The following is a 55,722-nucleotide window of genomic DNA, read 5'->3' as shown; positions in this document are numbered from 1 at the left end:
CGTGTGCACCAGCCGCTGGGTGCCGCTCTTGTCCATCCCCGCCGCGACGGCGAGCTGGGAAAGGGAGAAGTTCCGCACGGGTCCGGAGAATACCTCCAGCAGCCGGAATGCCCGAGCCACCACCTGGATTTGCATCGGGTCGTCCCGTTCCGCACCCAAGGCAGTTTCCTTTGTTTGACACCTCGGACGCGGCGATCTTAGGATCGCTGTCCAGTTCAATCGTATCGACCATCGATACGATGGCCTGAACACAAAAGAATGGCAAGCCTTGCCGCAAGGCTGGTGAGGCAAGGGGAGTGGAACTTTCCAGATGTCGGGGGACCGGAGCCTGCGAGGTAGCGCGAATGGGTAGGGCGACAGGTTCAGGCGGCGCAGCAGTGCCGGTCCCGCTCTCCCCGGACATCCGGGCCCGCATCGCGGAAGCGGTTGACCACGCCTTCGACCAGCAGATTGAGACCACACGCCGCTTCTCCGCCATCCCCAGCACGCGCGGCGCCGAGGGCCCGTGCCAGGACATGATGGCCGACCTGCTGCGCGCCCGCGGCTACGAGGTGGATGACTGGCCCATCCGCATGGAGGACCTCCAGGGCCTGCCAGACCTCGGCATCATCGAGCACGACTTCTCCCGCGCCCGCAGCGTCGTCGGGACGCTGCGCCCCGCGAGGGAGACGGGCCGCTCCCTGATCCTGCAGGGCCATTGCGACGTGGTGCCCGCCGGCCCGCTGGACATGTGGCGCAGCCCGCCCTTCCAGCCGGAGGTGCGGGACGGCTGGCTCTACGGCCGCGGCGCCGGCGACATGAAGGCCGGCACGATCGCCGCCCTCTACGCCATGGATGCCATCCGCGCCGCCGGCCTATCACTCAAGGGCCGCGTCCACTTCCAGTCCGTGATCGAGGAGGAGAGCACGGGGGTCGGCGCCCTCTCCACCCTCCAGCGCGGCTACCGCGCGGACGCCGCGCTGCTGCCCGAGCCGACCTCGCGCCGCTTCACCAATGTCTGCGTCGGCGTGCTCTGGTTCCGCTTGCGCGTGCGCGGGGAGCCCGCCCATGTTGCCTGGGCCAGCCAGGGCTTCAACGCCATCAAGGCCGCCTACCGCCTGATCCACGCGCTGGAAGGGCTGGAGGCGGCCTGGAACGCGCGGGCGAAGGCCGATCCGCACTACGGCTCCATGACCAACCCTGTGAACTATTCTCCCGGGATCATCCAAGGCGGCGAATGGGCCTCTTCCGTCCCGGCCTGGTGCGACGTGGACTGCCGCATCGCCGTGCTGCCGGGCTGGGACGTGGAGGACTGCAAGCGCGAGATCGAGGCCTGCGTGGCCGAGGCCGCCGCGGGTGATCCCAACCTCGCCACGAACCCGCCAAGGGTGGTGTGGTCCGGCTTCCATTCCCATGGCTACGTGCTGAAGGGCGGTGACGTGGCGCGGGCGATACTGGCGGAGGCGCACGCGGTCGTCGGAGGCGCCCCGCTGGAGGACCGCTACGGCACCGGCCTTAACGACGCCCGCTTCTACAACCGTTACTTCGGCATCCCCGCCTTCTGCTACGGCCCGCACGCCGAGAACGTCCACGGCTTCAACGAGCGCGTGGAGCTGCAATCCATCCGCGACAGCACAAAAGCCATAGCCGCCTTCATTGCCGCTTGGTGCGGCGCCGAACCAGCCTGAAGGGTTGCCCGCCATGATCCAAACCGTCCCTCGCCGCGGCTTCATCGCAGGCGCCCTCGGCGGCGCCGCACTCCTCACCTCGCCGCAAATTCTGCGCGCGCAGGGCATGGGCGGGCGCAAGGTGGTGCGCGCCATCATGCACGCCCCGCTCGGCGTCCTCGATCCCGTGGTCACCAACGCCTACATGACGCGCAATCACGGCTACATGGTCTACGACACGCTCTTCGCGCTGGATGAGCGAAGCCAGCCGCAGCCGCAGATGGTGGGCGAGACGACGATCTCCGACGACGGCCTGATCTACGAGTTCAGGCTGCGCCCCGGCATGAAGTTCCACGACGGCTCACCCGTCACCGCCGCCGACTGCGTCGCCTCCATCACCCGGTGGGCGAAGCTGGACCTGATGGGCGGCCGCATGGTCGCCGCCGCCAGCGCCTTCGAGGCCGCTTCGGCCGACACGATCCGCCTCGTGCTGAAGCAGCCCTACGGCCTCGTGCTGCAGACCTTGGCCAAGCCCGGCGGCTCTGTGCCCTTCATCATGCCGGCCCGCATCGCCGAGACGCCGTTGAACCAGCGCATCACGGAAGTCGTCGGCTCCGGCCCCTTTCGCTTCGCGCAGGCCGAGTTCCGCCCCGGCGACCGCATCGTCTACGAGCGCTTCGAGGGCTACGTCCCCCGCCCCGAGCCCGCCAGCGGCCTCGCCGGCGGCAAGGCCGTGAAGCTGGACCGCGTGGAGTGGATGGAGATCACCGACCAGCAGACGGTGATGAACGCCCTCACATCAGGCGAGGTGCAGGTCGTCGAGAACATCGGCGCCGACTACATGGCGGGGATGCGGCGCCGCCGCGACATCACCCTCCTCACCCGCATTACCAACAACTCCCTGTCCATGCGGATGAACTGGCTGCAGGCCCCCTTCAACGACCTGAAGGTCCGCCAGGCTGTGCTGCACGCGGTGAACCAGGCGGACTACCTGGCCGCCCAGATCGGCGACGACGCGCTGAGCGAGATTAGCCCCTCCTTCTACGGCAACGGCTCCCCCTACCGCACAGAGGCCGGCGCCGTGAGGAAGCCGGACCTGAACCGCGCCAGGGCCCTGCTGAAGGAGAGCGGCTACGCCGGCGAGACCGTCTCCATCCTTCACCCCGCCGATCTCGCCTCCGCCTCCGCCCTCGCCCCCGTGACGGAAGCCATGCTGAAGTCCATCGGCATGAACCCGCGCGTGGACGTGGTGGACTGGAACACCCTGCTGGCCCGCCGCAACAAGCATGACCCGGTGAGCGAGGGCGGCTGGAGCATCGTCCAGGGCGTCTGGACGGACCTCGACCTCTTCAGCCCGCTCATAAACCCCAACCTCGATGGCCGCGGCCGCGCCGGCTACATCGGCTGGTCCGAGAGCGCGGAGATCGAGCGGATGAAGAACGACTTCGCCGCCGCGACCGACACGGCGAGGCAGCGCGAGATCGCCGCCGACATCCAGAAGCTCGCCTATGAGAGGGTCTTCGCCATCCCGCTCGGCTCCTACAAGGTCGTATCGGGCCACAATGCGGGGGTGAGGAACGTCATTGCCAAGCAGCTGCTCGTGTTCTGGAACATGGAACTCGCATCGTAAAGGCGAGCACCGATCGATGAGCGGCAGAGAATTGGAAGCGAACGGCGGGCTGGCGGAGCGAGTTGCGGGACCCGCACCGGCTCTGGACGCCCTATACACGCAGCCCGACGCGCGGATCTTGAACGGCGTGAAGCCCGAGCTCACGCCATTCCACAGCGCCTATCTTCAGATCGCTACCTTTTTTGTCCTCGCAACGGGACGGGGCTGCGGGCTCGATGCCTCACCACGAGGCGGACCGCCCGGCTTTGTCCGGGCGCTCGATCCAAGGACCCTCGCCTTCGCGGACTGGCGCGGCAACAACCGCATCGAGTCCATGCGGAACCTGGTTGAGGACGACCGGCTGGGAATGCTCTTCCTCTTCCCTGGCCTGGAGGTCTTCCTGCGGATAAACGGCCGAGGTCGGATCTCCGCGGCGCCAGAGCTCCTGCAATGCCTTGTGGAGAGCGGGCATGAGCCGAAATCGGCCATCGTGGTCAGCATCGACGAGGTCCTGTTCCACTGCGGCAAGGCGGTGAACCGGGCTCGGCTCTGGGAGCCGTCCTCCCAAGTCGAACGGGACAAGGTGCCGAGCATGGGGCAGGTCGTAGCCGGGCTGAACGCGCTTGGTCCGGAACAGGCGGCCGCGATCGATACCCGGTACGACGATGCCATGCGGAACAATCTCTACTGAACAGTCTACGAGGTGATGGTTCGCTGATGGGTGACCGTGGCGGAGTTCCTACAAAATCCGCAGATCACGCGGGAGAGCGTCGGGAAAGACCGCATGCACGTCGCGTGTGCCCCGCGATTGTCTCTCGCAAGCCAGCCTCATCCTGCTACGTGAACGGCAATCGAGATGGAATGGAACGGTTTTCCCTGATCGAGTGTGACCGTCCCATTCCTGGTCCTTCCTCATTCTCGGTGCAGTCCGCTGATCAGAGAGGGAGCAGCCTGGCCCGGAGGAGGTCGGCTCCGGCGCGGCCGTACATGGCACGCTTCAGCGTCCTGAGCCGGCTGATCTGACCCCCGGTCTATCCGTTGCTCCAGGGCAGGATGAGCGCGTTGTGCACGGCGTCCCGGTCCCGCTGCAGGGTCCTGGCGAAGGCCGCATGGCGTCGATGCCGGACTGGCTGGCATCCTCGCACCACCTGTCCAGCCTCTCGGTGTCGCCGCCGCGCAGGATGCCGCGAAACCGCGTCGCGAGCTGCCTCATGCTGGCAAACTCCGACGGGGCGATCTTCATGGCGTCCACTATGGACACCTGACGAGCGGTCAGCTGGGTGCGAGGCTTGATGCACAGCGCGGCCGCCGTGAGCGGAGTGAGCGGCCGACCGATGGTGGGGTCACGTGGTAGCGGTTGGCCCGGTGGCTCGGAACAGCCCCTTGCCCCGCCCTTGTCCCGGCACCGCCAGGAGGCGATGAAGCGCGCCAGATGCGTGTAGCAGCCCGTGTAGCCGAGGCGCCTCATTTCAGTGAACAGGTGGGTCGCTACAGTGCAGCCCTCCGCCCAGCGTCGGGTGAGGTGCCCGAGAAATAGGGACGGAGAGGCCGAGGTCAGGGTGGGGAGATTGCGTTGGGGCAGCGCTTCCAGCCGGATCAAGCGGTCCACGCGTCGGCGGCTCAAGCCGAGTTCCTGGGTGATCGCGGTGGCTGTCCTGCCGGCGTCGTAGAGCCCCCGCAACTGAGCGAACAGGCCCTCCCTGACCCCGTGCAGGCCAGCCTGGTTCTCCTCTACCTCTGCTGCGGCCGGGCGCCCGCTCTGAGAGGGCGGCCCAGCCGGCTCAGTTGCTGCTCGATGCGCTCGCGCAGGTTCTGTATCAGGTGGAAGCGATCGGCGACCTGCCTCGCCTGTGGAGCACCGGCCCGGGCACCCTCGGCGTAGAGGCCATGCCGGTCTCGGCTGATGACCTCCACCTCAGGATGCCCCTGCAGCCAGTCTGCCGTGCCGGCGGAGGAGCGGTGGGGCAGGAGGTCCACGACTGCCCGTCGCTCCAGGTCGACCATAATGGTCCCGTAGGTCCGGCCCTTGCGCCAAGCCCAGTCGTCGATCCCGAGCACCCGGACGGGGGACGCGATATCTTGACCCGCAAAGCGCCTGAGCCAACGGAGCACGGTGTCGTCGCTGATCGGCATGCCCAGGCGGGCCAGGACCTGCTCCGCCGGGCGCCCGCCCACGTGATGGCCGAGGAGCAGGGCGAGGTCAGCCAAGTGCCGTGTACGTCGGAGCCGCGGCTCCGCGACGCCAAGGAGAGGCTCAGCGAAGACCTGCCGATCGCAGCCGGGATTCCGGCACCTCAGGCGAGCGGTCCTGATCTGGACCGTGACCCGCGCACCCTGCGAGGGGAGGTCCTGCAGGCGCCGCAAGTAGGTGCTGTGGCGGCTCCGGGACGGAGTGCCGCAGGCAGGGCAGGTCCCGTGACCCGGCCCTGCTGCGGAGACGACCCATCCTCCGCCGCCGCACTCGACACCAAGGATCCGAACGCCCGCGAGCGGCGCCAGCAAGGTTCTCTTGCCCATATCCCCGGCTCTCGCCAGCAGCTCCCCGGGTCAACCCGAATACCTGCACCGAGAATGAGGAAGGGCCTCGATGAGGAAAACTGACACCGACGCTGCTCCTGCAGGTCCGGAACGACACCCTGACCACGCCTGACGACGTGCAGGCCATTTTCGACGCCATGCCGGCCGAACAGAAGGAACTCATCTGGATCGAGGGCACGGATCGGCACTTTGATGTCCACAGCTAACTGCCCGGCAAACCGCAACCCATGATCGACTGGTTCGGTCGGTTCGACGGTTAATGGCAGCAGTCAGGCGTGCCAACCAGTGGCCCTTTCCGCCGGGGACCCCGAGCGACTAAACCCCCGGCGGCCTTCGGCGTCGCACCCATCCTTTGGACGAAGGCGCGCCGAAGGATAGCTGCGTCCCCACACCCGCAGGCACCGGCGATCTGCCTCGGGGCGATACTTCCGCTCCATCGGGCCGCCCTCGTGTTTGATGACCATGACGAACGGCGCCGCGCGGGCCGATGGATCGTATGCGCATCGGGACCTCTCCGGGTAAGCGCAGGAGGAAGCTGCGCCTTACGAAGAGGCCCTGTATCATGAACCCCGACGAGGCCCTGTTCAGCCCTCCAGCCCTGCTTCGTGCGAGTGCGCCGCCTCTGCTCCGAAAAACCGCAGCAAGGCCCTACACACTTCTTCGGGGCGATCCTCGGCCTGCAGGTGGTGGCCCGTCGTCACGCCCTCGCTGACATCGGCGGCCCAGCGCTTCCACACCTCTGCCGGACGCGGCCTGCCCGGCGCTTCCTGTGCCTGCGGCCACAGCGCCAGCACAGCGCAGTCAAGGCGGCGTCCAGCCTTCCGGTCGGTACTGTCCGCGGCCAGATCTTCCTCGAGGGCTGCGCGATAATCCTCGCACATGGCGTGGCGGACGCCCGGATCGCGGAACGCCGCATAATATGCCGCGCGGGCCGCGTCCTCGATCACCTCGGCACCCGCGGCGTGCTTGGACGCGAACTCACGGTCCAGCACAGCGTCGGGGGCGGCGGCCAGCATGGCCTCGGCGATGGAGGGCGCCTGGGCCATCAGAAACCAGTGGTAGTTGTTCCGCGCGAACCGATGGTCGACGCCTTCCAGCGCATCCAACGTCGGGATCACTGCCAGAGAGGCAAACCGCGTGACGATACCGGGATGATCAAGCACTAGCCGGTACCCGGCCCTCGCGCCGCGGTCATGTCCGGCGAGGGCGAAGCGCTCATGTCTCAGGACCCGCATCAGGGCAACCAGCGCCTCGCCCACGCGCCGTTTGGTCCAGCGCGGGGTGGTTTCGCGCGTCCTGCTCGCACCGTAGCCCGGCAAATCCGGGATGATGAGCGTGTGCTGTCTTGCCAGTGCGGGGGCGACCTTGCGCCAAGCGATATGCGACTCCGGGAAGCCGTGCAACAACAGCAGCGGCGAACCCGTACCGCCGGTGACTCCGGCGAAGCGGACCCCTCCGGCCTCGACGTCCAGGGCCTGGAAGGAGGGGAAGAAGGGGGGATAGCCCCCCATGACCTGTTGCACGGCGTCTTCCCTCAGCCCTTGGCGGCGGTCATCACGAAAGCGGCCAGTTCCCGCCCATAGCGGTCCTGCTCTTCCCAAAAGGGCGTGTGCCCGCTCTCCGGGAAGACCGAGAGGCGCCGTCCGGGCCGTTGCGCCGCGATGTGCTCCGACATCGCCAGGCGCACCAGCGCGTCGTGCGCGCCGTGGGTCACCAGGACCGGGCCAGCATAGGCCTGAAAGGTCGGCTCGAGGTCCGTCACCTCCGCGGCGGTGAAGCCCTCGTTCACCGCGCGCGTCGTCATGCCGTTGACGACGAGCATGCGGTGCAGATCGGCACCGGTGGGAGGACGATGGAAGCAGGCAGTCAGGAATTCCGCCGTTTCCGCTACGCGCTCAGCGAGGTCGTGGGAGCTGGTGCTCCGCGCGAAGCGGCCGGCCAGGAACATCAGGAGGTCGGGCGACAGCTTGCTGACCGCATCGACGAGGTTGCTTCCCGCCACCCGCCCCGCACCCTGCTGGCGCAGGTAGGCACCGGCCACGTAGCCGCCGAGCGACCATCCCACCAGCACCGGGCGGCGGAGATCGGCGGCGAAGATCACTGCCGCCACGTCCTCCGCCCAGCGATCGGCATCGGCGTAAGCCGCGGGTGCGGACGGCTTGTCGGAGTCGCCGTGGCTACGCAGATCGAACCGCACCAGGCGGAAGCCGGACAGGGCTGGATCGGCGAACTGCCGCTCCCAGCTCAGGCGGCTCTGGCGCAAGCCATGGATGAACAGGATCTCAGGCGCCGCAGGATCGCCCTGAGCGTCGCCCCTCAGCACCGTGCCGTCCGTCGAGCGGGCCTCGAACCCCGCCGATGCCCGTGCGGGCCGGGCTGGGGAGGGGGAGACCTGCGCCAGGGAGTGTACCGCCATCCCTGGCAGCGCCGACGCGCCAGCCAGCAGGGACCGGCGCGCGAGAGCAGCGTGGGGGCTCATCGTGTCACGACGCATAGGGGCGGATCGCCTCTCCAGTCGTGGCGGAGCGGTGCACGGCCAGGGTCGCGGCCAGGGTCGCCGCACCGTCCCGGCCGGTGACCAGCGGAACCTCCTCGCGCCGAATCACCCGCAGGAAGTGGCGCATCTGCTCCACGAGCGGATCGCGCGCCGGAACATCCAAGACTTCGCGCGCCAGCGGCTCGCTCCATCCCCGCTCACCGGCGTAGCGCCACATGGTCATTCCCGGGATCTCCAGCGAGGCCTTCGTACCGCAAAGTCGGTAGGCGTTCGCGTCGTGCCGGACGAAGGCCGAGTTCTCCCCTACAGTCTGGTCCCAGCACCAGGGCGACGGCACGGCGTCCGACAGGGTCAGGGTCGCGAGCGCGCCGGAGCGGAAGCGCAGCAGCACGGCCGCGCTGTCCTCCACCGCGAAGCCGCGTGCTGCATGCCCCGTCATGGCCTGCACGGTCTCGATCTCGCCGCAGAGGTAGCGCAGCGCGTCGATGTCGTGGACGAGATTGATCAGCACGGGCCCGCCGCCGGGCTCGCGCCGCCAGGCGACATCGAAGTAGCTGTCGGGCTTCATCACCAGAGAGTCCGCGCTGACGGTGAGGAGCCGCCCCAGCCGCCCGCCCCGGATCAGCGCGCGCGCCTCACCGAGAACGGGATTGTGGCGCCGGTAATGCCCGACGAGCAGCGGCACCCCTGTCAGCTCCGCTTCCTCCGCCGCGGCCAACGCCTCCTCCAGGTCATCCGCGAGCGGCTTCTCCACGAGAACGGCGACGCCGCGCGCCAGGCAGGCTCGGATGCCCGGGACGTGCAGCGCGTTCGGCGTGGCGATCACCGCACCGTCCGGTCGCACGGCGTCGAGCATGGCGTCCGTATCCGTAAAGTGCGGCACGCCCGCCTCGGCGGCCAGCCTCGCGCCCGCCTCCGTCGGATCGACGACGGCGGCAAGCCGCGCCTGGGATGCCGGCATCTCCCGCAGGATCCTGATGTGGGTCCGGCCGATGACCCCGGCTCCGACAACCGCAACAGCTAGTGACACCCGCACCTCCCTTCCGCGACGCTACTGCTGCACCCGGATGCCCCGTGCGCGGATCAGCCCGCCCCACTTCGCGCTCTCGCGCTCCACATAGGTCGGGAAGTCCTGCGGCTCCCCGATGGCGGCCACCACGGATTGCTGCGTCAGCTTCTCCTGCAGCTCGGGCTTCGCGAGCGCCGTCTTCACCGCCGCGTGCAGGCGGGCGACGACGGGGGCGGGCGTTCCGGCGGGTGCGAGAAGGGCGAAGTCCGTGGCGCACTCGTATTCCGGGTAGCCGGATTCCGCGACGGTGGGCACCTCGGGGAGGACCGGGCTGCGCCAGGTGGTCGATACGGCGAGCGGCGCGAGGTCGCCCGACCGGACGAAGGGTAGTGCGACGAGGGCGTCCACGCTGGTGAAGGCGACCTCCCCTGCCAGCACGGCCTGCATAGCGGGCGCGTTCCCGCGGTAGCTCACCTCGGTCACGGGAGCGCCGGACATGCTAAGCAGCAGCTCGATGGCCAGGTGGGTCGAACTGCCCGCCCCCGCCGAGCCGTAGCTCATCTTCCCCTGCTCCGCCTTGGCGCGCGCGATCAAACTCTGGATGTCCCGGATGCCGGATCTCGGGGCAGCACAGAACAGAAGCGGGTTGGACAGGATTGTCCCGATTGGCGCGAAGGCTCTGTCCCCGTCATAGGGCACAGGCAGGAGGTGCGGGACCATGACGAAGGTCGCGCAGGCCGCGAAGAGGAGGACCGACCCGTCCGGCCGGGCGCGCGCGACGTAGGAATGGCCGACGAGGCCGGACGCGCCGGGGCGGTTCTCCACCACGAAGGATTGGCCGAGATCGGCCGAGAGTTGCTGCGCGAGGAGCCGCGACAGCGAGTCGGCCGAGCCACCAGGTGCCCATGGAACAACGAGGGTGACGGGCCCGCGCGGCAGGTCCTGAGCGCGGGCTGGGGCGACGGACAGGCCGAGGGATCCGAGCGCAGCCGCGCTCAGCTCACGACGTGAGATCATTTCTCTGGTTCCTCCCTATTCCGGATGGTCGTCACGCTGCGGCTAGTCGGCCGGTGCGCGACTGGCGCGCCGTGAAATCTCCCGCGTGGCGCGGCGAATGGCCTCTGTCACCCTGGCCCGGGCCTCCGGGCTGTAGCGGATGCTGGGCATGGCGACGTTGAGCGAGCCGAGAGGCTGCCCCGTGGCGGAAAGAATCGGGGCGCCGATACCGACGATACCGGGCGTGAACTCTCCGAAGGAGAAGGCGACACCATCCCGGCGCGCCGCATCGAGTTCCTTCCGCAGGGCATCCTTCGAGACGATCGTGTCCGGGGTGACCGGCTCGAGAACGGTGCTGGCGAGATAGGTGTCGATCTCGGCGTCGGTCAGGCTGGCCAGGATGACCTTGCCCCCCGAGGTTGCGTAGAGCGGTGCGAGGTCGCCCAGGCGCATATGGGTGACGAGGCGATGCGGCCCGTTCACGGTGGCAACCACCTCGGCCTGCCATCCCTTGAGGCGGTTGAGGGCGGAGGATTCGCCCGTCCGCTCCGTAAGTTCGCGCAAGAAGGGCTCGGCGAGCCCGATCAGGTCCTCGCTGGCCCCGACATGTCGGGCGAGTGCCGCGAAGGCCGGCCCGAGGCGGTAGCCACGGCTGGGCGCGTGGAAGGCGACGTAGCCGCGGGCCACCAAGTCCTTGAGCAGTTGCGTGAGGCTGCTCCGGGGAATGCCAAGGCCCTCGGCGATCTCGGCATGCGGGACCTCGCGGTCGTAGCGGGCCAGGAGCTCGAAAAGGTCGAGCACGCGCCCAGCGGACTTGACGGCGCCAGATGCGGGATCCGTAGCTAGGCGGAAGTTCATATCCATGAACCGTTCCCATTCGTGCTTGACGGGGGGGGTCTAAGTCGGCAAACCCGACAGTGCAAGTTCATTCTTCTGAATCGTTCACATACATGGTACGGCGAGCCGGTGCCAAGGTGGAGGAACCCATGCCGGACCTGGCAATGGACAAGCTGGCCATCCGCGAATTGATCGAGAACTGGGCGGTCTGGCGGGACGCCGGCGACTGGGAGCGGTTCCGGACCGTCTGGCACGATGACGGAGTGATGATGGCCACCTGGGTCCAGGGCACTGCCGACGAGTTCATCGCGGCGTCCAGGACCGGCTGGGACAAGGGCGTCTCGATCCTGCACTTCCTCGGAGGGCATTCGGCTGACCTTCGTGGTGAGCGTGCGATCGCCCAGACGAAGATGACGATCTCGCAGCGCACGACCGTCCACGAGGTGGAAGTGGACGTGGTCTGCACCGGTCGCTTCTACGATTTTTTGGAGAAGCGGGATGGCCGCTGGGGCCTCTTGCTGCGCCAGCCCATTTACGAGAAGGACCGGATGGACCCGCTGATCCCCGGCAGGGCCGTCCCGCTGGATCCGGCGCTGCTGGCGCGCTTTCCCGTGGGCTACCGCCACCTTGCCTATATCCAGTCCAAAATCGGCTACCCGGTAAAGGCGGACATGCCCGGGCTGAAAGGGCCGGAGGTTGAGGCCCTCTACGACCGCGGCAAGTCCTGGCTTGCAGGCCGGCCGCTGTGACTGCGTCCTTCACCTATGCTCCCCTTCCAGCCCGGGTGCTGTTCGGGGCGGGACGAGCGGCCGAGCTGCCGGCAGAGGTTGCCGCCCTCGGCGCACGTCGCGCGATGCTGCTCTCCACACCCGATCAGCGCGAGATGGCCGCACGGATCGCCGCGCCGCTCGATGGCGTCCTCGTCGCAGGCTTCAGCGGTGCGGCGATGCACACGCCGCTAGAGGTGACGGAGCGCGCCCTGGAGGCGGTGCGGGAAGCGGCTTGCGACGTGCTCGTCGCCGTCGGCGGCGGCTCCACGACGGGTCTTGCCAAGGCCCTGGCGCTCCGGACCGACCTGCCGCAGGTCGTCATCCCCACGACCTATGCGGGATCCGAGGTGACGTCGATCCTCGGCCAGACCGAGGGTGGAATGAAGAGTACCCTCCGCTCCCCGAAGGTGCTGCCGGAGGTAGTGATCTACGACCCCGAGCTGACCCTGTCCCTTTCCCCTGCCCTTTCCGCCACCTCCGGCCTGAACGCGATCGCCCACGCGGTGGAGGCGCTCTACGCGCACGATGCGAACCCGGTCGTCTCCCTCATGGCGGAGGAGGGGATCCGCGCTCTTGGCGCCACCTTGCCCGCCATCCTCGGGAACCCGCGGGACGAGGAGGCGCGGGCCGGCGCTCTCTACGGCGCCTGGCTCTGCGGCACCTGCCTCGGCGCGGTCGGGATGGCGCTGCACCACAAGCTCTGCCACGTCCTCGGCGGCACCTTTGACCTGTCACACGCGGAAACCCACGCCGTCGTCCTGCCGCACGTCGCCGCCTACAACGCGCCCGCGGCGCCGGAGGCCATGGGCCGCGCGGCCCGCGCCCTCGGCACGGAAGATGCCGGCGTGGGTTTCGCCGTGCTGGCTGCCCGCCTCGGCACCCCCCGCACGCTGCGCGACCTCGGCATGCCCGAGGAGGGAATTGCCACCGCCGTCCGGCTGACGCTGGAGAGCACCTATCCCAACCCCCGAACGCCCGACGCGGCCTCGCTAACGGCCCTGCTCCGCCGCGCCTGGGCCGGCGAGCCGCCGGCGGCCGACTAGGAAGGACAGCCATGCGGAACGCCACCGAGAGCAGGATCACCGACGCGGTCCTTGCCCGCCTTGCGGATGCTCTCTCCCCGCGCGCATGGGTGGTGAGCACGGCGCTGGTGCGCCATCTCCACACCTTCCTGCGGGAGGCGCGGCCCACCCAGGCCGAATGGGCCGAGGGCATCGCGTTCCTCACCCGGACAGGTCAGACCTGCACGGAGACCCGGCAGGAGTTCATCCTCCTCTCCGACACGCTCGGCGCCTTCATGCTGGTGGACGCCATCAACCATCCGCTTCCCAGTAACGCGACCGAGACAACGGTGCTCGGCCCCTTCTACTTGGAGGGCGTGCCGGAGCACGACCCCGCCGACGATATCTCCGGTGGCCGCCCGGGCGAGAGGATGATCGTCGAGGGCACCGTGCGCCGCGCCGACGGCGCGCCTCTGGCCGGCGCCTGGGTGGACACCTGGCATTCTGACGCGGAGGGCTCCTACGACGTGCAGCTCGGTGGCGAGATGCCGGCGTTGAACATGCGCGCGCGCTTCCGCACCGATGCCGAGGGGCGCTTCTGGTTCCGCAGCATCGTCCCCTCTTTCTACCCTATCCCGCATGACGGCCCCGTGGGCGGGATGCTGGAAGCCCAGGCCGCCACCCCTATCGCCCGGCCCATGTGCATTTCATGATCGGCGCGCCGGGCTGCGAAACCCTCGTCACGCATGTCTTCCTGGCGGGCGATCCCTACCTCGATTCCGACGTGGTCTTCGGCGTGAAGGGCGGGCTGATCCGCGCGCTGGAGCACCAGGAGCCCGGCACGACGCCGGGCGGGCACCGGGCCGACACCGCCTGCGCCCTGCTCCGCTACGACTTCACCCTCGCCCCGTCCCTACACCTGGAAGGCGTCTGATGGCGATGAACGGAGAGACACGTCTCCTGCCGATCCTCGGCGATCCCGTGCGGCAGGTACGCGCGCCGCTGGTCTGGAACGGGCTGTTCCAGGTCAATGGCGTGAACGCGGCCTGCCTGCCCGTCCATGTCGCACCCGCGGACCTCGCCGGCTTGGTCACGGCGATGCGCGGTATTCGCAACCTGATCGGTCTCATCGTGACCGTGCCGCACAAGCCGGCCGCATCGGTGTTGGCGGCACGGCTCCTGCCGCGCGCCGCGCGCGTCGGCGCCGTCAACGTGCTCAGGCCCGAGGAGGATGGAAGCTGGACCGGCGACATGCTGGACGGCGAGGGCTTCGTGCGCGGCCTGCGCCGCGCCGGCCAACCGCCGGAAGGGCGGCGCGCGCTCATCCTCGGCGCCGGCGGCGTCGGCGCGGCGATCGCGTCCTCCCTCGCCGGGGCCGGCGTCGCTGCGATCGGCATCGCCGACCAGGATCCGGCGCGGGCCGCGGCGCTGGCCCGGAAACTGGAAGGAGCCGGTATCGAGACCGGCGTCGTGGACCCCGCGGCGCGGGGCTTCGACCTGCTGGTGAATGCGACGCCGCTTGGCTTGCACGCGGAGGACCCGCTGCCCTTCGACACCGCGCAACTCGTGCCCGGCACCATCGTGGGTGACGTGGTGATGGGCCACACGGCCTCACGCCTCGTCACGCTCGCTCAGGAGGCCGGGTGCTTCGCCCAGGCGGGCACGGTGCTAATGGAGGAGCAACTGCCGGCCATGGCGGAGTTCTTCGGCCTGCCATCCGGGGAATACGGGCCCCAGGCCGTGGCGCGGGTGACTGGAGCATGAGCGACCGCCTTCTCTCACTCGCCCACTTCACCGTCATGGACGCCGATCCCGCGGCGCTGGTGCGGATCGGCGCGGCAGCCGGCTTCGACGCCGTCGGGTTGCGGATCGTGCCGCCCTTTCCCACCGACCGGATCGTGCCGGTCGTCGGCGACGCACCGCTCCAGCGCGAGATCCGGGCGGCGATGCGCGATACAGGGATCAGTATCCTCGACGTCGAGGCCTTCTGGCTCTTCCCCGAGACCGATGTCCTGAGTTGGCGGCCGGCCCTCGACGTCGCGGTCGAGCTCGGCGCGCGGCACGTGCTGGCGGTCGGCAATGATCCGGACCGGGGCCGGCTGGCGGCAAATTTCGCGTGCCTTTGCGAGGAGGCGGCCGAGCGCGGGCTGCGCATCATGCTGGAATTCATTCCCTACAGCGCCCTGCGTGGGTTGGAGGACGCCGCCGACCTGCTTGCGGCGGTGCGGCCGAGGGATGCCGGAATCCTCGTCGATGCGCTCCATCTCAGCCGCTCCGGCGGGCATCCGTCCGACCTGGCGCGCCACGACGCCGGCCTCTTCAGCTACGCGCATCTCTGCGACGCCCCGGCCGCCTCTCCTCCGCCGGACGGGCTGCGCGACGAGGCACGTGGCGGCCGTCTCCTTCCGGGGGAGGGCGGGTTGTGGCTGGACGCCTTCGTCACCGTCTTTCCGCCCGGCACGCCGATGGCAGTGGAGGCGCCGAACGCCGTCCGGAACGCGGCCCTGCCCCCCGAGGAGAGAGCGCGGCTGGCGGCGCAGGCCGCGCGCGGCCTCCTGCACCGCAACGACGGTGCGGGGACGGAGACGTAGCCGGCCGCGGCCGGCACACGGAACAGAGGAAAGGTCTAGGCACATGATCGACAGGCGTGGATGGCTAGCCGGACTGGCCACAGCCGCCGCTTCCGTTCCGGCGGCAGGGCAGGCCCAGGGGGATTACCCGGCGCGTCCGGTGACCGTGATCGTTCCCTTCGGGGCAGGCGGCTCCACGGACGCCTTCGCGCGGCTTGTGCTGCAGCGCCTCGGGACGGAACTCGGCCGCCCTTTCGCGGTGGACAACCGCTTCGGGGCCAGCGGCACGATCGGGGCCGCCGCTGTCGCCCGCGCCCGACCTGACGGCTACACGCTGCTGCTCACCACCATCAGCGCCTTCGCCATGGCACCGAACCTCCTGCCGGTCCCCTACGACAACGAGCGTGCCTTCGCCGCTGTCGGGCTGATCGGTTCCATGCCGATGTTCCTGCTGGTCAGCCGCGACCACCCAGCCCGCACCCTGGCTGAGTACGTGGACCTGGCGCGCCGTGCTCCCGGCCGGGAGAACTTCGCGAATGCCGGGACTGGCTCCTCGGCCCATCTGGCAGCGGAGCTCTTCTTCCAAGAGGCCGGCATCCGCGCGAACGATGTAGGTTATCGCGGCGCCGCGCCGGCGGTGCAGGCCGTGATGAGCGGGGAGGCGAGCATGACCGTGCTGCCGAGTTCCGCCGTAATGGGCTTCATCGCTTCGGGTGAGGTGCGGGCGCTGGCCGTCGCCTCCCTGCGCCGCGTCGCCCTCGCGCCCGAAGTCGCCAGCTTCGCCGAGGCGGGACTGCCGGGCGTGCAAGTGAGCGAGGACCTTGCTCTGCTGGCACCGGCCGGCACGCCAGACGCGGTGCTGGACCGCCTAAGGGCCGGGATGGCGGCGGCGATGGCAGCGCCAGAGGTGAGGGAGCGGCTCGTCGCCCTGGGCGTGGAGCCGAACATCCGCCCCGGTGGGGAGTGGCCGGACTATCTGCGCGGGGAGGTCTCCCGCTGGGGCCAGTTGATCCGGGCCCGCGGCATCAGCGTCCAATGAGGAGCCCGGGGGCGGGTCAGAGGATCGCCCCCTGGCGCAGCAATTCCGCCCGCGCCGTGGCGGCGTCTCCCCCGAGCGCCGCGGCGACGCCCGCCGCCTGCCCGGTCGCGAAGGCTGTGCCCATCACGCGGGTGGAGCCGTAGGCGGCGCGGTCGGCCCCGGCGACGCGGCCTGCGTACCAAAGGTTGTCCGCACCCTGTGCCCGAAGCGTGTCGAGCGGGATGTCGTAGAAACCTTTCCCGCCGACCGGCGTGTAGGAGGCCCGGCCCGGCGCCTCGTGCACCTCCATCGGCCAGGCGCCCCGCGCCACGCCGGCCGGGTCGCGCCGCCCTTCGGCCACCGCCGCGCCCGTCACCTCCGCGCGCGCAGCGCAGCGCCGGGTCTCCCGCACGCCGAACTGCGGACCGGTGGAGAGGAGGTGGGCGCCGCCCAAGCCTGGCTCCTCCCGCAGGGCCGCGACCACCGCCCAGGCGGCGCGGCGCGCGGCCGTCTCGGCCAGGGTGAGGCTTTCGGCCGTGAGGCCATCCGTCGGCAGGTCCACGCACATCCACCAAGCCTCGCCTGCACCCAGCATCGGCATGAAGACGCCACCATCGGGCCGCACCGGGGTGCCGTGCAGCATCGCGTTCGCGCGCGCCGCGACGCGGGCGAGCACCTCTCGGCCGGGCATCGCATCCGGCGGCAGCCCGCCGACCCGCATCGTTGCGGAGCCCGGCTGCACCTGGCCATCCGGCTGCGGAACCACCCGCGGCACACCGGCTAGCACCGCGAGCGTCGCCTCGCCGCTCGCGTCTACGAAGGCGCGTGCGGCGATCCCTGCCGTGCCGGCATGGTCGGTCACGCGCAGGGCTTCGAGCGACGCGCCCGCCCGTGCCGCGCCCGTCACCAGCGCGTGCAGGCGGCACTCCACGCCGGCCTCCACGACCGCCTGATCGGCCGCGTGCTTCAGCGCCTCAGGATCGAAGGGGACGATCCAGTTGCCGCTGCGGGAGCGGATGGGGGCCACTTCGCCGCCGAGCGCGGCCAGGCCGGCGAGCAGCCGGTCTGCCGCGCCGCCCACGGCGCGCCGCGGCGTCTCGCCGGCCTGGTAGAGGCCGCAATAGGTGAGGACGCCCGCATTAGTCGCCGCGCCGCCCAGGAAGCCGTAGCGCTCCAGCAGCAGCACCCGCGCCCCGGCCGCCGCCGCGCCGAGCGCGGCGCCGATCCCCGCCGCGCCGCCGCCCGCGACGACCACATCGTACATCTCGCCCAAGCCCTGTCCCTCCCGGCAGGGCGGAAGCTGCCCTCTCGAACCGGCATGGGCCAATCGGGAGTGCTGTGCCCTCTATAAGCCGATCCTATGCGGTGGCGAGATCGATCAGGGCGGCCGCGGCATCCCCGAACTCCTGCGCCAAGCGCGACTTCGGGCGGTGCCGGCACCAGTGCAGCAGTAGCGGCACGGTCGGGCTGCCCTTCACGGGAAGAGCGCGCAGCCCGAGGGGCTCGCAGCCCCTGGCGCTGAAGCTGTCGAGTAGCGCGATGCCGAGACCGCGGGCGGTGAGGGCGAGGGCCGCGTCGGTTGAGCGGACCTGGATTTGCGTCCGCCGCTCCAGCCCCGCCTCCGTGAAAAGCCTGTCGATATGGGCGCCATGCACCGGACCGGGCGGGAAGGAGATGAGCGGGTAGCCCTGAAGCTCCGCCGGCCCCACGGGCCCGCCTACCGCCAGGGGGTGACCGGCCGGGACGACGAGAACGAGCCTCCCGTCCCCGAGATGCCGGGTGCCGATGCCGGGATCGGCCACGGCGGCGAGGGTGAGCACGCACTCGCCCTCACCCAGCAGCAGGTAGTCGGCCGTGCGGTCGCGCGAGGGCTGGTCGCACTCCACGCGCAGGTCCGGATGCCTGGAGAGCACGGCCACGAGGGCGCGCGGCACCAGGTCACGGCCGACGCTGGCGGAGGCGCCGAAACGGAAGGTCGCGCTGCGCCCCTCGGCGATGCCGCGGATATTGGCCATCAGCCGTGCGAAGCCCTCATGCGCGATCTGGAGTTCGGCGAAGATGCGCCCCGCCTCGACGGTCGGCACCAGGCGTCCGCCCGCCCGCTCGAAAAGTGGCAGGCCGAGAAGGTCTTCCAGCCGCCGGATGATCCCCGTCACCGCGGGCTGCGAGAGGTGGAGCTGCTTTGCCGCGGCGCTGACCGTGCCCGCGATCATCACCGCCCGGAACACCGCGAGCTGCCGCTCGGTGACGCCTGTCCGCATGGCCCGCCCCCATCGTATCCGCTTATAGGTTAGTCCGGAAACCCGATTGGAGGAGGCAGGGCCGGGCCGCCATCCTGGGGGAAAGAAAAGTACCGGCGCGGCCGGCCTGGAGGATGTGCCCGATGATGCCCCGAAGCCCTCAGACCCTCTCGCGTCGCATGCTGCTCGCCGCCTCCTTCGCTGCGGCCGCGGAGCCCGCGCTGGCGCAGCCGGCCTGGCCCGTGCGGCCCTTGCGCCTGATCGTCCCGTTCCCGCCCGGTACCACGCCGGACACGCTCGCCCGAGCTCTGGCGCCCCACCTCTCCGCGTCGCTCGGCCAGCCCGGGCAGGCCCAGGCCCTGGCCGTGGTGGTTGAGAACCGGCCGGGCGCCGCGGGCCGTGTCGGGGCCGAGGCGACCGCGCGTGCGACGGACGGGCACAGCTTTGGCATCGGCAATAACTCCTCAATTGCCACGGCAAAGGCGATGGTGCCGAACCTCGCCTATGACCCGCTGCACGACCTCCGGCCCGTCGCGCTACTGGTCCGCACGCCGCAGGTTCTCGTCGTCTCGGGCTCCACCTCCGTCGCGACCGTCGCAGCCTTCACCGAGGCCGCGCGGCGTCGTCCTGGCGGGCTCTCCTACGCCTCCATCGGCGCCGGCTCGGCAAGCCACCTCGCCATGGAGGAGTTCGCGCTCGGCGCCGGCATCCAGCTCGTCCATGTGCCCTATGGCGGCTTTCCGCAGGCCGTGCTCGACCTGCTGGCGGGGCGGATCGACGCGATGTTCTGTCCCATCGCCGCTGTCCTGCCGCAGATCGCGGAAGGGCGACTGCGCGGCGTCGCCGTCACGGCAGAGACCCGGGCAGCACAGATCCCCGAGGTACCGACGCTGGGCGAGGCCGGGGTGCCGAACGCTGTGAGCTTCGGCTGGAACGGGCTCTTCGCGCCCCAGTCCACACCACCGGCCGTCATCACCCGCGTGGCGGAGGCATGCCGCACCGCCCTGGCCGGTGCAGCAACGCGCGCGACGCTGGAGCGTGCCGGCTTCGACGTGGGCTGGATGGGTCCCGACGCTTTCACGGACTTCGTCGCCACCGAGGTGGAGCGCTGGGGCGGCCTCATTCAGCGCCTCGGGATCAGGGCTGACGGCTGAGGGCGACGCGGGCGGTGGCCGGAGGGACGTCATGAGCAAGTGGACCATCGGGCGCAGGGGCGCCGTGCTGGGCCTCACGGCCCTTGCCTCGGCACGTGGCGCGGCGGCGCAGGCGCCGGCAGTCGTGGAGGAACCCATCGTCGTGCCGGGCGCGCGGCTGGAGAAGGTTTTCGGCGAGGGCTTTTTCCTGGAGGGTCCCGCGCAGGGGCCGGATGGCGCGATCTACTTCAGCGACATCACCCAGACCTGGCGCACAGGCATGGCCGCCGGCCATATCTGGCGGCACGATCCTCGCACGGGCGAGACACGCATCTTCCGCTCGCCGAGCGGGATGGCGAACGGCATCCGGTTCGACGCGCAAGGCCGCATGGTCGTCGCGCACGGGGCGGATTTCGGCAGCCGCATCGTGACCCGCACCGACTTGGCGAGCGGCCGGGCGACCATCCTCGCCGGGCTCTACGGCGCCCGGCCCTTCAACGCGCCGAACGACCTCGACATCGACGCCGCGGGCCGGATCTGGTTCACCGACCCACGCTACTTCGGGCACGAGCCGGTCGAGCAACCTGCCATGGGCGTGTACCGCATCGATCCCGACGGATCGGTGCAGCTGGTCTTGGCGGACGTGTCGCGGCCGAACGGTATCGCCGTTTCCCCGGATGGGCGCGCCCTCTATGTGGCGGAGGCCGACTTCCTCCTCGCGGACCGGCGCATCCCGGCCTCCGTTCCCTGGCGGAACCGCGACATGCACATCCTCCGCTACGACCTGTCGCCGGAGGGCACGCCGGGTAACCGCCGCGTCCTTGTGGATTTCGACGGGGAGGGCGGCGGCGGCGCGGACGGCATTCGGCTGGATCGGGACGGGAACATCTATGCCGCCGTGCAGACAGCACGATTTGGCGTGCGGGTTTACACGTCCGAAGGTCGGGAAATTGCCTTCGTGCCTACGCCGGAGAAGCCGACGAATGTGGAGCTCGCCGTCGTAGACGGTCGGACCTGGCTCTACATCGCGGCCATCGCTGGTGGTGGGCTTTACCGCATTGAGACGCAGATCCCGCCACTCAGGCACGGCAGATAACAGCGGCCAGCTCCCGGGGCTGCCGCGGCCTGCCACGCCGTCACCGCGAGACGGGCACAACCAGCGGCAGCGCCAACAGCTGCCAGAGTGACTTGAGATCGCGGTCCCGCAGGATAGGCGCGCGGAACCAGTCAGCCCAGGCTTCACGCGCACCCGACCCGCAGGCACCCTCCATCAACGGGCCGAACTTCAGCAGGAGCGCGTCCAGCCCCGAGGCCGAACGTACATCGCGACGAAGCCGGGAGTGGCGACCCGGATACCCTGGACGGCCTGCCCATCCAGGCCGTGCCGACCCATCAGGTCCAGCACGCCCCGGACCTGTGCATGCAGCCAGCGGCAGCAAGGATACGGCTTGAAGTAGGTTTGGAGAATGGCGAAGTCCTACCCGAGGCCCTGCACACCCCCTTTATCAGCAACGCCCTGTCCCCCGTCCAGCCTAGGGCCTGGGCGAGGCCGTTCGGAGCCTCCAGCAAATCCGGCAAACCGCCATAGCCCGCGCGCGCCAATGCGGCGAAGTGCAGGCCCGATAGGTTCGGCCAGCCGGCGTAGAGGTTCTGCCCCTCCGACCCGCAGAAGGCCGGGTGGTAGGGCGCGACCGGCAGCAGGCTCGCATGGCCGTGCGTGGCGGCGAGCGTGGCCGCGTTGAGCCGCATCATGCGGCCTCCCCCGCCGTGGCGGCGATCGCGCCCACGACGCCGGGGAAGTGGATGCCCCGGCCCAGCAGGTCCTTCGCCATCATGCGGCTGACGCGCGTGCCGACGTCGTAGCCGGGACATGACGCTCGAGCGAGAACGCGTAGAACAGAGCTGCCTGCTCAACTTGCCGCGGCCTCATCATGGTTCCTGGCCCCTGCTGCTCAACAACAGGGAATCAGCAGAAGCAGCCCGATCAACAGCCGAGTTTTTCAACGGAATATGCCCATTGCGGTCATAGGGCCACCTTCGCCGCTTTCCTGGAAGCGGACATTGGCTGACGCACGCATGAATAATCAGTGCGGCGAGGCGTAGTTATTAGGGGCTAGAAGCCCTGCGAAGCGGTCCGCCGTCCAGGGGCTTTTCGGACTTCTTGCGGGCAATCAGGTCGTAGATGGACTCGATGCACTCGCTCGGCAGTCGCTCCGTGGGAGAGGCGGCGCCCGGAACTACGGCCTCCTCGGTCGGCGCGCTGAAGACCCGCTGCCACGACCACCGCATCATTGCGGTTGGGGTTCTTCCCGGGAGGGCTTCCCAGATCGTCCCCCAGGAGGGCAGCCAATTCCGCCGCCGAGGCAGCAGCGGCAACGCAAGCCAGCTGTAGCTCCGGCCCGTATGCCTTTGCCAGGAGCCCCGGATTGGCCGCCCTGAGGATGGCCCCAAATCGCATAGCTGCGCCCCGCCCGCGCCTCCGACATGGCACCCGCGGCGCGGACAGAGTCAATTACCGCCCGCCAGTCGCTCACACGCTAAGGGTGCGGGCCCGCTGTGCCGAGGCCGGGGTAGTCCGTGGCAGTTCCTGGGAGCCCTCGCCCTAAGCGCAGTCGCTCATTCGCCTGCCTCACTTCTTAGTCCGCTCTCCTGATCGCGAAGCTGAAGCACTTGAGATCAGGTGTTGCCGTTTCGGCATCAGGCTGCGCCAGAATTTGTTCTACCCTTAAAAAGGAAGTCGCAATCTAATCACGAGAACAGAGCAGCCGCGCCAAATTGAAATTCCCCACGGCCGCAGAAGTTTGGAAGAAAACAGCAATGCATAACGGGGAGCGCAGGTTCAGATTGCCTCTTTGTTAGCCTATTGGAGTAATCGTTCCAGTTTCGTGTGAGCAATAATCTGAACATCGCCAATCTAGCGGCACGGAACTTGCTGCGTCGATCACCTATTCGCGGCATTGATCCGCGCGACCTTGGAGACTGAGATGATGCGCCGTCGTGCTGTCACGGGTTTGTTTGTAGGAGCGTTAGGAGCACCCTTCCTGCGCAGCGCGGCCGCCCAGGACGTGCGCACCCTTCGGATCGGCAGCGCCCTGGACCCGCAGCACCCGATCCTCGTCGGCGCGCGCCGCATGGCCGAGGTCGCGGAGCAGGAGAGCAGCGGCAAGCTGAAAATCAACCTCTTCCCCTCGAGCCAGCTCGGGGCGCAGCGGGAGATGTGGCAGAACGTGCAGGCCGGCGTCCTGGACGGCATCATCGACGCAAGTGCCAGCATGGTCACCTTTGTTCCTCAGTTCGGCGTGCTGGATCTGCCCTATCTGGTGCCGGACGAGGCAGCCGCCTTTCGCCTGCTGGACGGGCCGGTGGTGGAGGAAGAACTGGTGCGCCGTGCCGCCGCCTCCGGCTTCCGCGTAGTGAACTTCTGGGAGGTGACCTTCCGGAACATCTACACGCGGGCGAAGGCGGTCAACGCCGTGGCGGACCTGCAGGGGCAAAAGATCCGCGTCATCCCCAACCCCTCCTTCATCGCGTTGTTCCGCAGCCTGGGCGCCGCGCCCACGCCGATGGCCCTCGGCGAGGTCTACACAGCCCTCCAGCAGGGCGTGCTGGATGGCGCGGAGAATGACAACGTCACCTTTCTCTCCTCACGCCACCTCGAAGTTGCGAAGAACCTCGCCATCACCAACCACATGATGCTGGTTAACACCTTCGTCATGAGCGAGCGCGGCTGGAACCGCCTGCCGGAGAACCTCCGCGCGGTGATGCGGAAGGCCTCGATTGAGGGCCGCAAGGCGGTGATGGAGGATCGCCACAAGCGCGATGCCGGCGCGCTGGACCAGATCAAGGCCGCTGGGGTGAACATCACCCAGCCCGACCTCTCCCCATTCCGCGAGATCGGCCGCAAGACCTACGCGCAGTTCGAGGAGCGCCTGGGCAAGCCGCTGGTCGATCGCATCGTCGCCACCGCCGGCTGAGCGCATGACGTCCACCCTCCGCTACGCCGATACCTGGCTCGCGCGCCTGGAAGCCTTCGCCCTCGCCCTGCTCGTCCTGGCGATGACGGGGACGACGCTCGCCCAGGTGGTCGCGCGCTATGCCTTCAACGAGCCCCTGATCTGGTCGGAGGAGGCCGCGCGCTACCTCTTCGTCTGGGTTAGCCTGCTCGGCGCCGCGCTCGCGACGCGGGAGGGAACGCACTACGTCCTGGACGCGCTGGTGCAGCGCTTCCCCCACGCCGGCCGACTGGCCGCGCGGGGGGTGGCCGTCATCGTGAGCGCGGGCTTCCTCGTGATCCTGGTCCAGACCGGCATCAACGAGACCTCGCAGGCCTCTCTTCAGGATTCCGCCACTCTCCCCATCGGCATGGCGCTTCCCTACGCGGCCATCCCGGTCGGCGCCGCGCTCATGCTCTTCCACCTCCTAGCCGGGTTGCTCATCAAAGAGCCGCAGCCCGAGGCGCCCCTGCCCGAAGCCGTCGGATGATTGCTGTCCTCACCCTTTTCCTCGTCTTTGTGGTCATCGGCACGCCGATCGCCTTCGCCCTGGGCGGCGCCGCCGCGATCGGCCTCTGGCTGATGGAGGGCGTGCCGCTGGACATCGTGGCCAGCCGCACCTTCGGCGCGATCGACAGCTTCACCTATCTCGCCATCCCCTTCTTCATCCTGGCGGGCGAGCTGATGGAAACCGGCGGCATCTCCCGCCGTCTGATCACCTTCGCCACCGCCATGGTGGGCCATGTGCGCGGCGGCCTCGGCAACGTGGTGGTGCTGGCGATGATGCTCTTCTCCGGCATTTCCGGCTCCACCAATGCCGATGCGGCCGCGGTCGGCGCCGTGATGATCCCCTCTATGAAGGAGCGCGGCTACAGCGGCGCCCGGGCCGGTGCGATCGTCGCCGCGGCGGCGGGGATGGGCATCCTCGTCCCACCCTGCCTCACCATGGTAGTCTATGGCAGCGTTACCAACACCTCGGTCGCCGCCCTCTTCGCCGCCGGCTTCCTGCCCGCCATCATTATGGCGGGGGCGCTGATGCTGCACCTGCGGATCGAGGAGCGCCGCAGCGGCCTCCAGCCTGAACCGCGGCTGAGCTGGCGCGAGCGCTTCCGGACCTTCCTCGGCGCCGGCTGGGCGCTGCTGCTGCCCCTCATCATCTTCGGCGGCATTCTCGGCGGCCTCTTCACCCCTACCGAGGCGGCCGTCGTGGCCGTTGCCTACGCCACCCTCGCGGGGATGGTCCTGTACCGAGAGATCACGCCCGCCTTCTTTGCCCGCGCCCTTGTCCGCAGCGGCGTCGCGACCGGCGCGGTGATGCTGATGATCGCCGGCGCCAACATCCTGGCCTGGCTGATGACGGTGGAGCAGGTGCCCCAGGCCCTCGCCGAACTGATCGCCTCCGTCGGCGGCGGCCGGACCATGTTCATGATCCTCAGCATCCTCGTCTTCCTCGTGCTCTTCGCGCTGCTGGACGGCATCCCCGGCATGCTGATGCTCATCCCCGTCTTCGTGCCTATCGCACGGGAGCTGGGGATCGACTTGCTACACTACGGTACGGTGATGACGACGGTGATGGGCATCGCCCTCTTCACCCCGCCGCTCGGCGTCGGGCTCTACATCATCCTCGGCATCAGCGGCGCCACCCTGCCGGACCTGACGCGGCATCTCTGGCCCTATCTCGTCACCATGCTCGCCGTGGCCCTGCTCATCGCCTTCGTGCCGATTGTGGTCTACGCCCTGCCCGCGGCGCTCGGCCTGCACAGCCTGACATGATGCGGCACCAGAACCGCGCGCCACGGCCCCGCACGGCCATCCCCGGAGGACCGGCTTCCCGATGACGATCCCGCGCCGCCCCCTCCTCGGCTTGGCCCTGGCCGCACCGCTCGCGGCTCGGGCCCGCGCCCAGACGGCCTTCCCCAGCCGTCCCATCCGCTTCATCCTGCCCTTCCCGCCAGGCGGCGCGATCGACGTGATCGCGCGCCTGCTGGCCGAGCGGATGTCGCCCGCCCTCGGCCAGCCGCTGGTGACCGAGAACCGCCCGGGCGCCGTCGGTACCATCGGGGCCGACTTGGTGGCGAAGGCTCCGCCGGACGGCCACACCATCATGCTGACGATCAACAGCACGGTCACCAGCAGCGCGGCCCTCTACCCCAGCCTGCCCTTCGATCCGATGACGGCCTTCACGCCCATCGGCATGGCCGTGCACGCCAGCATCCTGCTCACCGCCCCGAAAGCCGCGCCCTTCAGCGACGCGCCGGGCTTCATCGCCTGGGCGAAGGCCCTTGGCCGCCCCGTGAACTACGGAAGCTGGGGCAACGGCTCCGCCGCCCACCTCTTCGGCGAGGTGCTGCATCAGGACCACGGCGTGCCCATGGAGCACATCCCCTATCGCGGCGAGGCGGCAGCGATCACCGAGATGCTCGGCGGGCGCATCGACGTTTCCTTCGCCACCCCGGTCAGCGTGCTCAGCCACATCCAGTCCGGCGCGGTGAAGGGGCTGGCGATGACCGGCCCTGCCCGCTCCAGCTCCATGCCGGAGCTGACCACCTTCGCCGAGCAGGGCGTGGCGGGGCTCGACCTCGCCACCTTCGACGCGGTCTGGGGGCCGGCCGGCATCCCGAAGCCGGTCGTGGACCGGATCAACGCCGTGATGAACGACGCGCTGCGCGTGCCCGCCGTGCAGGCCCGGCTGAAGGAGATTGGCCATACCCCCGCCCCCGGCACGCCGGAGGAGCTGGGCAGGCTGGTGCGAGAGGTCACGCCGCGCTGGCACGCCCTGATCCGCAAGGCCGGCGTGACCGTTACCTGATTCCTGTCCGGGAGGGGCGCGTCCCTCCCGCCGCTTCGCAAGGTTCACTATGCCCGACACCGCCCTGCCGCCGGATGGCTGGATCGGCCGTCCCATGCCCCGCGCCGCCACCCGCCGCCTGATCGAGGGGCGTGGCCGCTACACGGATGACAACGCCGCCAAGGGCGAGCTGCACGCCGCCTTTCTCCGCAGCCCCTTCCCGCACGCCGCCTTCGGCATCACCGGACGCGACGCCGCGCGCGCCCTGCCGGGCGTGCGCGCGGTCCTGACGGCCGAGGACCTTGCCCCCTTCTGCCGGAGCTGGCGCACCGAATCCCGCGCCTTCCCCGGCCTCGTCTCCCCCGAGCAGGGCCCGCTGGCCCGCGAGCGCGCCGTCTACCAGGGCGAGCCCGTCGCCCTCGTCCTCGCGGCGTCCCGCGCCATCGCGGAGGACGCCCTGGAGCTGGTGGAGGTGGAATGGGACGAGCTGCCCGCAGTCACCGATCCGGCGAAGGCCCTCGACGCCGCATCGCCGTCCACCCACCAGGGACTTACCTCCAACCTCGCTTGGCGCACCGAATTCGGCGGCGGCGATGTGGAGGCTGCCTTCGCCAGCGCCGCCCTCGTCGTGGAGGAGCGCTTCACCTTCACCCGCCACACCGGCGTGCCGCTAGAGTCCCGCAGCGTCCTGGCGACCTACGACCCGGCCGCTGAGGCGCTGGAGGTTCGCATGTCCCACCAGATCCCGCACCAGATGCAGGTGCACCTGGCGGATCTGCTGGACTTGCCCATGGGCCGCGTGCGCGTCATCGCCGGCGATGTCGGCGGCGGCTTCGGCATCAAAATGCATGTCTACCCGGACGAAGTCGCGATCTGCGCCGCCTCCCGCCTCACCGGGCGGCCCGTGCGCTACGTCTGCGACCGGATCGAGGCGCTGATGGCTGACATTCACGCGCGCGAGCACGTCATGCAGGCCCGAATGGCCGTGGATGCCGAGGGGCGCATCCTCGCCTTCGACGCCGACGATATCCAGGGCCTCGGCGCCTACTCCATCTATCCCCGCTCCTCGACGGTGGAGGCGATGAGCGTCCTTCGCACCGTCGGTGCGCCCTATCACTTCGGCGCCTACCGCGCCCGCCTGCGCTGCGCGCTGCAGAACAAGGTGCCGACCGGCCAGTACCGCTCCGTCGGCCATCCCATCGGCTGCGCGACGACTGAGCGCCTGATGGACCTGGCCGCCGCCGCGCGCGGTGAGGACCCGCTGGAGTTCCGCCGCCGCAACTTCCTGCCCGAGGCAATGATGCCCTGGACCAATCCGGCGGGCGGCCGCATGGCGGAGCTGTCCCACACCGCCACCCTCGCCGAGTTCGAGCGCCTGCTGGATCTGCCGGGGCTTCGGGCCGAGATCGCGGCGATGCGGGCGAGGGGCCGCTGCGTCGGCCTCGGCTTCTCAGCAGTGGTCGAGTACACTGCCTCCGGCCCGGGGGCCTATGGCCCCGCCCATGTCCCCGTGGCCGCGATGGACACGGTGGTCGTCACGCTCGAGCCCACTGGCGACGTGGTCGCCCGCGCCTCGGTGGCCGAGATCGGCCAGGGCATCCAGCAGGGCATCGTGCAGGTGGTGGCGGATGCAGTGGGCGTGCCCCCCTCCCATGTCACGATCCACACCGGCGACACGGCCAGTGCCCCGCATGGCGGTGGCGCTTGGGCCTCGCGCGGCGCCGGGGTTGGCGGGGAGGCCGCCTGGGGTGCCGGCCGCAAGCTGCGCGCCGAGATCTTGAAGACCGCCGCAGCCCTTCTCCAATCCGCGCCCGAGGCGCTGGACCTGCGCGGCGGCCAGGTCGTGGACGCCAACGGCACCCCGCGCATGGCGCTGGCCGACCTGGCTTCCACCGTCTTCTTCCGCGGCCACGAGCTGCCGGGCGGCGTGCAGCCCCAGTTCACCGCCACTCACCAGTTCCGGCGGGAGGAGGATGTGTTCCTCACGACCAACGGCCTGCAGGCCAGCCTCGTGGAGGTCGATCCCGATACGGGCATCGTCACCCCGCTGCGCCACTGGGTCGTCGGCGACTGCGGGCGCCTGCTGAACCCGCTGCTAGTGGAGGAGCAGGTCCGGGGCGGCGTGGTGCAGGGCATCGGGGAGGCACTGCTGGAGGCCTGCCGCTACGATCCCGGCAATGGCCAGTTCCTCACCGGGACCCTGGCCGACTATCTCCTGCCCATGGCCGACAACGCCTGCGACATCACTGTCGGCCATGTCGAGACGCCCTATTCCGGCTCCGCCCTCGGCGCCAAGGGCGCGGGGGAGGCCGGCACCTGCGGCGCCCCCGCTGCCGTGCTGAACGCGGTGAACGACGCGCTAGCCTCGCGCGGCGCCAGGGTTTCCGAACTTCCCATAACCCCCACCGTGATCCTGCGCGCCCTCGGCACGCTGGAGGCCTCCGAATGAAGCCCGCTCGCTTCGACTACGCCCGCCCCGAGACGCTGAGTGACGCCCTGGCCATCCTGGCCGACGGAGGCGCGGAGGCCTCCGTCCTCGCCGGTGGCCAGAGCCTGATGCCGATGCTCAACCTGCGTATGGCGCGTCCGGGGATGCTGGTGGACATCAACCGCATCCCCGGGCTGGACGCGATCGCCCTGGCCGATGGCGTGCTGTCCATCGGCGCCCGCGCCCGTCATGCCGAGGTGCTGGCCTCGCCGCTGGTGCGGCAGGCCGCGCCGCTGCTGGCCCAGGCCCTGCACCATGTCGCGCATCCCGCCATCCGCAACCGCGGCACGCTCGGCGGCAGCCTGGCGCTCGCCGATCCCGCGGCCGAGATGCCGGCCTGCGTAACCTGCCTCGGCGCCACCATCGTGTTGGCTTCCGCGAGCGGCAAGCGGCGCGTCGCGGCCGAGAAGTTCTTCCTCGGCGTTTATGCGACGGCGATCGAGCCCGGGGAGCTGATCCTGCATGTAGAGATCCCGGCCATTCGCCCGGGTTGGACGCACGCCTTCCAGGAGGTCTCCCGCCGCCATGGCGACTACGCCATGGCGGGGCTGGCCCTGGCGCTGCGCCGCGACGGATCCCGCGTCGCGGAGGCGCGCATCGCCCTCTGCGGCGTGGAGAGCGCCACCCGCCGCCAAGCCGAAGCGGAGGCCGCCCTGGTCTCGGGCGGCGTCGGGGCCGCCTGCCAGATGCTCGGCGGGCTCGACGCCATGGGCGGTGACGAAGTCACCGCCGCGCACCGCATCCATCTCGCCCGCGTGCTGCTGCGCCGCGCCGTGGGAACGGAGGACTGACCGTGGAACTCCCTGACGAACCCACCGCCGACATTGCCCTCACCCTGAACGGCGAAGCCATCCGCGCCCGCGTGCCGCTGCGGCAGAATCTGGTGGACTGGCTGCGCCACGGCGCCGGCCTCACCGGCAGCCATGTCGGCTGCGAGCACGGCGTATGCGGGGCCTGCCACGTCCAGGTGGACGGGGTCGTCGTGCGCGGGTGCCTCATGCTCGCCGTGCAGGCCGATGGCGCCGCCGTCGAGACGATCGAGGGCGCGACGAGCAGTGGCCGGATTCGCGCGCTGCAGGATGCCTTCTTCAACCGCGCCGCGCTGCAATGCGGCTTCTGCACGCCGGGGATGTTGCTCCAGGCGGCGGAACTGCTGGAGCGCAACCCCGATCCCTCCCGCGCCGAGATCCGGGAGGCGCTCTCCGGCAACTACTGCCGCTGCACGGGCTACCACGCCATAGTGGATGCCGTGCAGGCGGCCGCGGCCAGCCTGCGCGCATGAGCCGCCCCCTCCTCGTCGCGGGCGGTCGCCTGCTGGACCCCGAGGGCGACGACCTCCACCGCCCGCCCTTGGCCGATCTGCTGATCAAGGAGGGCCGGATCGTCGCGACGGGCGAGGAGGCAACGCGCCGTGGCGGCGATGCCGAACGCCTGGACGCGCGCGGGCTCCTCGTTGCTCCCGGCTTCGTCAACGCGCACTCCCACTCCCACGACACGCTGCTGCGCGGCTGCTTCGAGGGATTGCCGCTGGATACCTGGGGCGCCTTCGCCTTTCCAAGCGCCTGGGCGCGCCGCCCGGATACGGAGGTGCATCTGCGCACCCGTCTCCACGCCGCCGAATGTCTGATACACGGCATCACCACCGTGCAAGACATGGTGACGCTGCAGGGCGCCGACCGTGCCCAGGCCGAGGCGGTGATCGACGCGCACCGCACGATCGGGCTGCGCGCCCTGCTGGGCTGGCAGCTCGGCGATCGGGCCATGGTGGACACGCTGCCTTTCGCGCGCGAATCCCTGCCGCCCGAGATCCTGGCCACCCTTCCCGGCGACGCCGATCCCGCGCCCGGCATGCGACTGGCCGAGGAGCTGCTGGACCGGGTGGAAGGGCCCCTTCTCCGGAGCGTCCTTGCTCCCTCAGCGCCGCAGCGCTGCTCCCCTGCCCTGCTCGAATGGGCCGCCGCCCTATCTCGCGAGCGCGGCCTGCCGGTCTGTACCCATGTCTACGAGACGCGCGCCCAGGCCGTGCTGGCGCGGCAGGCTTATCCGGCCGATGGAGGCTCCTTCATCCGCTACCTCGAGCGCCACGGCCTGCTGAACGAGCGTCTCGTGATCGCCCACGGCGTCTGGATCGGATCCGAGGAGATCGCGCGTCTCGGCGGCGCGGGCGGGCACCTCGCCCATAATCCCGGCGCCAACCTGAAGCTGCTGAACGGTGCGGCGCCCGTGCGCCGCTACGCGCGATCGGGCGTGGGCATTGCCCTGGGATGTGACAACAGCAGTGCCGGCGACGCGCAGAACCTCTTCTCCTCCATGCGCCACGCCGCCCTCTACTGGTCCATGCAGGCCGGCGGGCCGGAGGAGGCCGCCATCGCCGCCTTCCGCGCCGCGACGCTGGGCGGCGCGAAGGCGCTGGGGCTGGCGGGCCTCGTCGGCGGCCTGCGCCCGGGACACCGCGCCGACCTCGCCCTCTTCGATCTCTCCGACCCCGCCTGGGTTCCGCTGAACAGCGCCGTGCGCCAGCTCGTTCATGCCGAGCCCGCCCGCTCGCTGCGCCACGTCCTCGTGGATGGAGGCATCGCCCTGCGGGACGGGCGCCCGACTGGCTTCGATCCCGCCGCCCTCGCGGCGGAGGCGGAGGCAAGGCAGGGCGCGATCGCGGACGAATTGGCGACGCTCCGGCAAAGGCGCGCCCCGCTCATGGGCGCGCTGATCGGCCTGGAGGCGCGCAGCCGCGCCCATCCGCTGCCCTTCGACCGCTACGCCCTCGACGATGGAGGCCTGCACTGAGCGGCGTGCTGCTCCAGGGCCGGCCCCTTCGCTTCGGGGCCGGGGGCTGCGCCGCCTGCGGGCCGGTTCGCCTCGCCCTGCGGGCCGACCGGATCGAAGCAGCCGAGCCGGCGGGAGAGGATGCGACGGGCAACATCCTCATGCCGCCCTTCGCCAACGCACATGACCACGCCCGCGGTGTCCGCCCAACGGCCCTCGGCGCCTTCGACCTGCCGCTGGAGCTGTGGCTGGCGACCATGACCGGAACGCCAGCTTGCGACCCCTGGCTCGTCGTGGCCGCCGCCCTAGGCCGCCAGGCGCTCGGCGGCTGCGGCGCCGTGATGGTCCACTACACCCGTCCGCAGCGGCCAGAACGGCTGGAGGAGGAGTTGCGCGACGTCGTGCGCGCCGCCCGTGCGGTGGGCGTCCGCGTCGCCATTGCCGTTTCCATGCGGGACCGCAACGCGCTGGGCTACGCACCGGACGAGCGCATCCTCGCCATGTTGCCGCCGGAGGTCCGCGAGCTTGTGACGGCGCGCTTTCTCAATCCACCCCCGCAGGCCGCCGAGCAGATGCGGATCGCCGACGCGCTCGCCGCCTCCTGTGACGACCCGCTGATAGACGTGCAGTACGGCCCCTACGGCCTCGAATGGTGCTCGGACGCCATGCTCGCCGCCATTGCGGAGCGCTCCGCCCTGACCGGCCGGCGCGTGCACATGCACCTGCTCGAATCCCGGGTGCAGCGCGAGTATCTGGATGCCGAGCATCCGGAAGGGCCGGTCCGTCACCTCGATCACCTCGGCCTTCTCTCTCCACGCCTCTCCATCGCCCACGCCACCTGGCTGCGACCGGAGGAGATGGAGCTGCTGGCGGAACGCGGCGTCGCCGTCTCGGTCAACACCAGCTCGAACCTGCACCTGCGCAACGGCATCGCGCCGATGGCGGAGATGCATCGCCTTGGGGTTCCGCTGGCCACAGGGCTGGACGGCTTCAGCGTGGATGACGACGACGATGGTTTTCGAGAGCTACGCTTGAATGCGCTTCTCCATCGCGGCGTTTCATTGAACGAGGGCGTGCCACTGGACGCCCTGTTCCGTGCCGCATGTCATGGGGGGCGCGGCATCGTCACGGGCGAGAGGGCAGCCGACACGGCGCTGCTGCCGGGCGGCCCGGCGGATGCCATGGTGCTGGACCGCACCGGCCTCGCGGCCGACCTGCTGGTCGAGGTGCCCGACATGGCACTGGTGGCCCAGCGGGCGGCCCGCCAGAGCCTCCGGCATCTTGTTGTCGCCGGTCGGGAAGTGGTTCGCGACGGTCGGCTGACAGGCCTTGATCTCGCCGCGGTTCAGGCAGAGTTGGACGCGCAGGCCCGGCACGGTGCCGAAGGCTACAGCAGCTGGCTCGACGCCGTCGCTCCCTGGCGTGATGCTCTCCGGGGCTTCTACGAAGCCGGTATGCATCGTTGCAGGTAGGATTAACGGGCACTTCCCGGCGGCTGCCTTTGATCAGTGAAGCAAATGCTGGCCGCCTTGCGTCGGCGTTGCCTAACTGACAGGACGCGGGGCAGGTCGGCTTTCGCATATCAACAGCTTAAATGCAGACAGGCAGCTTTCGGCCAAGATTTGCCTCCCGGAAATCGGCGAGAGGCCGGAGATCGTGGAACGCATACAGGCCGATGGCAGCGTTACCAACTTCGACCCGCTAAAGGGCCCGCGCGCGTCGTTGAGGAGGACGTGGCGCGCTGGCTGCGGATCGTCGAGATCTCCGGGACAGAAGGCTGACGGCGCGTCGAGCCGGCGGACCTGTCCACAGGCTCACCGTGGGAGTGCGGCCGTCCCGAAATAACCGTTACCTGGGCCGGCCCGGTACGAAGCGCGTTGCGGTCCAACCGGCGACGTGGTCGAAGGTGCGCTTCATCGTGTCGCCAAACTGGCCGGGCACCCGGGCGCAAGGCTCGCAGGGCGTGAAGCCGTGCGTCGCTCCCTCGACGAAGGCGATTGACTTGTCCAGGCTCGCCGCTTGTTCGTAGGCAGTCTCGGCCGAGACGATCCAGTAATGGCCGGTCATCCCCATCACCAGCATGGGCGCCGCCACCCCCTCCAGATTGCCGGGCGTGCTGTTGTAAGAGGAGTTCCAGTCGATCCCCGTCACCCGGTCCTCGCCGATCGCGTAGTCCGGCGTGCTGCGGCTGGCGAAGGTGCTGAGGAAGCGCCGGACCGTCGTGTCCAGCGAGCCGCCGAGGAGCAGCGGCTTCGCCGCCACCGAGGCGGCAGCCGCCGCGCCCCGCCGGTCCTCCCGGTCGCTGCGCGCCGGGACGGCGTTGGTCAAGCCCGAGGGCACGCGAACGGAACGGATCACCTCCGTGGACACGGATCCGTCGCCGCGCAGCAGCGGGTGCCCGCCGCGCGTGCGCGACAGCAACAACAGGTCAGGGCGCCAGAGCCGCGGCGTGCGGGTAGCGCCGGGCACGAGGAAGGACTCATCGTCCCCGAAGGCCGAGCGGCCCTCCTCCAGCGCCCGCCGCCGCTCCAGCGCCGCATCGATCAGCCGGGCGTTGCGCGCGGCCTGGGCGGCGAGGAAGCGGGTGCGGAACGCCTCCGGGTATTGTGCGCCGGCCGGGGTGAAGCCGTTGGCGGGCGCGTAGATGTCGAGCGCGGCCGCGGCCTCTCCCGCATCCTGCGAGGGGTCCACGGAGGTCAGCACGTTGGCGCCCAGCCCGAAGATGGGGTCGAGCAGCACCAGGCCGTCCGCCGGCTCCATCCCGGCCAGGGAATCCGGGCAGGGCACGATCTTCTCCGGCCCTTGGCAGGCCCGGACGCCGTTCTCCGCGATGTTCTGGTAGGCGGCGGCAAGCGGCGCGCCGGAGGAGTGGCCGAGCAGCACCACGCGCCCGATCCCCGGCAGGCGCCGCGCGTAGCGCATGGCGGCGCCGAGATCGGCCAGCGCGTTGTCGAAATCCATGTCGCGGTCGTCGAGGTCCGGGGCGTGGCGCGGATTAGCGGCCAGCACCGTATAGCCACGACGCGCGAGGTTCACCGTCGCGGGGTGGTCCAGGAAGTCGTTGTTGTCGTGCATGACGACGACGGCGACCTGTGCCGCGGGCCCCGGCTGTGCCGGCGCGTAGACCACGCCGGCCACCCGCGGCGCGACGCGCACGAAACGGTTCGTCACCTCCTGCGCGGCGGCCGTCATGGCGGTGCAGGGACCAAGAAGGCCCGCCGCGACGGCCAGGGCGAGAAGGCGCGTTCGCATGGCATCATCCTCTCCGCTCCCGGGTGCCCGGGCCGCTACTCGCCGACGGCGCCGACCGCGCGCACGATGTCCCGCCAGCGGGCGTACTCCGCGCGAAGGCGCGCCGCCAGCTCCTCCGGCGTGCAGGTGCGGGCCGAGGAATCGATGGCGTCCAACCGGGCTCCCAGCGCCGGATCCGCGGCGGCGCGGACCACGGCGGCGTGCAGGCTTTCCACAACCCGTCCCGGAGTGCCCGCGGGCAGCATGAGGATGTTCCAGGTCTCCCCGGTCACGTCAGGCAGGTCCAGCTCGGCGAAGGAGGGCACTTCGGGCAGCTTGGCGAGCCGTTCCGCCGCCGTGACCGCGAGAATGCGGACCGCCCCCGCCCGGTGCTGTCCGGAGACATCGCCCAGCGTGGTCATGAGAGCCGAGATTCGCCCTGCCCCGAGATCCACGAGCGCGGCTCCCGTGCCGCGGTAGGAGACATGGGTCATGCGGAGGTTCCGCCGGCGGGCGAACACCTCCGCCAGGAGCTGCGGCATGGAGCCGGCGGCGGGGCTGCTGTAGGGCACCTCCGCCTGCCCGGCCGCCCATTCAGCGAACTCGGCCAGCGTCCGCGCGGGATGGCCGGCCGCGACGCAGAAGGCGAAGGGCGCAGCCGCGATGGCGGAGACGGGCGCGAAATCCGTCAGCCCGTCGTAGCGGGTGGTAGTGGGGTAGATGTGCGGCGTGATGGTCAGCACGCTCTCCGGCGTGCAGAGGATCGTGGCCCCGTCCGGCGCGGCCCCCCGCACCGCCTCCACCGCAAGCCTCGCGGAAGCGCCGGGGCGATTGTCCACGATGACGGAGGGTGCGTAGGGGCCGGCCAGGCGCTCGGCGTAGAGCCGGGCAAAGATGTCGATGGAGCCGCCGGCCGGGTAGCCAATGGCGATCCGCGCGGGCCGGTCCAGCACGGCCACCTGGGCCCGGGCGCGGGAGGCCGGGAGCAGCGCTGCCGCCCCGGCCAGGAGAAGCCGTCGCCCTCGCAGGCTGGGCGTGGTGCCCGGGTTCCACATGGTCCCTTCCCCTCCCTACCCCGCGCTATTTGATGCGCACGCCGGTCTCGTCGATGATCCGCCGCCAGATCGGCGTGTCATGCGAGATCATGGCGGCGAACTCCGCCGGCGTGCTGCCGACGGGCTCGTAGCCGATGCTGCGAATGAAGGCCGCGGGGCCGGGGCGGCGCGTGGCCTCCCCCAGCGCGCGCCCGAGGGCGGCGACGATCTCGGGCGGCGTGCCGGCGGGCAGGAACATGCCCTGCCAGATCTGCGGCTCGAAATTGGCTAGGCCCTGCTCGGTCAGGGTCGGCAGCTCCGGCAGATCAGGCGCGCGGCGCGGCCCAGTGGAGCCGAGCGGGCGGAGCTGGCCGGCGCGGACGAAGTCGCGCGCCGAGCCCACATCGATGAAGGCGCAGCAGAGCCGGCCACCGATCATCTCCGTGATGAGCTGGGAGGTGCCGTTGAAGGGCACGGCCTCGGCCTCCAGCCCCGTCTCCCGCGCCAGCAGCATGCCCTGGAGATGGGAGGAGGAGCCGTAGCCGTAATTGCCGAAGGGCAGCGGCTGCCCGGCCTCCTTCGCGCGCGCGACGAAGTCCCGCAGGGTGGCCACCCCGGGCTGCGGGCGCACGACGAAGACGGCCATGGCGGCGGTGGTCTGGGAGACCGGGATCAGGTCCCGCCCGATCTCGTAGGGCAGACTGCGATCAAGCATCGGGCCGATCAGCGTGCCGGACACGGCCGAGAGGATGGCGGTGCCGTCCCGCCGCCCCTGCAGCACGCGCGCGATGCCGACCGCGCCGCCGCCGCCCGCCACGTTCTCCACCACCACGGGCTGGCCGAGGATCTCGGCCAGCGGCTCGACCAGCACACGGGCGACCGCATCGGCCGCGCTGCCGGGCGCGCTGTTCAGCACCAGCCGGACCGTGCCGCCGCCGGGCTGCAGGCCCCCCTGCGCGAGGGCAGGCCCCGCGAGGCCGGCGGCGAGTGCCAGGGCCAGCAGGCTCCGCGCGAGCAGGCCGCGGGTCGGCCGCCTCGTGCCGTGCGTCATCATTTCCTCCCTTCCTGGCCCGGGCTCTGTCGGCCCTCCGCCATGTCGCGCAGGATCGTATTGAACCGCCCGGGCGCTTCAAGCTTCAGCATGTGCCCGTGGCCTTCCAGCACGTGCAGCGCGGCATCGGGCTTCGCCGCGCGCAGCTTCTCCGCGTGCAGCTCCAGCGGCGCCATCCGGTCGCGCGTGCCGGCCAGGATCGCCACGGGGCATTCCACCCGGCCGATGATGGAGGGCGTGTCGGTGGTGAACATCATGTGCATCGCGCCCAGCCAGCCCGCCGGGGTCAGGTCGTCGCGCAGCCGCTCGACCAGCGCCCGCACCGGCTCCGGCGTATCGGGCGTGAGGAGACGGTCGGCCACGGCGCGCCGGTCCGCGCCGGGCTGCGGCAGGTTGCGCCGCGCCTCAGCCAGGGCGGCCGCGCGCGCCTCCGCGGGCAGGGCGCCGCGCGCCGTGTTCGGGGCCGAGAGGACGAGGGCCGCCACGCGCGCCGGCCGCGCCACCGTGAGATTCAGCGCGATCACGCTGCCCCAGGAACTGCCGGCGAGCACTGCCACGCGGGCGATGCCCAGTGCGTCCATGAAACCCGCCACTGCCTCCGCATAGTCCAGCGCCGTGGGCTCGGCCGCGTCCAGCGGCGTGCTGGCGCCATAGCCCGGTGCGTTCCAGGCGACGACGCGGAAGCGGTCCGACAGCCCCGCGAGCTGGGCCCGGTAGCCGGCGGAGCTGGAGCCGGTTCCGTGCAGCAGCAGGATGGCGGGCGCGCCCGCCGGCCCGGCCTCGCGGTACTCGATCGTGCCGCCCCCGGACAGGGCCACCTGCCGCAGCGGCGGCAGGTCCGCCGCGAGAAGCGCGGCGTCGACGGCGGAGAGAGCCGTCATGCCGGCACGGGGCTCAGGGCGCGGAGCGCCGGCATGACCTCGGCCGCGAAGAGGCGGACGGAAGCAGCGACATCCGCCTGCGCCAGGCCGCCGAAGGTGAAGTTGCCGATGAGGTAGTTGAGCCCCCCCTCGCTGACCTGCCGCACCAGCTGGTCCCGCACGGTGGAGGACGATCCGGCGATCGCGTGCTCTGATGCGAGGAGCTGGTCGAAGTCCGGCGGCAGCTTCGCGTTCACGGGCTGCGTGCCGTGCTTGTGCCAGAGCTTCATGAAATGGCGGTAGAAGACCGGCCAGGCGGCGCGGCCAAGCTCCAGCGCCTCCCGGTCCGTGTCGGCGACGAGGATGTAGCGGTTCACGCCGATGCGCGGCTCCATCGCGCCCTCGGGCAGGCCCTGCGGGTGCGCGGCGCGCCATTCCGCGCGGTAGCGGTCCGTCACCGCGCGCACGCGGGCCACGGGGCCGCCGCAGAGGACGTTCACGCCGTTCCGCGCCGGCCAGACGGTGGAATCCGGGGAGGCCAGGGCGTACCACTGCGGCGGTTGCGGCTGCTGGAGCGGGCGGATCTCCACCGGCACGTCGTCCAGCTGCCAGAAGCGCCCCTCGTAGCTCAGGGATTCGCCCGCGGCGAAGAAGGCGCGGATGATCTCCAGGGATTCCGCGTACATCTGCGGCGCGATCGCGGCATCCACGCCATAGGCCGCCAGCTCGTGCGGGGAGGCGCCGCGGCCCACGCCGAACTCGAAGCGCCCGCGGCTGAGGTGGTCCAGCATGCAGATCTCCTCCGCCAGGCGCAGCGGGTGGTAGATCGGCAGGAGGTAGACGAGCGGGCAGAGACGCAGCCGGCGCGTCCGCTGCGCCAGGGCCGCCATGAAGACGCTCGGGGAGGGCGCCATGCTCAGCGGCGTCGCGTGGTGCTCGCTCATGTGGTAGCGGTCGAAGCCCACCGCCTCGTAGAGCTCGGCCAGACGGAGACGCTGCTCGTACTGGTCGGCCAGCGGCAGGGAGCCGCGGTCGTTCTGGTCGAAAATTCCGAACTGCATGGCGTGGCTCCTGTGCGCGGCTGAGTCAGGCCGTGGCGCGGGCGAAGATCTGGAAGGGATTGCCCTCGGGGTCGGCGCAGCTGAGGACGATGCCGTGCGCGCCCATGTCGCGCCGCCCCAGCAGGGTGCCGCCGGCCGCCTCGACGCGCGCCGCGGCCTCATCGAGCCCCTCGGCCTCGAAGACCGGCACGCTGCCGGAGGCGCCGGGCGCCGCCTCCTCGGCGGAGCTGAGGGCGAAGCTCGTCTCGCCGAGGCGGAACTGGCACCAGCGCGCGCCGTCTCGGAAGGCGGGCGAGAGGCCTAGCGCCGCGCTGTAGAAGCGCTCCGCCGCGTCCATGTCACCGATGACGGTGTAGACGCTCCGTAGCCGCACCCCAGGTCCTCCCTTTACATACAACAATATTGTATGTGTTTTCTTATGTTGAATGATCTCGCCGTAGCACCCGCCCTGTCAACGGAAATGACCCTCAGGGCGCTGGTGCTCGGCGCACGGGCGCGGTGATCGCATCGATGTCCGCCATGTCCTCCGGGCCGGGTTTCCATCCAGCGGCCGCGATGTTCCCGGCGATTTGCTCCGGCCGCGTCGCGCCGGCGATCACGCTGGCGACGGTCGGACGCGCGAGCAGCCAGGAGAAGGCCAGTTCCAGCAGCGTGCGGCCGCGCGCGGCGCAGAACCGCTCCAGCCGCTCCAGCACGGCCCAGTTGTGGTCCGTGACGAAGTGGCCGGAGAGCTCGGGCGTGTAGGACAGGCGCGCGCCGCCGGGCAGCGGCGCGTCCCGGCGGTACTTGCCCGTCAGCAGCCCGCTCGCCAGCGGGAAATAGGGCAGCATGCCCAGCCCCTTCGCGGCCATCGCATCTAGCAGGCCGAGATCCGGTTCCCGCGCCAGCAGGCTGTACTCGTTCTGGCAGGAGACGAAGGCGTTCAGCCCGTTCACCTGCGATGTCCAGAGCGCGTCCACGACCTGCCAGGCGGCAAAGCGGGAGCAGCCGATGTAGCGGACCTTGCCCTGGCGGACGAGGTCGTCCATCGCGCGCAGCGTCTCCTCCACCGGGGTCAGCGGGTCGAAACGGTGGAACTGGTAGAGGTCGATCCAGTCCGTGCCGAGGCGCCGCAGGCTCTCCTCGGCGGAGGCCATGACCGTGCGGCGGGAGAGGCCGCCGAGGCGGCCGCCATCCATGGGGATCCCGACCTTCGTCGCGAGGACGATCTCCTTCCGCCGATCGCCGAGGATCTTGCCGAGATACTCCTCCGAACGGCCTCGGTCGCCGCGCGGGTAGACGTTGGCCGTGTCGAACAGGGTGATGCCGCTGTCGAGCGCCGCGTGCACCACGGCACGGGAGGCTTCCCAGTCGCAGCGCCCGCCGATGTTGTTGCAGCCCAGCCCCACGGCCGAGACGCGCAGGCCCGAGCGGCCGAGGTTTCGCTCCTCCACCGCCTCTACTCCACCCGGGCGCCGGAGGCTGCGACGGCACCGCGCCAGCGCTCGATGTCGCGGCGCAGGAACTCGCCGAAGGCGGCCGGCGTCCCGGGCGCGAAGGCGACGCCCTGGGAGAGGAGCCGTTCCCGCACGTCGGGCGCGGCCAGCGCGGCGGTGATGGCGGCGTTCAGCGCGCGGATCACCGGCTCCGGCGTGCCCGCCGGGGCGACGAAGCCCTGCCAGCCCACAGCCTCGAAGCCGGGCAGCCCGGCCTCCACGGCGGTGGGTACCTCCGGCATCGCGGCGAGCCGGGCGGAGGAGGTGACGGCGAGCGGGCGGAGGGCGCCGGCCGCGATCTGCGGCATCGCCCCCGGCGGATCGGAGGAGAGCACCTCCACCTGCCCCGCGAGAATCGCCGACATGGCCGGGGCCGCGCCGTTGTAGGGAATGTGCGCCATCTCGATCCCGGCGCTCTGCAGGAGGAGTGCCATGGCGAGATGCGGGAAGGTGCCGCTTCCGGCGGATGCGTAATTCAGTCGCCCCGGCTCTGCCCTAGCAAGCGCGATCAGCTCCCCCAGGTTCCGGGCCGCCAGCCCGGAGCGGACGACGATGACGTTCGGCACCGTGAGCGCGAGGATGACCGGCGCGAAGGCTGTCTCCGTGTCGTAGGGTAGGCTGCGGTAGAGGCTGGGGTTGATCGCCAAGTTGGTATTGGCGACCAGTAGCGTGGACCCGTCCGGCGCAGCCCCGGCGACGGCGCGGGCGCCGGCGATGCCGCCCGCGCCGGGCCGGTTCTCGACCACGACGGAGGTTCCGAGGCCACTTCGCAGCTTCTCTGCCACTAGCCGAGCGGTGACATCGGCCAGACCGCCCGGGGCGAAGGGCACGACGATGGTGACGGGGCGTGCCGAGAGGTTTGGCGAGGGCCCCTGTGCCAAGGCTTGGCCGCAGAAGGCGTTTGCAAGCGCGCCACCTGCGGCGAGGAGCGCTCGCCGGGTGAGAAGTCTCGCGACATCGTCCATGATCGCTTCCTCCGCCCGTTGCCGCTTCGCCCCGAAGAAAGCGCGGCGATTATTCAATTATATTGAATACTTCTAGTTATGTTGTATGGTGGCGGGCGGCCTCCTCTTCTGTCAACGAGGATGGAGGGGCATTCGCCGCACGGAGTCCCATGAGCGAAATCCCGGCCCGGCGCGGCATCCAGTCCATCGAGATCGCCTTTCGCCTGCTCCAAGTCCTGCAGGCCTCCCGTCGCCCTTTGCCGCTGAAGGAGATCGCGGCGGGAGCGGGGATGTCGCCCAGCGCGGCCAACAATTACCTCGTCAGCCTCGTCCGCACGGGGCTCGCGGCGACTGACGGTAAGCCCGGTCACTACCGGCTCGGATCCTCTGCCGTCGCGCTGGGGATGAGCGCCATCCAGCAGATCGACGGCTTCGAGATCGCGCGGCAGGAGGTGACGGCCCTGCGCGACACCACGCGCCACAGCGCTGCCGTGACGGCCTGGACCGATGACGGCCCGGTCAGCCTCTTCAAGCAGGAGGGCGACTGGCGCTCGGCGCTAGAGCTCCGGACCGGCCTTCTCTCCATCACGGCGACCGCGGCGGGCAAGGTCTTCGCGGCCTGCCTCCCCGAGGCGGCGACCCTGCCGCTGATCGGGCGCGAGCGGGGGACCGGGGCCACCGCGACCCTGTCAGGACCAGCCATCGTTGAGGCGGCGCGGCGGGAGATGCGCGAGGCTGGCTACGTCGTCGTCCGGCGCGACGACGGCACCGGCTACGCCTCCGCCGCCGCCCCGGTCCGAGACTGGAGCGGCGGCATCCGCTTCGCCCTCAGCATCATCGGATCGCAGAACTCGCTGAGCACGGAGCGGGGGAGCGCGGAAGTCCGGGAACTCCTGGCCTGCGCTGCCCGGGCCACGGCGGCGCTGGGCGGGGCGGCGCAGATGTCGGCGGACCCTGCTTCCGGGTAGGGGACGGGCCGCAGCCCGGATGGCAAGGCGGTGGTGCGGATGGCAGCCCAGCCGCCGGGTGGCACCTGTGCCCGCAACCCGGCACGGAGACCATCCGGAGAAGGATGCACGGCCGAGCGAACGCCGGAATGCAATCAAGTCCCCTGCACCCGTGTCGCCGCCCCCGCGCCCGCGCCGTCTCACCGGGCCTGCAAGGCACCTAGGACCAGCACCTGCGCGAGGCACATCTGGGCCACGAGGGACCGAAACCCGAAGAGCTCCGCATCCCGGACATCGAGCGAGACCGAGGCGGACGCCAGCAGCGGACTCAGCGGCCCGTCGGAGAGCGTCACGACCGAGACGCCGTGCGCGGAGGCCCAGGCAGCGGCCTTGATCGCCTCGTCGGAATAGGGGTGCAGGCTGATGACGACGAGCGCGTCGCCGGGGCGCATGGTCTCCACCTCGTCCCGCAACATGCCGGCGGCACCGGCCAGTAGCCGGGCCGCCTTGCCGGAGCGGGTCAGGCCATAGGCGATGTAGCCCGCCACGGGATGGGATCGCCTCTGCCCGACGACGTGCACCAAGGGAGCGGCCGCAAGGATGGCGACGGCGCGTTCCAGGGCCACGGGATCGACCGTGTCGATCAGGTTCTGCAGCGAGATCTGGTTCAGCTCCCCGGCATGCCGCAGCAGGCCCGCCGCCCCCTCCCCGGCCCTGGCCCCGGCCGCGCGGAGCTGATGCACCCGCTCGCCATAACTGGAAGACGCGGTGGCTAGGGCGTCCACCAGCACCTTCTGCATGTCGGAAAAACCTGGAAAGCCGAGGGCCTGGGCGAGGCGGATGAGGGTGGAGGGCTGCACGCCCGCCGCCGCGCTCAGCTCTGTCACCGTGCTCAGGGCCGCTTGGTTCGGGTGGTCCAGGATGTGCCGTGCGGCTTGCTGCAAGCGGGGGCTGAGGTCGGCGTGCCGCTGCCGCAACTCCTCCAGTAGGATGTCGCGTCTCGCGTCCGGCGTCATCGCGCGCTCCATCCATCCCGTTCCATTGGAACCAATTTTCCACGAATCGAAAGTTGAAACATCTTCTTCATCGGTCTAGCCTCGGCGCCGGGAAGAAAGCCAGGGAAGAATGGAGTACACGTTCCAGTTCGGGACCGTCTTCGCGAGCTTCGGCCTGCTCGCGAAGGGTGCGTGGCTGACGGTCCAGCTCTCCATCGCGGCCATGGTGGCCGGGCTGGTCTTCGGCACCCTCTTCGCGGTGTTGCGGGCCTTTGCCGGACGTTGGGCGGACCGGATCATCGGCGCCTATGTCGAGGTGATCCGCAACACACCCTTCCTGATCCAGCTCTTCCTCATCTATTTCGGCCTTCCCTCGATCGGCATCTCGCTGGACCCGGTCACGGCAGCGCTGATCGGCATGTCCGTAAATTGCGCCGCCTATACCACGGAGATCATCCGCTCTGGCATCATGGCGGTCCCGCGTGGGCAGATCGAGGCGGCGCGGGCGCTGGCCTTCTCCACGGCCGACATCATCCGCCACATCGTTCTCTTCCCTGCGCTCCGCGTGGCGGCGCCGGCGCTGGGCAGCCAGTTCATCCTCGTCATGCTCGGCTCCAGCGTCGTCTCCACCGTCTCCGCAGAGGAACTGACGGCGGTGGGCCACGTGCTGGAGACGGAGACCTTCCGTCCCTTCGAGGTCTACATCGTCGTCACCCTCATCTACCTGGTCATCGCCTTCGCGCTGAAGCTCCTGTTCGCCTGGGCGGACGTGGCGTGGTTCGCGCGCCGGGGCCGCCTCTGATGCGCAGCTTCGGCACGCCCGAATTCCTCTTCATGCTCCAGGCCGCGCGCTGGACGGTGATCCTCTCCCTCATCGCTTACGTCGGCGGCGGCGCGCTGGGGCTGCTGCTCGCCTTCATGCGCGTCTCCGGCAACCGCCTCGCCAGCGGCTTCGCGCGGGCCTGGATCTTGTTGTTCCAGTGCACGCCACTGCTGATGCTGCTTTTCCTCGTTTTCTTCGGGCTGGCGCTCACGGGTCTAGGCCAGAACGCCTACTTCGCCGTCACCGTCGCCCTTTCCTGCTACGCCGGCGCCTATTTCGGTGAGATCTGGCGCGGCGCGATCGAGGCGGTGCCGGGTGGTCAGTGGCAGGCCTCCGCCGCGCTCGGCTTCAGCCGAATGGAGCAGTTCCGCCACGTCATTGTGCCGCAATCCATCCGCATCGCCATCCCGCCGACGGTGGGCTTCATGGTGCAGATCATTAAGAACACCTCGCTCGCCTCGATTATCGGCTTCCAGGAGCTGACCCAGGCCTCGCAGTTCGTGAACAACCTCACCTTCCAGCCGATCAGCGTCTATCTCGTCGCGGCGGCGATCTATTTCGTGCTCTGCTTCCCCCTGACCCTGCTCAGCCGTCGGCTGGAGAAGAGGCTGCATGTTGATCGTCCAGGTCCAGTCTCTGCATAAGCGCTACGGCAGCCAGACCGTGCTGGACGGCGTGTCGCTCGACATCGCGGCCGGCGAGGTGGTGGCGATCCTCGGCCGCAGCGGCTCGGGCAAGAGCACCCTTCTGCGTTGCATCAACGGGCTGGAAACCATCGACGGCGGCAGCATCACGGTGGCCGGCCACAACGTCAGCCGTGACCCGAGGGCGCTCCGCGCGCTGCGCCAGGACGTCGGCATGGTATTCCAGAGCTTCAATCTTTTCCCCCACCTGACGGCGCGGGAGAACGTGGCCCTGCCGCAGAGCGTGGTGCTCGGCCGCGACAAGGCGGAGGCGGCCGCGACCGCGCAGGCCCTGCTGGAGCGCGTCGGCCTCGCCCCGCGGGCGGATGCCTACCCCTCGGCCCTCTCCGGCGGGCAGCAGCAGCGCGTGGCGATTGCCCGCGCCCTGGGCCTGGAGCCGAAGGTGATGCTCTGCGACGAGATCACCTCCGCCCTCGACCCGGAGATGGTGGGCGAGGTGCTGGAGGTAGTGCAGGACCTCGCCGCCCGGCACATGACGATGCTGCTGGTCACCCACGAAATGAGCTTCGCGCGCCGTGCCGCCAGCCGCGTGATCTTCATGCACGCCGGCCGCGTGCACGAGGAGGGCACACCCGCCGAGATCTTCGAGCGGCCCCGGACGCCGGAACTCGTCCAGTTCGTCCGGGCCATCAGCGTCCGGGACTGAAGAAACACAAAGGGAGGAACAGAACCATGAACCGCCGCAGCCTTCTCGCCCTTGCGCCGCTCCTGTCAATGGCCGCCGTGCCGGCCCGCGCGCAGTCGGGCGCCGTGACGCTCGACGCCATCAAGCGGCGCGGCAAGCTGCTGATCGCGATGGACACGAACAACCCGCCCTGGGGCATGCTGGACACCTCCATGCAGCCGGACGGCTACGACATCACGGTCGGCAGGATGCTTGCGCAGGACCTCGGCGTGCCGATGGAGCTGGTGCCTGTGACCAGCCAGAACCGCATCCCCTTCATCCTGACGGGCAAGGCCGACTTGGTGATGGCCACGCTGACCATCACGCCGCAGCGCGCCGAGCAGATCCTCTTTTCCAAGCCCTATTGCGCGCAGGAGAGCGTGATCATGGCGCCGCAGGCGACAGAGATCCGCAGCTTCGAAGACCTGAAGGGCAAGCGCGTCTCCGTCGTGCGCGGGGCCATCCAGGACCCAATCGTGGTGGAGAAGGCGCCGGGCGCGATCATGATGCGCTACGACAACGACGCCAGCACGATCCAGGCGCTGATGTCCCGCCAGGTGGATGCCTGCGCCACCGGCTTCCTCATCCCCGCCCAGACCAACCGCCTGCAGCCCGGCCGCAACTATGAGAAGAAGCTCTCTCTCGGCACGCAGATGATCGGCATCGGCATGCGCCACGGCAGCGAGGAGCTGCACCGCGCCGTGAACGGCTTTATCGACAAGGCCAAGGCGGACGGGCGCCTGGCCGAAGCCTTCAAGCGCTACACCGGCGTGGACCTGCTGCCCCTGGCGGATGCCTGATCCGCATGGCCTCTGTCGCCTGCATCGGGATGACGGTGCATGACCGCATCCTGTCGGTGCCATCCCTCCCGACCCAGGCGACGAAGCTCTACGCGACGGCGGTGGCGGAAGCCGGCGGCGGCCCCGCCGCTACCGCCTCCGTCGCCATCGCGGCGCTGGGCGGCAGCGCCCGGCTCTTCGGCCGCGTCGGCGCGGACGACACGGGGCGGGTGATCCGCGCGGAGCTGGCGCGCTACGGGGTGGACGTTGCGGGAATCGCGGAGCTGCAGGAGGCACAATCCGCCTGGTCCGCCGTGGCCGTGGATGCGGCCGGGGAGCGGCTGATCCTGAATTTTCCCGGCCGCAACCTCCAGGTGCCACCGGATTGGATCGACCCGGCGCGGGTCGCGGGTTGCGGCGCGGTGCTGGTGGACATGGGCTGGCCTCTCGGCGGAGCCCACGCGCTCGACATCGCGCGGCGGCACGGCATCCCCTCCGTGCTGGACGCTGACCTCGGACCCCTGCCCGAAGCGGCCGCACTGATCGGCCTAGCCGGGCACGTCGTCTTCTCGGAATCCGCCCTGCGACACCACTCCGGCGAGATGGAGCCCGGGACCGGCTTGCATGCCCTGCAACGACGCCTGCCCGGTGTGGTGCTCGGCGTGACCACGGGGCCGGAGGGTTATCTATGGCTGGATGGCGGCGCGCTGCATCGCCTGCGGCCGCCCGAAGTGGCCGTGGTGGACACACTCGGCGCCGGGGACGTGTTCCACGGCGCCTACGCGCTCGGGCTGGCCGAGGGGATGACCTTGGCGGAGGCCGCCCGCTTCGCTGTCGCGGCCGCCACGCTGAAATGCACCCGCGCCGGCGGCCGGGCAGGCGTCCCCTCCCGGCCGGAGGTCGAGGCCTTCCTGGCTCAGCCCTGGTAGGACTGCAGGAACCCCGGCCCAGCGCCTTGCAGGGCCAGCCCCTCGGCGAAAGCAGGCTTGGCCGTCCAGGGACGACCGTGCTGCGCCAGCAGGGACTGCACGAGGGAGACGTAGGGCAGGCCGTGCTCCCGCACGCGGGTGCGGAAGGCGTTCCAGTCCGGGTATTCCAGTGCCGCCGGCCACCAGATCGCGCGTCCTGCCAGGTAGCCGCTGGCCCCCGCGCGAAAGGCGTAGGTGAGGATGCGCCGGAAGGGCTCCATTGCCGCGCCGGCGGAGAGCATCACCCAGGGCCGGTCCAGCATGGCATCGACGCGGTTGAACCAGTCCTGGGTCTTGGCCGCCTCCGCGCTGCCATCATCGGGATCGACGATGACTTTGGCGGCGATCGGGGTTTCCAGCTTGAAGATGTCCACCCCGTAGCGCTCCTTGCGGAACTCCTCGACGGTCGCGATCACCATCTCCGGCCGCTTGCCCGAATCCTCGTGGTAGGAATCCCCGGCGGCGCTGCCGCCCAGCGGGTAGACCAGGGGCTCCAGCAGGAATGCGATGTCGTGCTCCCGGCACTCGCGCCCCACCTTCTCCACCAGGGCGTGCTGGTGGGCCAGCACCTCCGCCGAGGCGTCCGGGCGGTACCAGAGCATCAGCTTCACGCCGTCCGCCCCCAGGCGCTTGATCTTCGCCACCGACCAGCCCGGGTAGATCAGCGTCTTCCGCCCGCCCGGCCCTTCCTCGCAGGCGAACTGCTCCAGGGTGATCAGCAGGCCGCGGGAGGGGTCCACGGAGAGGTTGGCGTAGGGATAGGCGTATTGCGGGTCCAAAAGCATCGCGGAGGCGTGGGGCGAGAGCTCCTCGATCAGCAGGCGCTTGATCTTGCCGATTTCCTCCCAGTCCGGGCTGCCGTGGCGCTCCGCCACCAGTTGCTCCACGCCCGGGCGCTGGTCCACCGCGATCATCGTAAAGAAGCCGCGGGGGTCGGAGAGCCGCCGCAGCGACCAGAGCTTGCCTGCCGAAATCTGCATCGTCTCCCCCGTGTCAGTGGCAGCGTTATGGCGTATTTTTTCCAGATATGGAAGATTGGAATAAATTGTCCATATTGCTCGAGGAGGGTGTCATGGCCAAGCGGATCGGCTTCATCCACACGGTCGGCTTCCTGGTAGAGAACTTCCGGGAGCGGATGCGCGCCGCCCATCCGGAGGCCGACAGCTTCCACATCCTCAACGAGAGCTTGCTGCAGGACCTGCTACGGGGCGCGCCGAAGCCGCTGGTCTACCGCCGCGTGGTGTCCCAGGTCGTCCTCGCAGCCGAGGCAGGGGCCGACCTCGTCGTCGTCACCTGCTCCTCGACCTCCCCTGCCGTGGACATAGCGCGCCATGTGGTCCCGCAGCCCGTGCTGAAGATCGACGACCCCATGGCGGCCGAGGCCGTCCGCCGTGGACCGCGCATCGGCCTGCTCTGCACCGCCTCCAGCACGGTCGAGCCGAGCACGGCCCTGCTGCGCGCCCACGCGGCCGGGCAGGGGCGCGAGGTGACAATCGCGCCGCTGGTGAGGCCCGATGCCTATGCCGCCCTCATGGCGGGGGACCGGGGGCGGCACGACGCCATGATCCGCGAAGCCGCCGGCGAGCTCGGGGAAGCCGTGGACGTTCTCGTACTCGCCCAGGCCTCGCTGGCGCACTTGCAGCCGGACCTGGCGGCCGCGCTCCCAGCGCCCGTCCTGGCAAGCCCGCCCCTTCTCATGGACGCCATCGCGGCCGCGCTGCACGAGGCCTAGAGGCGACGAAGCTCGGTGACCCTCCCTTGGGTCCTTCTGCCAGTCGTAGCCGAGATTCCGGTAGAGCGCGGCGTTGACGCCGCCGAGGGACCCAGACGTGCCGACCATGAGAGTGTAGCCGTCCGCGGGCGCGCGCGCCGTCATCTCCGCGGCTAGGTTCCCGGCCGCACCCGGCCGGTTATCGACGAGCAGCCCCTGGCCCAGGCGCTGGCCGATCGCCTCCCACGAGGCGCGAGACGATGTCGGTCTGCCCCCGCCGCCATAGGGAACGATGAGGCGGATGGGCTTGTCGGGGAACTCGGCGCGTGCCGCGCGGGGCGCGGCCAAGCCGAGCGCGGCCGTACCCACCCCTAGAACGGTGCGGCGGCAAGCACCCGGCCCGGTCTCCTGCATGCGGCGTTCCTTCATCCGCGCGCCGTGTGACCCGGCGTAGTTGCCGCATTCTAGCCACAGTATCAGAGGTCTCTGATCAGAGCATGGACCATGGTGTCGGGCATACGAGAGGCGCTCGAGGCGCGACATGGCCGTCTCGGCAAGGCTCCGGTGATGGGTGCCGCTCTACCGGTCCAGAGCCGCCAGTCGGACGGCGAATAGCGCGCAAGTTCTTTCTCGGCCCGTCAGTCCCCCTGCCCGTTATTCCGCCCGGATGCCAAGCCGCTGGATCAGCTCGGACCAGCGGGCCAGCTCGGAGCCGGTGAAGGCGGCCAGCTCCGTCGGGTTCATGTAGGCGGCGTAGGTTCCGCTCTCCTCGCAGCGACGGCGGAACTCCGGCGTCGCGACCACGCGGCCGATTTCGGCGGAAAGGCGCTCGACGGCGGGCTGCGGCGTGCCGGCCGGGGCGTAGACGGCGAACCAGGCCTCCAGCTCGAAGCCGGGAAAGCCCGCCTGGCCCGCGGTCGGCACATCCGGCAGCATCGAGTGGCGAGTGGGCCCCGCGATGGCGAGGGCCCGGACGGAGCCGTCCCGCACGAGTCCGGCCACGGAGGGAGGCGTGGTGATCATTAGGTCGATGTTCCCCGCCACGAGGTCGTTCATGGCCGGCCCGGCCCCGCGATAGGGCACGTGGACCATCGGCGCGCCGACAAGGCGGGCGAACTGCTCCCCCCCGATATGCTGGATCGTGCCGGCGCCGGAGGAGGCATAGGTCAGCCGGCCGGGGCTGCGGCGCGCGAGCTCCGCCAGTTCCGCCAGCGTGCGCGCGGGCAGATCCTTCCTCACCACGACGACGTGCGGCGCCCGCAATACCAGGGCAACGGGCGCGAAGCTGCGCACCGGATCCCAGGACAGGTTCGGGAACAGCGCGGGGTTCGCGACATGGGTGCCGGAATAGGCGAGCAGGAGCGTGTACCCGTCCGGCGCGGCCCGCGCCACGGCGATGGAGGCGACGTTGCCGCTGCCGCCCACCCGGTTCTCGACGACGAAGGGCTGGCCGAGCGAGCGGGTCAGCGCCTCGTTGAGGAGGCGGGCCGTGAAGTCCCCTCCCCCACCCGGTGCCGCCGGCACGACGAGGGTTACGGCACGTTCGGGATAGCGGGTTTCCACGGCAAGGGCGCTGCCGCCCGTGGCGAGCAGGCCCAGCACCATCACGCCGCGCCTCGTGCTGCCCGCCATGAACCTTCCTCCATTTTTCTAAAGCCCCGTTTTCCGCCGGAGCCTTGGGCCCGCACCCTAGCGCGCCGGAGCACGGCGCGGGAGCGCCCTAGGCGTCCGGCTGGTCGAAGGCGCGGGAGCGGCGCCAGCGAAGGCGGCTGTGCCGGAGATGGAGCCCCGCCAGCATCGCCGCCAGCCGCAGTGGTGCGCCGATCCCTTCCACCACGGGCACGCCGACCTCGCGCTCCACCACGGACGCATCCAAGAGGACGGGGCACTGGGTGACGCCCATGGCGAGGATCACGTCGCAGCCCTGCTCCCGCACCAGGCGCCGCGCGCCCTCGATGAACCGTTCCGCCATGGCCTGCGCATTGGCGCTCAGGTCCGGTAGGTCGATCCCTGTGGCCCGCCACCCCACCACCTTCTCCTCCATCCCGTAGCGGCGGACGATGGCCCGGAGGAGCGGGATGAGGTCGTCGTGATAGACGAGTGCCCCGAAGCGGTCGCCGAGGAAGCTCGCCACATGCAGCATGGCCTCGGTGGGCGCGACGACCGGGATATCCACGACGGAGCGCCCACCATCCACACCGAGGTCGAGCGTGCCGAGCGGCACGACGGCGTCGTAGCCCTCTCTCTCCGCCTGCCGGAAGGCGGCGATAAAGGCGGGGGCCGCGAGCTGGACCTCGGCGGGCGTGAGTCCGTGCACGAAGGGCGAGGCGGGCGTGCGAACGATGCCGATCTCCACCTCCGGGGAGGCATAGGCCAGGGCGGCCCGTTCGCGAAGGCGGAACTCCTCCTCCGGGTATCCGCCGATAACGAAGGCGACCCGCACGGGGGACCGCAGGCCGCGTCGTGTCTCACTCATTCTGTTTCCTCCCGTGGACGGAGGGACCCTAGACCCTTGCCCGACCTCCCCCAAGGCAGCGGGCCCGGCCGCCGGAGCTGACGAGGGGGAGACCAGTGGCCGGCCGGGCTCTCCTCGATCTACCCTGCCCGCCAACGAGAACGACTGGGGGACGACCGAGGTGACACAGCGCCGTACCATTCTCCTCACGGCACTTGGCGCGCCCTTTGTGCCTGGGAAGGGACGCGCCCAGGGGAGCACGGGCGGCACGGCCCCCTTCCCCAGCCGCCCGGTCCGCATCGTCCTGCCCTACGCGCCCGGCGGGCAGTCCGACACCGTGGCGCGCCTCATCGCGCCGCGCATGGCGGCGGTGCTCGGGCAATCGGTGGTGGTGGAGAACCGGACGGGTGCGGGTGGCTCCATCGGCGCCGGCCTCGTCGCCGGCGCCCCAGCGGACGGGCACATCCTTCTCTTCGACACGCCCTCAATCCTCATCGTTCCCTTCGCGGTCAAGGACTTGCCCTTCGACTACGAACGGGATCTCGTTCCGCTCGGCATGGCCGTGTCGCAGCCTTATGTCCTCGGCGTCACCGGCGCCTTTCCGGCGCGCGACGTCGCGGGCCTCGTCGCGCACGGGCGGACCGGCAAGTCCATCGGCTTCGGCACGCCGGGGGTCGGCAGCATCGGGCACCTGGCAGGCGCCCTGCTCGGCCACCGCGCGGGGATCGCCATGGAGCACGTCGCCTATCGCGGCGGTGCCGACGCCGCGCGCGACCTGGCGGCCGGGAACCTGGAAGCCGCGGTCATCACCCCTAACTCGCTGGACTTGGTGGTGCAGACCGGCCGCGCACGGGCCCTGGGTCAGACGAGTGAGAGGCCCAGCCCGCTGCTGCCAGGCATCCCGACCATCGCCTCGGCCGGCCTGCCGGGCTTCGACCTGACGAGCTGGAACGCCGCCTTCGTCCGTGCGGGCACGCCGGAGCCCGTGATGGAAGCGCTGGACCGGGCCTTCCGCGCCGCGGTGGACAACCCAGAGGTGCAGGAAGCCTTCCGCCGCATGGGCGGCGAGCCCGGCCAGGAGAGCCGCGCCGTCTTCGGCGAGCGGCTGGTGCGGGAGCGCGCCCTGGTCCGCGACATCGTCCAGCGGACGGGGATTACCTTCTGATGGCGGCGCCCCTCTCGCTCCGGATCGCCGAGTTCGTCACCGGGATCTCGCTCGACCGGCTGCCGGACACGGCGCTCCGGGCCGTGAAGCTCCTCGTCCTCGACACACTGGGCTGCGCGCTTGGGGGTGTCGGTGCGGAGCCGGTGCGGAGGCTGGAGGCAATCCTGCCCCCTCCCCCGGACGCCCGCCCGGGTGCCGCGCGATGCCTCGGCAGCGGCCGGCCCACCACCGCGGAGGGAGCGGCGGGCGTGAACGGCGCCATGGTGCGCTACCTCGACTTCATGGATGTCTACTGGTCACGCGACATCTGCCACCCCGCGGAGAACATCCCTGTCGCCATCGCCTGCGTCGAGGAGGCCGGCGGCAGCGGCCGCGCGCTGATCGAGGCGATCGTCGCCGGGTACGAGGTACAGATCCGGCTTTGCGATGCCTTCTCCTTCCAGGACCGCGGCTTCCACCATGTCAGCGCGGCAGGCTTCGTGGTGCCCTACGTGGCCGGCAAGGCCTGGGGGCAACCGGCCGGCACCATGGCTCATGGCAGCGCGCTCGGCGGGATGCGGCATCTGACGCTCGGCGCGCTGTCCCACGGAAAGCTGAGCATGGCGAAGGCGATCGGCTACTCCGCGAATGCGGCAGCGGCGATCACGGCCGCACGCCTGGCCGGATCTGGCTTCACCGGCCCGCTGGAGGCCTATGAATGGCTTTTCGGCCGGACGGCGGGACCGATTGAGAACACGGCGGCCCTCGCGCTCGACTTCGATTTCTGGCGTCTGGAGCAGGTAAGCCTGAAGCAGTACCCCGTGCAGTACGCCCTGCAGGCACCAGTGGCGGCCGCGATCCGGCTGCATGGCGCATTGCGCGGGCGGCTGGCGGAAGTGGCGACGATCCGGGCCCGGGTTCGGCCGGAGACCCTGGCCCGCGCGGCCGATCCCGCGAAGTTCCGGCCCATGGACCGGGAGACCGCCGATCACAGCCTGCCCTCCTGCGTCGCCATGGCGCTCTGCGACGGGGTGCTCACCGAACGTCAGTTCGCGGAAGGCCGCTTCCGCGACCCTGACGTCATGCAACTCACCAGCCTGGTGGAGCCGGTCGGCGATGCGGAGTTCGAGCGCCTCTTTCCCGACGGGCGCCCCGGCGCCGTGGAGGTGGTGCTGAGGAGCGGTGAGCGGCTGCAGGCCGTGGAGGAGGTGCCCCTGGGCGACCGCCGTCGCCCGATGGACGATGCCGCCATCCAGGCCAAGTTCCTCTCGCTTGCCGAGCCGGTGATCGGCTCTGCCCAGGCGGGGCAGGTCATGGAGCTTGTTGCGAGCCTTGAGGATCAGCCTGGCATCGACGCGCTGCTGAACCTCTGCAGCTCCTCCGCCCCCTCGTAACCTAACCGAAGCGGCCCGTGCTGGCGTGGAGCCATGCCGAGATCGTTGAGCCCTTTTTCGGAGAGGCGGCATGAAGATCATCGTTACCGGTGGAGCCGGATTCCTCGGTACCCGTGTCATCCGGGCCTTGTTGGCCGGCACCGGGCGCCATGATGGCCTGCCCACGTTCGACGGCATCGTTTCAATCGATTTGTCGCCATGTCCGCTGGACGATCCGCGCGTCGTCTCCGTCACCGGCGACATTGCGGAACCGAGCTTCGTGCGACAGATCGTTGGCGCCGACACAGCGGGCATCTATCACCTGGCAGCGGTACTGAGCGGCGGGTCCGAGGCGGACTTCGATCTCGCCACGAGAGTGAACATCGACGGCACCCGCGCCCTGCTCGAGGCCGCCCGCGCCGCTGGCAAGGCCCCGCGCTTCGTCTTCACCAGCTCACTGGCCGTGTTCGGCGGCCCGATGCCGGAAGTGGTGCCGGACGACATGGCGACCATGCCGAACTCCACTTACGGCGCGCAGAAGGCGATCGGCGAGTTGCTCGTCAACGAATACTCACGCAAGGGCTTCGTGGATGGCCGGGTCTGTCGGCTGCCGACCATCTCCGTGCGGCCGGGCCGACCGAACTCCGCGGCCTCCTCCTTCGCGAGCGGCATCATCCGGGAGCCTCTGGCCGGAATCGTCGCGGACTGCCCTGTCCCGCTGGACACCCGAATGTGGCTCTCCTCGCCGGGTGCGGCGGTGGCCAACCTCGTTCACGCAATGGCGCTGAATGGCGGGCGGATCGGGCCGTGGCGGACGCTGAACCTCCCTGGCCTCTGCGTCACCGTCGGCGACATGCTGCGGAGCCTAGAGCGGATCGGCGGCCCCAAGGCCCGTGCGCTGGTGCGGGAGGCACCGGATCGCCGGATCATGGACATCGTGTGCTCATGGCCCGGCGCATTCGACACCTCGCGGGCGACTGCGCTCGGCTTCACTGGGGACAGCGACTTCGATGCTGTTGTCCGCCAGTACCGAGCCGAGTTCCCAAGCGCCCACGCCGCTTCAGAAGCCGACTTGCGGCAATAGTCGAAGGGCTCTTCAGCAACGCTGCCGCAGAAGGGTACCGATAGGTGTCCCCGGATAGCGAAGCCGAACCGCTCGCGCGTGCGCTCGATACGGATACGAGGCCTAGCAGGCCGTCGGATCGCTCTCCGCCCCACGGCTCTGGCGATCGAGGGGCGGCGCGTCCAGCGCTTCCTTGCCGGGGCGAGAGGCCGGGCCCACTCCCACGCGGCCGCACGCCGATGATCGACTGCGCGGCCGAAGGTGCCTGGCCAGGGGAAAGGGCCCTGGAGTGAGGGAGCCTTGCCCACTCCAGGCCGGCGAGCGGGGACAACCCTCTACCGATGCGGCCGGACGACGCTCGGCGCTCTCCTTTCGGGGTGAGGCCGGCGCCAATCGCTCCGTCCGGTGAGGCATTCTACTCCACAGTGATCCGTGTCGCCTGAACGACTTCCCGGAACCGGTCACGTTCAGCCTGGATGAAGGCGGCGTAGCGCTCGACGGTCGAGCCCAGCGGCTCGGCTCCGTTCGCCAGGAAGACGCGG

51 protein-coding genes and 2 pseudogenes (1 of these 53 only partly in view) are annotated in these 55,722 nt (G+C 70.3%); 30 read left to right on the top strand and 23 right to left on the bottom strand.

Features of this window, described 5'->3' with window-relative positions:
• Positions 1-159, bottom strand: partial view of an IclR family transcriptional regulator gene (locus NRP21_RS26535; RefSeq protein WP_257719261.1) — the 5' portion only. It extends 609 nt beyond the left edge of the window; 159 of the gene's 768 nt are visible here — the first part of the coding sequence; its start codon is at positions 157-159; the stop codon falls past the left edge of the window.
• 218 nt (positions 160-377) lie between these two features.
• Between NRP21_RS26535 and NRP21_RS26530 the strand changes: the two genes are divergently transcribed.
• Genes NRP21_RS26530 through NRP21_RS26520 form a run of 3 tightly spaced genes read left to right on the top strand, consistent with a single transcriptional unit; the run spans position 378 to position 3,946 of the window.
• Entirely contained in the window at positions 378-1,667 is a 1,290-nt protein-coding gene (locus NRP21_RS26530) for an ArgE/DapE family deacylase (protein ID WP_257719260.1), read from the top strand.
• Positions 1,668-1,680: 13 nt separating this feature from the next.
• Entirely contained in the window at positions 1,681-3,276 is a 1,596-nt protein-coding gene (locus tag NRP21_RS26525; protein WP_257719259.1) for an ABC transporter substrate-binding protein, read from the top strand.
• A 31-nt stretch (positions 3,277-3,307) separates the two neighbouring features.
• Positions 3,308-3,946 carry an MSMEG_1061 family FMN-dependent PPOX-type flavoprotein gene (locus NRP21_RS26520; RefSeq protein WP_257719258.1) on the top strand — a complete coding sequence of 213 codons (639 nt, stop codon included), beginning with the start codon at positions 3,308-3,310 and terminating at the stop codon, positions 3,944-3,946.
• A 1,040-nt stretch (positions 3,947-4,986) separates the two neighbouring features.
• On the opposite strand, the gene NRP21_RS26515 is transcribed toward NRP21_RS26520, so the two are convergent.
• From NRP21_RS26515 to NRP21_RS26490, 6 genes are all read right to left on the bottom strand, one after another.
• Complete coding sequence (locus NRP21_RS26515) at positions 4,987-5,772, bottom strand: ISL3 family transposase (protein WP_257719257.1); 786 nt, start codon at positions 5,770-5,772, stop codon at positions 4,987-4,989.
• A 605-nt stretch (positions 5,773-6,377) separates the two neighbouring features.
• Positions 6,378-7,316 carry an alpha/beta fold hydrolase gene (locus NRP21_RS26510; RefSeq protein WP_257719256.1) on the bottom strand — a complete coding sequence of 313 codons (939 nt, stop codon included), beginning with the start codon at positions 7,314-7,316 and terminating at the stop codon, positions 6,378-6,380.
• Positions 7,317-7,327: 11 nt separating this feature from the next.
• On the bottom strand, positions 7,328-8,209 hold the full coding sequence (locus NRP21_RS26505) for an alpha/beta fold hydrolase (RefSeq protein WP_257719255.1): 882 nt from the start codon (positions 8,207-8,209) through the stop codon (positions 7,328-7,330).
• A 67-nt stretch (positions 8,210-8,276) separates the two neighbouring features.
• Positions 8,277-9,320 carry a Gfo/Idh/MocA family protein gene (locus NRP21_RS26500; RefSeq protein ID WP_257719254.1) on the bottom strand — a complete coding sequence of 348 codons (1,044 nt, stop codon included), beginning with the start codon at positions 9,318-9,320 and terminating at the stop codon, positions 8,277-8,279.
• A 21-nt stretch (positions 9,321-9,341) separates the two neighbouring features.
• Positions 9,342-10,316: a Bug family tripartite tricarboxylate transporter substrate binding protein gene (locus NRP21_RS26495; protein ID WP_257719253.1), complete on the bottom strand. Its 975-nt coding sequence runs from the start codon at positions 10,314-10,316 to the stop codon at positions 9,342-9,344.
• Between the two features lie 42 nt (positions 10,317-10,358).
• A complete protein-coding gene (locus NRP21_RS26490) occupies positions 10,359-11,159 on the bottom strand; it encodes an IclR family transcriptional regulator (RefSeq protein ID WP_257719252.1) in 801 nt (266 codons plus the stop codon).
• Between the two features lie 122 nt (positions 11,160-11,281).
• Between NRP21_RS26490 and NRP21_RS26485 the strand changes: the two genes are divergently transcribed.
• The 6 genes and pseudogenes from NRP21_RS26485 to NRP21_RS26455 all read left to right on the top strand — a co-directional run bounded on the left by NRP21_RS26485 (position 11,282) and on the right by NRP21_RS26455 (position 16,512).
• Positions 11,282-11,881 carry a nuclear transport factor 2 family protein gene (locus tag NRP21_RS26485; RefSeq protein ID WP_257719251.1) on the top strand — a complete coding sequence of 200 codons (600 nt, stop codon included), beginning with the start codon at positions 11,282-11,284 and terminating at the stop codon, positions 11,879-11,881.
• Positions 11,878-12,945 (top strand): maleylacetate reductase, encoded by a 1,068-nt coding sequence (locus NRP21_RS26480; RefSeq protein WP_257719250.1) that lies wholly within the window; start codon positions 11,878-11,880, stop codon positions 12,943-12,945. Before NRP21_RS26485 ends, NRP21_RS26480 begins: the two co-directional genes overlap by 4 nt.
• 11 nt (positions 12,946-12,956) lie before the next feature.
• Positions 12,957-13,837 (top strand): annotated as a pseudogene (locus NRP21_RS26475) (dioxygenase family protein).
• On the top strand, positions 13,837-14,667 hold the full coding sequence (locus tag NRP21_RS26465) for a shikimate dehydrogenase family protein (RefSeq protein ID WP_257719247.1): 831 nt from the start codon (positions 13,837-13,839) through the stop codon (positions 14,665-14,667). The pseudogene NRP21_RS26475 and the gene NRP21_RS26465 overlap by 1 nt, the downstream one beginning before the upstream one ends.
• A complete protein-coding gene (locus NRP21_RS26460; RefSeq protein ID WP_257719246.1) occupies positions 14,664-15,494 on the top strand; it encodes a sugar phosphate isomerase/epimerase family protein in 831 nt (276 codons plus the stop codon). The genes NRP21_RS26465 and NRP21_RS26460 overlap by 4 nt, the downstream gene beginning before the upstream one ends.
• A gap of 43 nt (positions 15,495-15,537) precedes the next feature.
• Entirely contained in the window at positions 15,538-16,512 is a 975-nt protein-coding gene (locus NRP21_RS26455; protein WP_257719245.1) for a Bug family tripartite tricarboxylate transporter substrate binding protein, read from the top strand.
• 16 nt (positions 16,513-16,528) lie between these two features.
• Here the strand turns inward: NRP21_RS26455 and NRP21_RS26450 are convergent, their stop codons facing one another.
• Positions 16,529-17,755, bottom strand: coding sequence for an FAD-dependent oxidoreductase (locus tag NRP21_RS26450; RefSeq protein WP_257719264.1), 1,227 nt, complete (start codon positions 17,753-17,755; stop codon positions 16,529-16,531).
• Between the two features lie 94 nt (positions 17,756-17,849).
• Entirely contained in the window at positions 17,850-18,752 is a 903-nt protein-coding gene (locus tag NRP21_RS26445; protein ID WP_257719244.1) for a LysR family transcriptional regulator, read from the bottom strand.
• A gap of 122 nt (positions 18,753-18,874) precedes the next feature.
• Between NRP21_RS26445 and NRP21_RS26440 the strand changes: the two genes are divergently transcribed.
• The gene (locus NRP21_RS26440) at positions 18,875-19,885 is read left to right on the top strand and encodes a Bug family tripartite tricarboxylate transporter substrate binding protein (protein WP_257719243.1); all 1,011 of its coding nucleotides are present in this window, start codon (positions 18,875-18,877) and stop codon (positions 19,883-19,885) included.
• A 31-nt stretch (positions 19,886-19,916) separates the two neighbouring features.
• On the top strand, positions 19,917-20,960 hold the full coding sequence (locus NRP21_RS26435) for an SMP-30/gluconolactonase/LRE family protein (protein ID WP_257719242.1): 1,044 nt from the start codon (positions 19,917-19,919) through the stop codon (positions 20,958-20,960).
• 296 nt (positions 20,961-21,256) lie between these two features.
• Here NRP21_RS26435 and NRP21_RS26430 read toward each other — a convergent pair whose 3' ends face one another.
• On the bottom strand, positions 21,257-21,616 hold the full coding sequence (locus NRP21_RS26430; RefSeq protein WP_257719241.1) for a hypothetical protein: 360 nt from the start codon (positions 21,614-21,616) through the stop codon (positions 21,257-21,259).
• Between the two features lie 1,232 nt (positions 21,617-22,848).
• On the opposite strand from NRP21_RS26430, the gene NRP21_RS26425 reads away from it, so the two are divergent.
• The 9 genes from NRP21_RS26425 (at position 22,849) to NRP21_RS26385 (ending at position 33,370) form a co-directional block, all read left to right on the top strand.
• Positions 22,849-23,838 carry a TRAP transporter substrate-binding protein gene (locus NRP21_RS26425; protein ID WP_257719240.1) on the top strand — a complete coding sequence of 330 codons (990 nt, stop codon included), beginning with the start codon at positions 22,849-22,851 and terminating at the stop codon, positions 23,836-23,838.
• A gap of 4 nt (positions 23,839-23,842) precedes the next feature.
• Entirely contained in the window at positions 23,843-24,346 is a 504-nt protein-coding gene (locus NRP21_RS26420) for a TRAP transporter small permease (RefSeq protein ID WP_257719239.1), read from the top strand.
• Entirely contained in the window at positions 24,343-25,629 is a 1,287-nt protein-coding gene (locus tag NRP21_RS26415; RefSeq protein WP_257719238.1) for a TRAP transporter large permease, read from the top strand. The genes NRP21_RS26420 and NRP21_RS26415 overlap by 4 nt, the downstream gene beginning before the upstream one ends.
• A gap of 61 nt (positions 25,630-25,690) precedes the next feature.
• Entirely contained in the window at positions 25,691-26,665 is a 975-nt protein-coding gene (locus NRP21_RS26410) for a Bug family tripartite tricarboxylate transporter substrate binding protein (protein WP_257719237.1), read from the top strand.
• Between the two features lie 49 nt (positions 26,666-26,714).
• Complete coding sequence (locus tag NRP21_RS26405) at positions 26,715-29,093, top strand: xanthine dehydrogenase family protein molybdopterin-binding subunit (RefSeq protein WP_257719236.1); 2,379 nt, start codon at positions 26,715-26,717, stop codon at positions 29,091-29,093.
• A complete protein-coding gene (locus tag NRP21_RS26400) occupies positions 29,090-29,923 on the top strand; it encodes an FAD binding domain-containing protein (protein WP_257719235.1) in 834 nt (277 codons plus the stop codon). The genes NRP21_RS26405 and NRP21_RS26400 overlap by 4 nt, the downstream gene beginning before the upstream one ends.
• Positions 29,924-29,925: 2 nt before the next feature.
• The gene (locus NRP21_RS26395) at positions 29,926-30,414 is read left to right on the top strand and encodes a (2Fe-2S)-binding protein (RefSeq protein WP_257719234.1); all 489 of its coding nucleotides are present in this window, start codon (positions 29,926-29,928) and stop codon (positions 30,412-30,414) included.
• Positions 30,411-31,919 carry an amidohydrolase family protein gene (locus tag NRP21_RS26390; protein WP_257719233.1) on the top strand — a complete coding sequence of 503 codons (1,509 nt, stop codon included), beginning with the start codon at positions 30,411-30,413 and terminating at the stop codon, positions 31,917-31,919. Before NRP21_RS26395 ends, NRP21_RS26390 begins: the two co-directional genes overlap by 4 nt.
• 140 nt (positions 31,920-32,059) lie before the next feature.
• Positions 32,060-33,370, top strand: a complete 1,311-nt coding sequence (locus NRP21_RS26385; protein WP_257719232.1) for an amidohydrolase family protein — start codon at positions 32,060-32,062, stop codon at positions 33,368-33,370.
• A 376-nt stretch (positions 33,371-33,746) separates the two neighbouring features.
• On the opposite strand, the gene NRP21_RS26380 is transcribed toward NRP21_RS26385, so the two are convergent.
• From NRP21_RS26380 to NRP21_RS26345, 8 genes are all read right to left on the bottom strand, one after another.
• The gene (locus NRP21_RS26380; RefSeq protein ID WP_257719231.1) at positions 33,747-35,150 is read right to left on the bottom strand and encodes an alpha/beta hydrolase; all 1,404 of its coding nucleotides are present in this window, start codon (positions 35,148-35,150) and stop codon (positions 33,747-33,749) included.
• A gap of 35 nt (positions 35,151-35,185) precedes the next feature.
• Positions 35,186-36,184 carry a Bug family tripartite tricarboxylate transporter substrate binding protein gene (locus NRP21_RS26375; RefSeq protein WP_257719230.1) on the bottom strand — a complete coding sequence of 333 codons (999 nt, stop codon included), beginning with the start codon at positions 36,182-36,184 and terminating at the stop codon, positions 35,186-35,188.
• Positions 36,185-36,209: 25 nt separating this feature from the next.
• A complete protein-coding gene (locus NRP21_RS26370) occupies positions 36,210-37,217 on the bottom strand; it encodes a Bug family tripartite tricarboxylate transporter substrate binding protein (protein WP_257719229.1) in 1,008 nt (335 codons plus the stop codon).
• On the bottom strand, positions 37,214-38,095 hold the full coding sequence (locus NRP21_RS26365; RefSeq protein WP_257719228.1) for an alpha/beta fold hydrolase: 882 nt from the start codon (positions 38,093-38,095) through the stop codon (positions 37,214-37,216). The genes NRP21_RS26370 and NRP21_RS26365 overlap by 4 nt, the downstream gene beginning before the upstream one ends.
• Positions 38,092-39,135 (bottom strand): LLM class flavin-dependent oxidoreductase, encoded by a 1,044-nt coding sequence (locus NRP21_RS26360; RefSeq protein ID WP_257719227.1) that lies wholly within the window; start codon positions 39,133-39,135, stop codon positions 38,092-38,094. Before NRP21_RS26360 ends, NRP21_RS26365 begins: the two co-directional genes overlap by 4 nt.
• A gap of 25 nt (positions 39,136-39,160) precedes the next feature.
• Entirely contained in the window at positions 39,161-39,508 is a 348-nt protein-coding gene (locus NRP21_RS26355) for a VOC family protein (RefSeq protein ID WP_257719226.1), read from the bottom strand.
• A 94-nt stretch (positions 39,509-39,602) separates the two neighbouring features.
• Positions 39,603-40,568, bottom strand: coding sequence for an aldo/keto reductase (locus tag NRP21_RS26350; RefSeq protein ID WP_257719225.1), 966 nt, complete (start codon positions 40,566-40,568; stop codon positions 39,603-39,605).
• 5 nt (positions 40,569-40,573) lie between these two features.
• On the bottom strand, positions 40,574-41,575 hold the full coding sequence (locus NRP21_RS26345; protein ID WP_257719224.1) for a tripartite tricarboxylate transporter substrate-binding protein: 1,002 nt from the start codon (positions 41,573-41,575) through the stop codon (positions 40,574-40,576).
• Positions 41,576-41,724: 149 nt separating this feature from the next.
• On the opposite strand from NRP21_RS26345, the gene NRP21_RS26340 reads away from it, so the two are divergent.
• Positions 41,725-42,522, top strand: coding sequence for an IclR family transcriptional regulator (locus NRP21_RS26340; protein WP_257719223.1), 798 nt, complete (start codon positions 41,725-41,727; stop codon positions 42,520-42,522).
• Between the two features lie 179 nt (positions 42,523-42,701).
• Here NRP21_RS26340 and NRP21_RS26335 read toward each other — a convergent pair whose 3' ends face one another.
• A complete protein-coding gene (locus tag NRP21_RS26335) occupies positions 42,702-43,529 on the bottom strand; it encodes a MurR/RpiR family transcriptional regulator (protein ID WP_257719222.1) in 828 nt (275 codons plus the stop codon).
• A gap of 97 nt (positions 43,530-43,626) precedes the next feature.
• On the opposite strand from NRP21_RS26335, the gene NRP21_RS26330 reads away from it, so the two are divergent.
• The 5 genes from NRP21_RS26330 to NRP21_RS26310 are packed head-to-tail and all read left to right on the top strand — an operon-like array spanning position 43,627 to position 47,395.
• Entirely contained in the window at positions 43,627-44,298 is a 672-nt protein-coding gene (locus NRP21_RS26330; RefSeq protein ID WP_257719221.1) for an amino acid ABC transporter permease, read from the top strand.
• On the top strand, positions 44,298-44,963 hold the full coding sequence (locus NRP21_RS26325; RefSeq protein WP_257719220.1) for an amino acid ABC transporter permease: 666 nt from the start codon (positions 44,298-44,300) through the stop codon (positions 44,961-44,963). Before NRP21_RS26330 ends, NRP21_RS26325 begins: the two co-directional genes overlap by 1 nt.
• Positions 44,932-45,669 carry an amino acid ABC transporter ATP-binding protein gene (locus NRP21_RS26320; protein ID WP_257719219.1) on the top strand — a complete coding sequence of 246 codons (738 nt, stop codon included), beginning with the start codon at positions 44,932-44,934 and terminating at the stop codon, positions 45,667-45,669. Before NRP21_RS26325 ends, NRP21_RS26320 begins: the two co-directional genes overlap by 32 nt.
• A gap of 26 nt (positions 45,670-45,695) precedes the next feature.
• Positions 45,696-46,487: a transporter substrate-binding domain-containing protein gene (locus NRP21_RS26315; protein WP_257719218.1), complete on the top strand. Its 792-nt coding sequence runs from the start codon at positions 45,696-45,698 to the stop codon at positions 46,485-46,487.
• Between the two features lie 5 nt (positions 46,488-46,492).
• Complete coding sequence (locus tag NRP21_RS26310) at positions 46,493-47,395, top strand: PfkB family carbohydrate kinase (protein WP_257719217.1); 903 nt, start codon at positions 46,493-46,495, stop codon at positions 47,393-47,395.
• Here NRP21_RS26310 and NRP21_RS26305 read toward each other — a convergent pair.
• Positions 47,383-48,414 carry a tagatose 1,6-diphosphate aldolase gene (locus NRP21_RS26305; protein ID WP_257719216.1) on the bottom strand — a complete coding sequence of 344 codons (1,032 nt, stop codon included), beginning with the start codon at positions 48,412-48,414 and terminating at the stop codon, positions 47,383-47,385. The two genes, NRP21_RS26310 and NRP21_RS26305, sit on opposite strands and share 13 nt — an antisense overlap.
• A gap of 92 nt (positions 48,415-48,506) precedes the next feature.
• Here NRP21_RS26305 and NRP21_RS26300 point away from each other — a divergent pair, with 92 nt between their 5' ends.
• Positions 48,507-49,166, top strand: coding sequence for an aspartate/glutamate racemase family protein (locus NRP21_RS26300; RefSeq protein ID WP_257719215.1), 660 nt, complete (start codon positions 48,507-48,509; stop codon positions 49,164-49,166).
• 39 nt (positions 49,167-49,205) lie between these two features.
• Here the strand turns inward: NRP21_RS26300 and NRP21_RS28135 are convergent.
• The 3 genes and pseudogenes from NRP21_RS28135 to NRP21_RS26290 all read right to left on the bottom strand — a co-directional run.
• A pseudogene (locus NRP21_RS28135) lies at positions 49,206-49,559 on the bottom strand (Bug family tripartite tricarboxylate transporter substrate binding protein); the annotation flags it as partial.
• Between the two features lie 240 nt (positions 49,560-49,799).
• Positions 49,800-50,777, bottom strand: coding sequence for a Bug family tripartite tricarboxylate transporter substrate binding protein (locus NRP21_RS26295; protein WP_257719214.1), 978 nt, complete (start codon positions 50,775-50,777; stop codon positions 49,800-49,802).
• Positions 50,778-50,865: 88 nt separating this feature from the next.
• Complete coding sequence (locus NRP21_RS26290) at positions 50,866-51,621, bottom strand: aspartate/glutamate racemase family protein (RefSeq protein WP_257719213.1); 756 nt, start codon at positions 51,619-51,621, stop codon at positions 50,866-50,868.
• 160 nt (positions 51,622-51,781) lie between these two features.
• Here NRP21_RS26290 and NRP21_RS26285 point away from each other — a divergent pair, with 160 nt between their 5' ends.
• The 3 genes from NRP21_RS26285 to denD all read left to right on the top strand — a co-directional run bounded on the left by NRP21_RS26285 (position 51,782) and on the right by denD (position 55,201).
• On the top strand, positions 51,782-52,765 hold the full coding sequence (locus NRP21_RS26285) for a Bug family tripartite tricarboxylate transporter substrate binding protein (RefSeq protein ID WP_257719212.1): 984 nt from the start codon (positions 51,782-51,784) through the stop codon (positions 52,763-52,765).
• A complete protein-coding gene (locus NRP21_RS26280) occupies positions 52,765-54,138 on the top strand; it encodes an MmgE/PrpD family protein (RefSeq protein WP_257719211.1) in 1,374 nt (457 codons plus the stop codon). The genes NRP21_RS26285 and NRP21_RS26280 overlap by 1 nt, the downstream gene beginning before the upstream one ends.
• Positions 54,139-54,208: 70 nt before the next feature.
• A complete protein-coding gene (gene denD, locus NRP21_RS26275; protein WP_257719210.1) occupies positions 54,209-55,201 on the top strand; it encodes a D-erythronate dehydrogenase in 993 nt (330 codons plus the stop codon).
• The last annotated feature ends 521 nt before the right edge of the window (positions 55,202-55,722 follow it).

The organism is Roseomonas populi (assembly GCF_024594815.1).
GTDB lineage: Bacteria > Pseudomonadota > Alphaproteobacteria > Acetobacterales > Acetobacteraceae > Roseomonas > Roseomonas populi.
This window is presented reverse-complemented; position numbering and strand designations above follow the sequence as displayed.

Excerpts from the sequence above, each read along its gene's own strand:
- NRP21_RS26525 (WP_257719259.1), top strand. The coding sequence starts at position 1,681 with ATGATCCAAACCGTCCCTCGCCGCGGCTTCATCGCAGGCGCCCTCGGC.
- NRP21_RS26515 (WP_257719257.1), bottom strand. The coding sequence starts at position 5,772 with ATGGGCAAGAGAACCTTGCTGGCGCCGCTCGCGGGCGTTCGGATCCTT.
- NRP21_RS26505 (WP_257719255.1), bottom strand. The coding sequence starts at position 8,209 with ATGGCGGTACACTCCCTGGCGCAGGTCTCCCCCTCCCCAGCCCGGCCC.
- NRP21_RS26495 (WP_257719253.1), bottom strand. The coding sequence starts at position 10,316 with ATGATCTCACGTCGTGAGCTGAGCGCGGCTGCGCTCGGATCCCTCGGC.
- NRP21_RS26490 (WP_257719252.1), bottom strand. The coding sequence starts at position 11,159 with ATGGATATGAACTTCCGCCTAGCTACGGATCCCGCATCTGGCGCCGTC.
- NRP21_RS26485 (WP_257719251.1), top strand. The coding sequence starts at position 11,282 with ATGCCGGACCTGGCAATGGACAAGCTGGCCATCCGCGAATTGATCGAG.
- NRP21_RS26465 (WP_257719247.1), top strand. The coding sequence starts at position 13,837 with ATGGCGATGAACGGAGAGACACGTCTCCTGCCGATCCTCGGCGATCCC.
- NRP21_RS26460 (WP_257719246.1), top strand. The coding sequence starts at position 14,664 with ATGAGCGACCGCCTTCTCTCACTCGCCCACTTCACCGTCATGGACGCC.
- NRP21_RS26455 (WP_257719245.1), top strand. The coding sequence starts at position 15,538 with ATGATCGACAGGCGTGGATGGCTAGCCGGACTGGCCACAGCCGCCGCT.
- NRP21_RS26450 (WP_257719264.1), bottom strand. The coding sequence starts at position 17,755 with ATGTACGATGTGGTCGTCGCGGGCGGCGGCGCGGCGGGGATCGGCGCC.
- NRP21_RS26445 (WP_257719244.1), bottom strand. The coding sequence starts at position 18,752 with ATGCGGACAGGCGTCACCGAGCGGCAGCTCGCGGTGTTCCGGGCGGTG.
- NRP21_RS26440 (WP_257719243.1), top strand. The coding sequence starts at position 18,875 with ATGATGCCCCGAAGCCCTCAGACCCTCTCGCGTCGCATGCTGCTCGCC.
- NRP21_RS26435 (WP_257719242.1), top strand. The coding sequence starts at position 19,917 with ATGAGCAAGTGGACCATCGGGCGCAGGGGCGCCGTGCTGGGCCTCACG.
- NRP21_RS26430 (WP_257719241.1), bottom strand. The coding sequence starts at position 21,616 with ATGATGCGGCTCAACGCGGCCACGCTCGCCGCCACGCACGGCCATGCG.
- NRP21_RS26425 (WP_257719240.1), top strand. The coding sequence starts at position 22,849 with ATGATGCGCCGTCGTGCTGTCACGGGTTTGTTTGTAGGAGCGTTAGGA.
- NRP21_RS26420 (WP_257719239.1), top strand. The coding sequence starts at position 23,843 with ATGACGTCCACCCTCCGCTACGCCGATACCTGGCTCGCGCGCCTGGAA.
- NRP21_RS26415 (WP_257719238.1), top strand. The coding sequence starts at position 24,343 with ATGATTGCTGTCCTCACCCTTTTCCTCGTCTTTGTGGTCATCGGCACG.
- NRP21_RS26410 (WP_257719237.1), top strand. The coding sequence starts at position 25,691 with ATGACGATCCCGCGCCGCCCCCTCCTCGGCTTGGCCCTGGCCGCACCG.
- NRP21_RS26405 (WP_257719236.1), top strand. The coding sequence starts at position 26,715 with ATGCCCGACACCGCCCTGCCGCCGGATGGCTGGATCGGCCGTCCCATG.
- NRP21_RS26400 (WP_257719235.1), top strand. The coding sequence starts at position 29,090 with ATGAAGCCCGCTCGCTTCGACTACGCCCGCCCCGAGACGCTGAGTGAC.
- NRP21_RS26390 (WP_257719233.1), top strand. The coding sequence starts at position 30,411 with ATGAGCCGCCCCCTCCTCGTCGCGGGCGGTCGCCTGCTGGACCCCGAG.
- NRP21_RS26385 (WP_257719232.1), top strand. The coding sequence starts at position 32,060 with ATGCCGCCCTTCGCCAACGCACATGACCACGCCCGCGGTGTCCGCCCA.
- NRP21_RS26380 (WP_257719231.1), bottom strand. The coding sequence starts at position 35,150 with ATGCGAACGCGCCTTCTCGCCCTGGCCGTCGCGGCGGGCCTTCTTGGT.
- NRP21_RS26375 (WP_257719230.1), bottom strand. The coding sequence starts at position 36,184 with ATGTGGAACCCGGGCACCACGCCCAGCCTGCGAGGGCGACGGCTTCTC.
- NRP21_RS26370 (WP_257719229.1), bottom strand. The coding sequence starts at position 37,217 with ATGATGACGCACGGCACGAGGCGGCCGACCCGCGGCCTGCTCGCGCGG.
- NRP21_RS26365 (WP_257719228.1), bottom strand. The coding sequence starts at position 38,095 with ATGACGGCTCTCTCCGCCGTCGACGCCGCGCTTCTCGCGGCGGACCTG.
- NRP21_RS26360 (WP_257719227.1), bottom strand. The coding sequence starts at position 39,135 with ATGCAGTTCGGAATTTTCGACCAGAACGACCGCGGCTCCCTGCCGCTG.
- NRP21_RS26345 (WP_257719224.1), bottom strand. The coding sequence starts at position 41,575 with ATGGACGATGTCGCGAGACTTCTCACCCGGCGAGCGCTCCTCGCCGCA.
- NRP21_RS26340 (WP_257719223.1), top strand. The coding sequence starts at position 41,725 with ATGAGCGAAATCCCGGCCCGGCGCGGCATCCAGTCCATCGAGATCGCC.
- NRP21_RS26335 (WP_257719222.1), bottom strand. The coding sequence starts at position 43,529 with ATGGAGCGCGCGATGACGCCGGACGCGAGACGCGACATCCTACTGGAG.
- NRP21_RS26330 (WP_257719221.1), top strand. The coding sequence starts at position 43,627 with ATGGAGTACACGTTCCAGTTCGGGACCGTCTTCGCGAGCTTCGGCCTG.
- NRP21_RS26325 (WP_257719220.1), top strand. The coding sequence starts at position 44,298 with ATGCGCAGCTTCGGCACGCCCGAATTCCTCTTCATGCTCCAGGCCGCG.
- NRP21_RS26320 (WP_257719219.1), top strand. The coding sequence starts at position 44,932 with ATGTTGATCGTCCAGGTCCAGTCTCTGCATAAGCGCTACGGCAGCCAG.
- NRP21_RS26315 (WP_257719218.1), top strand. The coding sequence starts at position 45,696 with ATGAACCGCCGCAGCCTTCTCGCCCTTGCGCCGCTCCTGTCAATGGCC.
- NRP21_RS26310 (WP_257719217.1), top strand. The coding sequence starts at position 46,493 with ATGGCCTCTGTCGCCTGCATCGGGATGACGGTGCATGACCGCATCCTG.
- NRP21_RS26305 (WP_257719216.1), bottom strand. The coding sequence starts at position 48,414 with ATGCAGATTTCGGCAGGCAAGCTCTGGTCGCTGCGGCGGCTCTCCGAC.
- NRP21_RS26300 (WP_257719215.1), top strand. The coding sequence starts at position 48,507 with ATGGCCAAGCGGATCGGCTTCATCCACACGGTCGGCTTCCTGGTAGAG.
- NRP21_RS26295 (WP_257719214.1), bottom strand. The coding sequence starts at position 50,777 with ATGGCGGGCAGCACGAGGCGCGGCGTGATGGTGCTGGGCCTGCTCGCC.
- NRP21_RS26290 (WP_257719213.1), bottom strand. The coding sequence starts at position 51,621 with ATGAGTGAGACACGACGCGGCCTGCGGTCCCCCGTGCGGGTCGCCTTC.
- NRP21_RS26280 (WP_257719211.1), top strand. The coding sequence starts at position 52,765 with ATGGCGGCGCCCCTCTCGCTCCGGATCGCCGAGTTCGTCACCGGGATC.
- denD (WP_257719210.1), top strand. The coding sequence starts at position 54,209 with ATGAAGATCATCGTTACCGGTGGAGCCGGATTCCTCGGTACCCGTGTC.